The following is a 54,172-nucleotide window of genomic DNA, read 5'->3' on the forward strand; positions in this document are numbered from 1 at the left end:
TTCTAGCCGTCACGACCTCCCATCGGACGTTTCCGACCGTATCGGAGCCGATGCACCGCCGTGCCGAGAGTAGTAGTCGACGTCGACACCCGACGTGGACGATTCTGAGTAGGACCTTCGCAGTTCGGAAACCGTACCGACGAGATGAGTACCCCACCGATGGCGCTGAATCATCCGATAGAGCATCGCTCCGAGCCTAGTTTGTCAGCTATCCATGTCTGTTGCTCCCTATTAGACTACTTCGCGGCTCTCTCACAAATTCCGGCCGAGTGTGATCCTTGATATAACAATTCCCGTCCAACTTCTATCTCATTTCTCCCTCGATATTTCGGTCGTTCTTAAACTTTCCATATACAACCCTTCGATGACGGCATTCACCGTATCGTACCCGGATATCAATCGATCGCCCGGACGCAGCGAACCGATTATCTCTGCCTGCTCCTTCCCTGATCGGGTCGAATACGTCTCGTTCTCTCGGTATTCCGAAGGACTTCATAACTACCACGCTGAGAAAGCGGCTATAGTTTATTGTGACTTCTCGCCCGGAAACCGATACAGTAGTATGCACGGTTTCGATCCAGTGGTCCCACCTTCCTCATCGACTCGACATTGGTCGCCGTAACAGTCGTACTGTTGTTATGGGCGATCACGTCGAGTCGAGCTTCTTCGACTGTACCACTGGCTTTCAACGTTTCCTCTGGAGATATCTCTACTACTGATATGTGTGAACTCTGGTGCTGGCTTGCCGGTACGGAGATCCGGTTCCCTCTCAATATTCGACAATATCGAACGCACAGACCGATCGTGTAACGATTGCACGAAAGTTACGAATCGTGCGGACGGTGATCGGGATCCGATCTCATCCGCATCGGTGGTGTCCTCCCGAAAGAGCTATTCACCGGCGTTCGATATTCTCCAGTATGAACCCCGAGCAGAACCGGATCAAGACCGCCGAGAAGGTCGCGTCGCTGTTCGAGTTCCTCCACGAGAACGGTGCCGTGACCTTGCCCGAAGCGTCCGAACACATGGGGTTGAGCAAGAGTACCACGTACAGCTATCTCGAAACGTTGGTCGACCGGGAGATGGTCGTCAAATCCGACCGACGCTACGAGATGGGTCTCAAACATCTGGAGTACGGCGGCCGAACGCAAGACAGAGCCCAGATCTACGAGGCATCCAAAGTACAACTGCACGACCTCCACGGAGCAGTCGGCAACACCGTCTGTCTCGCCGTCGAGGAGTACGACGACCTCGTTCTTCTGGAGCGACTCAATCCGGCGGAGACGATCGGATTCGGGGGCCACGTTGGACGCCGGGGGCCGTTTCATCGGGGCGCGCTGGGAAAGGCGATCCTGGCCTATCTCCCCGAGACGAACGTACGAGCGACGCTCCAGAAACACGGCCTGGAACCGCTCACCGAGCAGTCGCTCACGAGCGAGGAGGCGCTACGCTCGGAGCTCGAAACAATCCGGGAGCAGGGCTACGCGGTCAACGACGAGGAGGAGCACAAGAACTTCCGCGGGATCGCATACCCCATCCTCGTCGATACGGCGGTGAGGGGGTCGATCAGCGTCAGCGGATCGAAGACGGAGATAGAGACCAACGAGGAGGCGATCCACAACAGTCTCCAGTCGGCTAGGGACGTCGTGGAGATCAATCTGCAGTACGGCTAAGGGCTCGGTACGTGGTCGAAAGCATCGACTCGGTTCCGACCGAAGCCGTTCGATATTCTCCAGTGGATATCGTAACCGATCGGCGAACACGGGGAAGCGGGGGATTCGCTCCGGCATCTCCTCGCCCACTCGCCATCGGAAGCCGTACCAAAACGATTATTATGTATCGTGAGTCATGATGGCGATACAGATGCATTGGTTGTTGCAACTCGGACCAGTCAGCCCTGCCGTATTGTCCTTCATCGTCGGGGTGATCCTGGTTATCGTCCTCCTCGTACGCCTCAAAGTCCCGCCATTCATCGGACTTCTCATCGCTGCGTTCGCCGTCGCGGTCGTGACGCCGCAGATACCGCTCGGCAACACCGCATCGCGGATCGCCTCCGCGTTCGGGGAGACGATGACGGGGATCGGAATTCCGATACTGATGGCCGCTGTGATCGGAAAGTCCCTGACAAAGAGTCGGGCGGCTACCCGAATTCTGAACGCGTTCTCGTCGGTTACGGGACAACAACGGATCGGATGGGCGTTGTTCGCCACCGGCTTCATCCTCGCGATACCGGTGTTCTTCGACAACGTCTTCTACCTACTGATACCGCTGGCGTGGGCCGCGAGCACGCGAGTCGATGGCCGGAATTACGCGCTCTACGTCGTGATGATCGGGGCCGGTGCCGGTGCCGCAAACAGGTACGTTCCCCCGACCCCTGCCCCGTTGGCCGCCACCGACATACTGAACGTCGACGTCGGTACCACGATCCTCGTCGGGGTTGCCATCGCGATCCCGACGGCGGTCGTGGTCGGTGGGGGATACGGCCACTTCATCAACAATCGAATACACATCCCGTTACGGGAGTCGAGTTTCCTCTCGGATATGTATGCCGACGACGGGACAGGAGATACTGAACGCATGCCGAACCTGTTCGAGTCACTGCTCCCTATCATCCTCGCAGTCGTCTTGGTGGCATCACAGACGGTTACCTCGACGTTCTTCGGGCAGAACCAGCAGCTAGCCGCGCTGACGAACTTCATCGGTGACCCCAGTTTCTCGCTCACGGTCGCCGCCGTCGTCGCGGCCGTCACCTACCTCAGAACGGCGGACATCGATCTCGACGGATGGTCCGACGAGCTGACGGATTCGCTGAAGACGGGTGGAAACATCGCGGCCATCACGGCGGCCGGTTCGGCGTTCGGGGCCGTCCTCGCCGCCTCGGGTATCGGTGACGTCCTCGCGGAGACGCTCTCGCAGTACGGGTTCGGGCTTCTCGTCACGGCGTGGGTGATCGCGGCCGCCGTGCGGATCGTTCAGGGGTCGGCCACCGTCGCGGTCCTCACGACCGCACAGATCGTCCAGCCCCTCACGGACCAGCTTGCCGTCCACCCGGTGTATTTAACGCTGGTGATCGGGACCGGTGGGGCGATCTTCTCCTGGTACAACGACAGCGGTTTCTGGATCGTGAGCGAGATCGGCGGGCTAACGCAGAAGGAGACCCTACAGACGTGGACGGTCGTAACGACGCTTCAGTCGATAGTCGGATTGGTCGTGATCTTGGTCCTCTCCAACCTCTTCCCACTCATCTAACGCCGACGGTATCGGCGGTCCGCGGCGTCGCGCCCATCAGAACGTTTTTCCCGGTGGATCGGGTGGGTGGAGTATGGCCGACGAGAAACCCAACATCGTATTCATAAATACGGACCAGCAACGGTTCGACACCATCAACGCCCTCGGAGCGACGTTCATGGACACACCGAACTTGGACCGGCTCGTCGAGGAGGGTGTTTCGTTCACGAACAGTCACGTGACCGCGCCCTCCTGTGCGCCCTCGCGAGCCAGCGTGTTCACCGGCTACTATCCCCACACGACCGGGATATACAGAAACGGGGACCGATGGACCCACTCCTGGATCGAGGACCTCTCGGAGAGCGGCTACTACACGGTGAATGTGGGGAAGATGCACACTGCCCCCTACAACACCGACATGGGGTTCGACGAGCGCTACGAGGTAGAGAACAAGGACCGGTATCTGGCTCCGATACCGGCCGGGGAGCCACCCCTTCCGGGGGACAAATTCTATCTGGACGAGTGGGACAGGGCGCTTCAGGCGAGGGGGTTGCTCAAACAACAGCGCGAGTTCTACCGGCAGTGGGACGACTACGAGCAACGCCTGGGGGCCTTCGAGTGGGAGCTACCGAAGGACATGCATCCCGACGTTTTCGTTGGGAACTTCGCGTCTCGGTGGCTGGATCGGATGCCCAAAACCGAGCAACCGCTGTTCATGGAGGTCGGCTTCCCGGGCCCACATCCTCCCTACGACCCAGTACCCGAATACGCCGAGCGGTACCTCGAACGCGAGCTCCCGCTCCCGGACCCGTCACCGGACGACTTGGAGGGCCAACCGCAACCGCTGAAGGAACTCCGGGAGCACAACACGACCGTCGATCACGACTCCGTAACACACGACCTCGATCCGGAGGAGTACCAGCTCCATCGTCAGCGGGCGTACTACTACGCGAACGTGAGCATGATCGACGAACAGGTCGGCGGTATCCTGGATGCACTGGAGTCCAACGGCTACGACGACACGGTCGTCGTTTTCGCGTCCGACCACGGCGAAGCACTCGGGGACCACGGCCACATCCAGAAGTGGACCATGTACGACGAGGTGACTCGCGTCCCGACGATCGTCTGGTCGCCGGAGCGGTTCGATGCCGGCACGATCGACGAACTCGTCTCGCTGTTCGACCTCGGCCCCACCATACTTGAACTGGCGGGCCTCGACCCAGACGAAACCCTCGAGGCCGAATCCCTTCTTCCGGCGCTCGAACGGGACAGTTCGTGGTCCGGGCGGGACCGTGTCTTCGCGGAACACGCCCGGGATGGCATCCTCCGTGGGACGGCGCTGATGACCATGATACGAACGGAGAACTGGAAGTTCGTTCACTTCGTCGACAACGAGGCGGGACAGCTCTTCGACCTCGATCAGGACCCAGAGGAGGAGAAGAACCTCTGGGACGACCCGGATACGAAGGCCATCAGGGACCGATTTCACGAACGGCTGCTGAACTGGCGTCTCAACAGTGGTCTCCGGACCGCCGACTGGGCAGCGGCGTTCAGGTGAAGGAGGGATCCGAACCCTGACAGCCGCACAGGGGCGCATACAACACATATTTCCGTAGCTGCGTCCAACGACGGACAATGTCAGACGCCGGCGTTCGAAGAAGCTTCAACAGTTCCTTCATCACCTACCAGTGCCACTGCGGTTGGGTGGGCGACGACAGCGACATCGATGACTGGGACATCCAACCGGAGACGGACCGCGCCGTCCGTATCTGTCCCTCGTGTGGAGAACCGGTCCCTGAATGGGGAACCCATCGACCGCTCAGCGGTATCTCCGCGGTCGCCCGTGGCCCGCTCCGAGCGGCTCTAGTGGAGTTCGAGCGAACCGAGTGAGGCGAGGCCGCCGGCGCTGTCTCTCGAGTGTTGTCGATCGAAATTCCGGCCCACAGGGTCACGCACGCTGATGCAGTCGTCGCATCCGTCGAGGGGGAAAGCGTCGCTTCGCCTATCGACTCACACTCGGCTCGCATCTATTCCCCCACAGTTAGCAAAGATGTCCTTCTCATGGTGAATGTTTACAAAATCGAAGGAAGCGGCTCTCACGATGAAAGTATTCTACCTAACCGAGAGTGTCCTCACTTACATAACCATCTCACCGGAATAGCTCGAAACATCACCGACACAACGATCGTATTGACGAACGACAGCTCCGCGTTCGATATTCTGCATCCGCTCACAGTGGCGGGCGAGTCACCGACCGATGAGCCGGAAGTTCAAGAGTGACTGAGATCTCTAACTCGCTCACTGCGCTCCAAAGAATCAATAAAAATAACTCGAAATGCTTGACTGCTTCTCGTTGACGTGGAGATGTCTCTTCTGTGGGAAAATGAGCTGCTATCAGATCTGATATTGATCATCAACCGACGTTTTTCATCAAATATTTTCGCTTTTGCGGAAATATTATCGAATCCTCACTCGGAGACGAAATGTTGGGTACGATGACCCACCGAGCCGTTCTCAGTCGTGTCGGGAGCAGTCCAAGAACCGGTTCCGTGAATGAGACGAGGTCATCTCTGGGTGAGAAGCGTTTCTAATCGTCTTCACGGCCGCTGAGATCGCCCGAAAGTGGATGAGGGGTGAACATCGCGCTGTTCGAGTCGGAAGGCTCCCCGAAGACGGAAGACGTGGCGACCGACGAAATACGCATGGCTCCGAGTGGTAAAGATGAGTAAACACTATTGACGATAAGTGGATGAGATATCGGCGCGAAACCAATACTTCGATGCGTATCTGGCGATCCGGTGGGTTCGCGAACCATCGCGGGTGGTCGTACTTTCGGTACCCGGTCTCCGACTCGACACCTCCCGAACCGGGTTCGCTCGCCGGCGCTCCCGTCGGGGGTCGCGAGTCACACAGCTATTTGAACGCCCGCCGTCGAATCGAGAGCCATGCGTCTACAGGACTACTGGGGTATCGGACCGAAGACTGCCACCCAGCTCACCGACCAGATCGGGGTCGAACGGGCGGTTCGAGCGATCGAGTCGGTCGACATCGCCACCCTCACCGACGCCGGTCTTCCGCGCGGTCGGGCGACCCGCATCCTCCGCCACGCACACGGCGAACAGGGGATGGCGATCCTCGCCACCTCGGACACACGGACCGTCTACAAGGACCTCCTCGAACGGGCCGAAGCGTACGCCGTGACCGCCGCCGCCAGCGACCGCATTCGCGTTCTCACGCCGCTGACCTCCCGCGAGGCCATGACCGAGCGCCTCGACGACGTCACCCTCGCGGCCGAGACGTGGCGCGAGCACGACGAGCCAACCCGCGAGGCGATCCTCGACATCTTCGAGCGCTTCGACGGGATGGGCGGCGGCGACCGTGCCGCGGTCGAGACCGTCCTCGACCTCCAGGAGCTCGGCGTCGACGGCGGGACGTTCGCTTCGGTCGGATCGATCGACGCCGAGACGCTCGACGACGCCCGCGAAGCGCTCGGTGCCCTCGACACCACGGGCGGCGACCCCACCGTCCGTGAGGGCGTCGACGACGACCTCGACAGGTCGCGCCGCTATCTCGAAGCGGCCGAGGAGCTCGAATCACGTGGCATCGACGTCGTCGAGGCGATCCAGTCAGAAGGGGTCCGGTCGAGCGAGGCCTTCCGCGAGGCGTTCGTCAGCTACGTCGCCGACGAGACGCCGATCCCGGCGACGCGGGTCAGGGAGGCGACCCCCACCGAAGCGGCCGACGCGACGGACTTCATCACGCAGGGGCTCCGGGAGCTCCTCGCGAGCTTCCGGACGGCGGTCGAGACCCGCGAACGGGAGGTGCGGGGCGAACTGGAGGGGAGGCTCGAACGCAGCCGGTCGGCGATCGAGGCGGCCGCCACCGCGGTGAACGAGACCGCCTTCCAGGTCTCGCTCGCCCGCTTCGTCCACGCCTACGACCTCACACGACCCACGTTCGTGGAGTCGGGCTGTGTCGCGGTCGAGGACGCCCGCAACCTCTCGTTGGTGGCGTCGATGGGCGATGCCGTCCAGCCCGTCACGTACGCGGTCGGCGACCACGGCTGTGCGCCCGCGGTCCCGGACGAGGACGTGGCGGTGCTGACCGGGGCGAACAGCGGTGGCAAGACCACGCTGCTCGAAACCCTGTGTCAGGTCGTGGTGCTCGCACACATGGGACTGCCCGTCCCCGCCGCGGCGGCGGAGGTGAGTCGGGTCGACGCGGTCGTCTTCCATCGCCGGCACGCGAGCTTCAACGCGGGGGTGCTCGAATCGACGCTCAAGACGGTCGTGCCCCCGCTCACCGAGCGCACACGAACGCTGATGCTCGTCGACGAGTTCGAGGCGATCACCGAACCGGGTAGCGCCGCCGACCTCCTGTACGGGCTGGTCCGGCTCGCGGTCGACGCGGGCGCGGTCGGCGTCTACGTGACCCACCTCGCCGACGACCTCGAACCGCTGCCCGACCGGGCGCGGATCGACGGGATCTCCGCCCGCGGGTTGCGCGAGGACCTCACGCTGGACGTCGACTACCAGCCACAGTTCGGGACCGTGGGTCGATCGACGCCGGAGTTCATCGTCTCGCGACTGGTCGCGAACGCGACCGACCGAAGCGAGCGCGCGGGGTTCGAGGCCCTCGCGGCCGCCGTCGGCGAGGAGGCCGTCCAGCGGACGTTGCTCGACGCGGACTGGTCGTCCTGAGTGAGCCCCGAACCGGCCCCCTCAGGCGACGTTACGTTCGTCCCGCAAGCCGTCGTCCGTCTCGAAACCGACGACGGCCGTGCTCACACCGTCCCGCGTTCGAGCAGGTTTCGGGAGCGTATCCGGGTGATCCGGTTGTGGGCCAGGTGCCCCGACCCGTTCACTCCATCCGGTCCGGTTCGTCGGTGGGGTCCGTTGCACCGGCGGATTCCGTTCCGTCGGCGGGCTCCGGTTCGTCGGTCGCCGACTGGGCGGTCCCGGTGACCTCCGCGAACGCGACGTTGTCGCGGGCGTTCTGGATCTCGACCTCGACCTCGTCGCCAGGGCGGGCCCCGGGGACGATGACGACGTATCCCCGCTCGACCTTCGCGATGCCGTCGCCCTGGTCGCCGACCGACTCGATCGTCAGCGTGCGCGTCTCGCCGCTCTCGACCGGTGGCGACCGGGCGTCGTCGTTCGTGCGACCGGCACCCGACTGGGACCGGAACCCGCTCCCCTCGTCGGTCGACCCCGTCGGGAGAACCGCGACGCGGTAGGTCTCCTCGGGGACGATCGAGCCGTTCTCGACCTCGTTTTGCGGTATCTCGATCCGATACGTGTCGCCGTCCGCCTCGATAGACCCACTAAAGAGACACTCCAACCGGTCCGAAATCTCGACCATAGGTAGCTCGGTGCTCGTTCTGCAAGGCTATTGAACCTTCTCATTCGACCGGTCTCCCCGCCGGCAAGCTCTACCGGTCGAGGATCGGGTCCTCGAGCGCGCTCACTTCGGCCATGATGTCGGCGATGTTCGCCTCGCTGACGTCGTTCTCGCGGAGCGCCCGTTCGAGGTAGGTACCGACCGTCTCGAAGTCCGCCTCGCTGATGTCCAGGTGGCGGTGTGCGTCCCGCATCTCGCCACCGGTGTACGTGACGGGACCGCCGGCCACCGCACTGATGAACTGGACCTGGTGGGCACGCAGCTCGGCCATGTCCGTTCCCTCGAAGAACCCGACGAGTCGGTCGTCGGCCAGCACCCGGTCGTAGAAGTCCTCGACGACCGCCTCGACCGCCGCTTTCCCACCGATCTCCTCGTAGACTGAATCAGTCATCAACGGGGACCCTAACGGCCCGTCCCGGGTATCGGTTCGCCCGAACGCGATCGGGTCTTTTTCCGTCGGGACCGCGTCCGCGGTGCTCGACCTACGACGCCGTGAGGAGCTGGTCGAGGAGTTTCTCCTGGGCGACCGCCAAGTGTTCGCTGAAGGTCGCCACCGAGATGTCGAGCGAGTCGGCGACGTCCGCGGCCGTCGTCCGCTTCGGGTGGTCGAAGTACCCCATTTCGTGGGCCGCTCGCAGCACCTCGTACTGGCGGTCGGTGAACGCGGCCCGGTTTATCGGCACGAACGTGTCGTCCCCGTCGGGTAGCGCCTGCGTGAGACGCCGTACACGAACGTTTCGGGCGCACGAACGGACGTCCTCGACGACCGAGCGGACCGTCGGGAGACCGGGCGCGAGGAACGACAGCGTGAGCGTCCCGGCGTCCGCACGGATCTCCCGCGCGGGGCAGCCGTGGTCGGAGAGCGTCCCGCACGGGCAGTCCCCGTCCTCGTTCCGGAAGCGATAGATCGACTTCTCCTCGTCGCCGGCTATCCGTTCCGCGCGTTCGTCCGCCTGCGAGGACCCGGTGGTCCGGAGCGTCAGCTCACCGATCCGGCCATCGCCGGTGCCGGTGGACCGCCCGTCGGTCGTGATCGATTCGACCTCGAAATCGGTGCTCAGCAGGGCTGCGGGACAGCGGTCGATCCCCGTCACCGAGATCTCGACGTGGACGGCGGATTCCATATCGGACGGTCGTGGATCGAGCTATAAGCGTTCCACGAACGCCTCGCACGACCGGGGCGCGTTGCGGCTCTCGATCGACATTGAACGCCACGAGACACCCACATCATCGACCACACGTATCGCCAACAAGCATACAACGGGACGGGCGGTAGCCCGCGCTGTGGACCGAACTGACCCGGACCCCGATGGCGATTCCGACTGCACCGAGGCGAAGCGAGCCTCGCAGCGGCGAAAGTCGGTTCTCATCTGCCCCGGGTGTGGACGCGAGGCGCTCGCGACGGATGACTGGGACCAGGAGCCCACGGACCGAGAGGATCGGATCGATCTCGTCTGTCCCGACTGCCGGACCCGTCTCGCGACCCGGGGCAGCGATCCGGAGACGGAACACGGACGGGGGACCCCCACTCCGATGCTGCCGGGCACGACGTTTCCACAACTGGCTGTCTCGACCGGCTTGCACGTCACCGCGGTGCAGCTCGACCTCTGGGCACGGCTCTGGACGCCGCCCACCGCTCGGCGCGGCAGGGGTCGTTCGTAGGCCGACCGTGTCGCGGCGTCGCACGGGTTCGGATGTGCGTTCGATGGCCGACCGACTCGCCGCGTCGTCGGAGCTATCGCACGGTGAAGCACACCATCACGTTGCGAAGGACCTCGTTCGGTTTCCAGAACTCTCTGTAAGAGTGGTCACTCCCGACGATGAGACGTCCGTCGAGAGCCGTCTTCGCTGAATTGGAAGACACGTTTCCGACGATACGGGGCTTCTCGCCAAGTAGAAAGGGGACCCGTCGCGTGGCATCACCTGCAACTTCCCCGCCCGACTCGATACACGTCATCGGCAAATAGCTACTGGCCGTTCTTCGGCCACACGAACGACTTCCCCGCGGATAGCGATCGCTGCTCCGCTTTCCGTGTCCTTCCTCCCGTCCGCGGAACGGAGCGGCGCGTGAGACGGTCCCATCGCGTTGCCGCGCAGACCATCGGATCCTCCCCCGTAACCGCTGCTGTCCACCGAACGAAGCCAACGGAGCGCCCTCGAAGGGGTCGGAACAGTTCTCGAGTGGATCCGGATCGAGGGTCGCGCTTCGTCGAGCCGTGGTGGGGTTTTTCTCGCTCCTCTCGGGGGTGAGAACTCACACAAGGCTTATATCGAACTGGACTAAACGTTCATTCAGACCAGAGGAGGGCCGTTGCGTGGCATCACTCCGTGACCTCCCTCCCGCTGGTCCACCCTCCCACTTTCGACGAAGACGAATCCCGATAGCCTTCCTTATATCCTTGGATGTTCCGAACCGTTCATTGCCGATGCGGTCCACCGGATCGGGACGGAGCGGTCCGCTCCCCGCGACAACTGGTCGCGCGGGGGACTCTCGGCGGCGATCGACCGCTCGACGGGACGACTGGGGGAGGGGGTTCAGTACCCGTACGATGGCTCCCTCGAATGGCACTCGACCCACCCGGAAACGGGGAACGCGATAGCCGGGCAGGAGATCCCCGGCTGGGAGGCGGTGAAGGAGAAGATGACGGCGCTGGCGGGGCGGTTCCCCCAGCTCCCCTACGTGGGGTGGGACATCGTCGTGACCGACCCCGGCGAGTTCACCGTGATCGAGGGCAACACGTGCAGCGGGGTCCGCGTGTTTCAGGTTCACCGCCCGCTGCTCGACGACCCGCGGGTACGGCGTTTCTACGAGCACCACGACGTCATTTGACCCTCACCGGAGGAGCCGTCTGAGTAGGTCGTAGACACCGCTGAGTACCAGTACCGTCGCGACCAGCACGAGCAGGTTCAGGGGTGAACCGGCTCCGATGGGTGTCACGGTCACCGAAAGCGGGTAGACCGCGACGAGGTAGACCCCGAGCGCGACCGCCGCCAGGACCACCCCTTCGACGAGCGCCCGGACCCGATCGCTCGCGAACACCCGGCCGAGGGTCGACGACCGCGTCTGAATCGCGTTCGTTCGCCGCTCGGGCGGGATGGTCACGCCGCGACGACCTCCCGACCGGGGTCGAACCGTCTCGGGGTGGAGTCGACCCACGGCACGGTGTCGACCCCGATGCGCGGGAGGGGGCGCGAACGAGCGGGGGGCATACCGCTCTCTTCCGTGGCCTGGCCAACAGTCTTTACGGTTCCGGTGACGACCCGCCGCGCCGTTCCTACCGGAGTGCTTTTTCCGACACCGTTGGTAGCCGACCCATGGAGAAAGCAGTCGTTCAACAGCGGCTCGCCGACAGCGGGGTCGTCGCGGTCCTCCGTTCGATCCCCGAGGACGTCATCGTCGAGGTAGCGAACGCGATCCACGAGGGCGGGGTGACGGCGCTCGAAGTCACGGCGGACGCCGACCGCCCCGCCGAGATGATCGCCGCCATCGACGAGGACCTCGAGGGGACGGATGCGATCGTCGGGGCTGGCACCGTCATGGATGCCGAAACCGCCAACGAGGTCATCGACGCGGGCGCGGAGTTCGTGCTCGCACCCAACTTCGAACCAGAAGTGGTCGCGGCCTGCAACGAAGCCGACGTCGTTTGCGTTCCGGGGATCATGACGCCGACGGAGGCCGTCGACGCGATGAACGCCGGCGCGGACGTCCTGAAGGTGTTCCCGGCGGCGACGGTCGGGCCGGGTCACATCAGCGCGCTTCGGGGCCCGCTGGGCGACATCCCGCTGATGCCCACGGGAGGGGTCTCGGCGGAGAACGCCGGCGCGTTCTTCGAGGCCGGTGCCATGTCAGTGGGTGCCGGGTCGGCGCTCGTCAACTACGAGGCCATCGAGAACGGCGATATGAACGGCGTTCGAGAGCGGGCAGCGGACTTTGTCCGCGCCGTCGAGACCGCCCGGTCGGGCTGAGCTCGGCACCGACGAAACCCATCGAGGCGGCCGGAGAACCCGGTCTCAGTCCCGGTCGAGGTTCGCGATCGCGTCGTCGATGTCGAACGCCTCGGTGGTCTCGCTTCCCGCCTCGGTTCGGTCGACACCCTCCTGCTCCTCGTCGATCTCGACCTCCGGTCCTTCCTCCTCAGTGAACTCCGAGTGGACGCCCCAGGGCATTCTATCGCCTCCTGACGGGTCGCTCGGGTTTCCGCTCCGATGCGGCACCACGGTAGACCGTTCCGTTCGTAACTCTCATCGTTCGGGCGGTTCACTACGCCCGTGGAACGATTATACCTGTCGGGGGATGGAGTCGCGAGCGGTCACTACCCGAAAGACGGCTGTAGAGTCGGACCACACCGCCCTCCCGTCGTCGTGAGCGGTTCTCACGTCCGCCGAAACGGCGGCTACTCTACCGCCATCTCGACGGTGCCCTCGACGTACCGTTTGACCGATTTGTTCCCGTCCGCGAGCGTCGACGACGACCGCTCGACGGTGCGTTCGACGATGGTCCCGCCGGCACCGACCGCGACGTCGTGGGTCTTCCCGCGGGCGACGCCCTTGAGTTTGGCTTTGACCGGCGTCTGCAGCCGGTTCCACTGGCCGGCCGAGCGGCGCTCGTAGACCTTGCCGCCGCTTCCCGCGGCGAGCCCCTTCGCCCCGTCGCGGTCGAGGGCCCGGATCGCCTGCCGACCGTCGTCGATCACGTGCGGGGTCCACCGGAAGCCGTCGTAACGGTAGACGATCCCGTTGCCGGCGGCGACGTTCACGTCCTTCGGCCCGACACTGGCGATGTCGAAAAAGCCCTCGCCCGCGAAGTCGATCCCGATGCGCTTCCAGTTCGTGCCGCCGTCGGTGGTTTCGGCGACGAACTGACTGGTCGAGCAGACGTGTCCCGCCGTCCGACCGTGGAAGTCGATGGCCGGGATCGTCGACCCACCACCGGGTTTGGTGACCTTCTCGTACTTGATCGCGCCGTTCTTCCGGCGAGTACCGACGAGGAGCTCGCCCGAGCCGTTGACGAAGAAGAGCCGTTCGTTGGCCCCAGCCTTCCCGACCACCGAACAGCCCTCCCAGGTGCTGGTCTTGCCCTTCGGCGCGGAGTAGTTCGTGAGGGTCTCCGTGACGACGTTGTACTCGCCGATGACGCCCGACCCGCCGACGAACCAGATCGCCTTGCCGTCGCTGGTCACGTCGACGGCTCGCAACGGCCGGCTTCGCGCCTGCGGGCCGTAGTCGACGACCGTCTGCCAGCCGCTCTTCCGGCGCGCGAGCACGTCGCCACCCGCCCCGACCGCGAACGGTCCCTCGACGGTGTCGACCACCCCGTACAACGTCTTCGTCGTCGGCGAGTCGACCCGCGTCCAGACGGTATCCGACGACCGCTTCGATGCGACCCCGACCGTCGGGACGCCGACCGCGGCGACCGCCGCCGCGCCGCCCGTTTGCAGGAAGTTCCGTCGTGTCAGTGACATCCGTTTTTCACCACACCTCCGGTTCGGAGCCACCGCCCTTTAATTGACAACAAACTGCCACAAGATATCGTATTCGAACGAACCGTTTCGCCTGGGTATCAGTCGGTCCCGCGATAGGCCAGCACCGCGGCCCAGAGCGCCCCGCCGGCGAGCACCATCGACGTCCCCGAGAGGAACTGTATCGTGGTGAGTTTCCAGAGGACCGAGTCGTGACCACCTCCACCCTCGGATCGCTGGGTATCGGTGGTATGAGCGGTGTGAGCGGTGGCCGTCGTTTCACCCGATCCCGCGGATCGCGTCTCGGAGGTCGTATCCGCCGTCGAACACGACGTCGTTCCGGTTGCAGTCGTCGGGGCTCCGGCCGCGGTCGCCGAGGCGGTCGTGCCGGTACTCGTGGTGAGGTTCGCGGTCGTGGTGTGCTGGCAACCGTGTGCCGCCGCGGGGGCGACGAACCCCGTCGCGAGTACCGCGAGACACAGCGTGCCCAGCCCGAGCCGTCGGACGAGTGGTCTGAAACCCATACCGCCGACCACCGCTCACTCGCCATATATTCGGGACACGCTCCGGATCGATTGACCGATCTTCTACTCCGTCCGACGGGCGGTCGTCGTTCGACGGACGAGACTGCACGACCGCGAGAACCACGACCGGTCGGATCGAGCGGGACGTATGTACGTTCGCCCCGCGACCGCCGCCGACCGCGCCGCGCTCCCCGCCCTCCACACCGCCAGCGTCCGCGCGTTCGGGTCCGAGTACTACGACGCCGACGCGGTTCGACGGTGGGCGAAAGCCGGGGATCGCTCGCCCGCGGACTACGAACCCGACACCGACGACGAGCACGTCGTCGTCGCGGTTCGCGACGGGGTAGTCACAGGCTTCGGCCACCTCGTCCCCGCCGTGGGCGAGGTTCACGCGGTCTACGTCCACCCCGACCATGCCCGCCGTGGCGTCGGGAGCGCGCTGCTCGCCGAACTCGAAGGCTACGCGCGGGGCTGCGGTCTCGACCGCCTCTCGCTCCAGTCGTCGCTCAACGCGGTTGGGTTCTACGAGCGTGCCGGTTACGAGCGCGTCGGCGAGGGCGAAAGCCCCGGTGGGCTGGCCGTCGTCGGGATGGAGAAGGTGCTCTGATCAGGCTCGCGGGTCGCGGTCGGGACCCGGATACTCGCCGCCGACGACGGTCGGATGGAGGGTCGCGGGGTCGAAGAGCTGGGCGAATCCCGCGGGGTGCTTGACGCTCACGTCGACGTACGGGCGGAGTTCGGCCCCGGTTCTCGCGGTCCGGAGCCCGTCGTTGAACGAGAGGAGGTGCGCCGCGTCGCCCGCCGCGGCCGACGCGAGCGCCGGGTGGTCGCCCGGCGACTGTTCGACGCGAACCCGCAGCTCGTCGATCCGCTCGCGCCACGCGTCGGCGAGGTCGTCGTCCGCGAGGGTCGCGACGACGGCCGCCGCGTCCGCGAGGAGGGCGTCGCTCGCGACCAGCGAGACCCACGAGTGGGCGCGCACGAGGTCGAGCGCCTCGCGGGCCGCGCCGTCGCAGAGCAGGTCCGCCGCGAGCACGTCGGCGTCGGCTACGACTCGCGCGGGGTCGGGTCGGTCAGTCATCGCGACGCGTCGCGAGCACGTCGCTGACCGTCTTGGGCGTCACGTCGTACTCGGCCGCGCGCTCGAACAGCGCTTTCCAGCTCATACCCTCGACCGTGGCCGCCGAAACAAACGGATTGCGTTCGACTCAGACCGTCGCGGTCGACCCACCGCCGCGACCGTCCAGCGGTCGGCGCACGAGCCGCGACCGCGGGAACGAGTAGCGCCGGTCGCTGCCGGGGTAGGTCACCTCGACCACCGGTTCGCCGGGGTCGTAGGCGCGGTTCGTCGGATGTGCCGCAACGGTCGTGTCGAGGTTCCGGATCTCGACCTCGTCCGCTCGATGGTCGACCACGCCCGCGACGACGAGGTAGTCGCCGGTCTCGCGGTCGCGGACGCGCTCGCCGGGGCGGTACGTACAGTACTCACACAGCGGTAGTCGGACGGTCTCGGGAACGAACGTCGTCCGACCGCACGCGAGACAGTCGGCGGCGCGCGCGCCGGGCGGCGGGACCCGACCCCGCGTGACCTCGATGGCGACCCGGCGAAGGTGTTTACAGCGCGCGCCGCGGCGGACGTGGTCGGGGCACGAACACCGGCCGTGGGGGAGGTCGACGACGTGGTTCGCGTCGGCCTCGGTCTCGACGACGTACTGACCGCCGCCGAGCGGTGACACCGCCATGCGTTCGGTCCACGCCCGGGCGGCGCGGGCGGGGAGGGCCCCGAGGTCGGGGGCGAGCGATTCGGTTCGTGACGCGGGTGTGTTTCTGGTGTGCGTCATGGGTTTTCTCCGGCAGCAACGTCTCTCGGACGTGTTCTACCGTCAGTGGAAAGAGGGGCTGGAACGGCCTAAAGCCGTCGGCGGGGTTCGAAGCGCTTTTCTCAGGGCCGACGGAATCACCGGTCATGGAACGGGAGACGCTGGTCGAGGCCGTGGTTTCCATCGTCGCGGTGGCGATGTTCCTCGTCGTGATCGTCGTCGTCGGCGTTCTCTTCGAGGGGGCGAACCACCAGCTCGTCGGTCTCGGCCCGTTCGCGCTGATCGGCAGCGTCGCCTTCTTCATCGTGGCGATGTCGATCGCGGGCTACTTCCTCGCCGGTCAGTAGCAGCTTCAGGCCTCGGCTTCGCCCTCGTCGTCGGCTTCTCCGTTCGCCTCACGCCAGTCGGTGAGCTCCTCCTCGTCGGCGTCGTCGAGCGCCTTCTCGTAGTAGGCCAGCGGGTGCGAGATGGTCTCACACCGCTCGTCCTTGTTGATGCAGTCGCCGTAGGACTGCATCGTGGCGCACGACGGGGGCGAGTACTCCGTGGGTCCGGTCTCGCCACGGATGTGGTCGGTCTGGTACCGCGTGATGTCCTCCGCGAAACCCGGGTTCACGGTGTAGAGGTCGACGATCTCGTCGGTGGTCATCCCGATCGAGGCGAGGAAGGCGGTGATCGCGAAGCGCGAGTGGTGGGCGAGGTGGTCGCCCTTCTGGACCCCGTCGAGCAGCGCCTTCATGCACGGCGGGAAGCGCTCGGGCACTACGGTGTCGATGTCGCGGGTGAGGTCGAGGTCGGCGAGCGTCTCGCGGAGGTCGGCCACGGGGCCGTCGAGCGCGTCGCCGACGGCGGTCGGCACGGCGAGAGGAAGCCCGTCGGCGACGCGGCGCTCGACCGCCTTCCGGAGGAGGTCGTCGCGTTCGGCGGTCGAGACCGGCACCATCCCGTCGGCGAGCGCGCGGTTGACCAGCCGCCAGCCCTCGCCACGCATGTCGGCCGCGAGCGGGAGGTACGCGCCGACCTCGACGAGGTGGTCGTCGAGGTCGGTCTCGGCGGGGTGGATGTGGCGCGCGAGGTCGAACTCCGCGAGGAGGTCGTCGGCCGTGAGCGGCTGTTCGCGTGCGCTCTTGAGCTTCGAGCCCTCGGCGGCGGTGAAGCGCTCGTGGGCGGCGCTGGCCTCGCTCCGTGCGTAGCGCCGTGTCAGGATGTGTTCGTCGACGAGCGAGACCAGGACGCGTGCCAGCGGGTACGAGAGGAGTTCGGTGCGGACGTCGCGGTGGGGCTCGCCGATGTCGCCCTCGGTGAGCGCGCGCTCGACGCGCTCGGTCGCGCGCGCGACCACCCGCTCCTCGTCGGCGAGCGCACGGAGGTCGGGGTCGAGCTCCGCGACGGCCTCGCGTGCTCCATCGAGGAACGGGTAGGTGGCGTGGCGGCGCTCCATTCGCGGGTCGTACTCCAGCGAGGCGAATAAGTGCGATGGTCGGGCGAGACCGGAAGACACAGGTAGCGAATGGGAATACCCGCTATCGAATGCGGATCGCATCCCACGCGTGGCGCTACGCCACGCCGGCGCTCGTCCTCGCGCCGGTCGCGTGGCCACTCTCGCCCCTCGCGGCGCTGGCGGCATTGGCGGCCGGCGCGCTCGCGCTCGTCTTCCACCGCGACCCCGAGCGCACGATCCCGGATTCCGGGGGCGTCGCCCCTGCCGACGGGCGCGTCTCGGTGGTCCGCCGTGAGGGCGACCGCCTGCGCGTCGGGGTCTACATGAACGTGCTGGACGTCCACGTCAACCGCGCGCCGCTCGCGGGCCGCGTCGAGTCGGTGACCCACTCGCCGGGCGCGAACCGGCCGGCGTTCTCGAAGGACTCGGACCGAAACGAGAAGGTGCGGATCGACTGCGGGGCGTTCACGGTGGTGCAGATCGCGGGCGCGTTCGCCCGCCGGATCCACCCCGACGTGGCGGCGGGCGACGAGATCGCTCGGGGCCAGCGGATCGGCCACATCAGCTTCGGGAGCCGCGTCGACGTGATCCTGCCTCCACACGTCGAGGTCGAGGACCTCGCGGTCGAGAAGGGTGAGACGGTGCGCGCCGGTGAAACGGTGTTCGTCGACGGCGCGGCCCTCGATCGCCACTGACGGTGGCTCCCTTCTACGGATTCGACTTACTCGGGGCTCCGGCCGAACGTGTCGAGCCGGGCGGCGAGCGCCTGGGCGACTCCGGAGAGCCGCGCGCCGCCCCAGACCGCGACCACCGCCGCGCCGACGGTGTCGAAGACGAGGTCGAGCATGGTGTCTTCGAGGCCGTACTGGGTGAGGATGCTCCCCGAGCCGAACGCTCCCGAGAGCCCACTGACGGCGAACTCGATCACCTCCCAGAGCACGCCGAAGGCGAGCACGAACAGGAAGATGAAGACCACCATGAATCCTTGCGGGAAGTGAACGTCGTCGCTGTGGACGTCGAGCGCCCGCACAGTGGCGTAGCCCGCCGCGGCGACCACCGACGCCGAGAGCGCGTGGGTGAGGTGGTCGTACCACCAGAAGGACTGATAGGGCGAGAGCGCGGTCCCCGGCAACCCCACCGAGCCGAAGGCGTGGAGGAACACCGCGCTCGTTATCCAGAGCGTGAGCCCCGCGTCCATCGGCAGCCCGAGGTCCCGCTGGAGGAGGCTGGGAAGCCGCGTCACCCCGATCGCGAGGAGGGTGTTGACGATCACCTTCGTGTTGCCTTCGAGGAGCCCCACCAGAAACATCCCAGCCAGACCGACCTCCATCGCGCGGGTGACCTGGCGCTGACGGCGTGTCGAGACCCCGAAGCGGTCACGGAGCCTCATCGTTTCGCCCCCGGAAACCGACTCGTGTGGACCCGCCGGCGGACGTACCCCTCGAAGACTATCCCGGCCCCGACGCCCGCGATGGTCGAAGCCACGAACTCCCACATCAACGCGGTTTCGGTCGTGAGAAAGCCCGTGCCCAAGTAGAGGCCGGCGAGCCAGCGAGTGAGCGCCCACACGCCCGCGGTCGCCATCGTGGTGAGGACGACGAACACCACCGCGAAGCGGTAGCTCATCTCGATCGCGGTGAACAGGTGGAGTTCGACCGCGATGATCAGCGCGAGCGCCGCGACCGAGACGTAGGTCGCGACGTTGCCGACGATCCCGGGGACGACCGCCCAGGCGAGCGTCGGGAAGGCGGCGACGGCCAGGATCTCCCACGGTACCATCGCCCGACGGTTCCGAAAGGAGACGGGCGGGAGCACCGCGACCGCGACGATGCCCACCGCGAACACCGCGCCGAGCACCTTCCCGCGGACCGTCGCTCCCGCTGCAACCACGACGACGGCGACCACCACCGCCCACGCGAGCCACGCGTTCGCTCGTTCGCTCTCGATGACCCGACCGAGGTCCGCCCGCGACATGGTCGGGGTTCATCGTCCGGGGATAAAGCGTCTCCCATCGGTCACGTCACGAGGTAGCCGACGGCGTAGGCGATCGAGGCCAGCGTCACCGCCGCCAGCCCGGTCACGACGGCGGCGAGCCGCCCGTCGTCGTTCCGACCGACTCCCGTCGACCGCCGGTTCGAAATCGCGGGTAGGCGGCTCGCGAGCGGTGCGGGGCCGACGACGCCGACCGCGAGCACGCTGAACACGAACGTGTGAGCGGAGTCGATCGTCGGGGCGGGAACGGCGAGCACCGCGGCGGCGTACGCGAAGCCGAGCGCCGCCCGGCCGTGGACGGCCCGCCGCACCGAGCGCCGCGTGAGCCAGCAGTAGACCGAGACCGCGAGCCAGAGCGTCGCGACTTCGACCCAGAACGCGCCCAGTAGATTCAGGGTCGGGTCGGCGGTGAACCCGACCCGGTGGGCCACGAGCGTGACGTCGAACGGGTAGAGCATCGCCGGCGGCTCGCCGGTGAGGAAGTCACCGAAGGGGTGGCTGAGCAGCCCGACGAGCGCGGCGACGGTCAGCGCCCGCGGCGCGAGCCCGCCGTAGCGCATCGTGGCCTCGGTGACCACGAGCCCCGCGAGCGCGAACACACCCATCACGAACCCACCGAGCGCCCCGCTCACCAGGGTCGCTACCGCGACCAGCCCGGCGAGAACGGTCACGGAGACGGCGTGCTCGCTGCGTGCTCGGTCGGCCGACAACCCGCCCGCGCGGCTCCAGCACCAGACCGCGAACGCCGCCACGCATCCCACGACCAGCGAGTGGGTGACGGCGCGGTGGACGAGCGTGCTCGCCGACCAGAAGCCCTCGGCCGCTCCCATCAGCCCGCCCGAACTCCCGAGGATCCCTACCGGTGCGTAGAGGATGTCGACGTCGGGCACCGTGGCGAACGCACCGGCCGCCGCACCGAGGGCGAGCGCCCGGCCTCGCGAACAGCCGAACAGCCGCGCGCCGCCCGCGACGAGGGCGAACGCGAGGGCCGCGTGACCGACGAACATAGTTCTCCGGACGGGGTTCGAGGGGATAAATCACGCGTGCGATACGTTCGACCGGCTCACGCGTGAGCCGAGGCTCTCGACGAGCCGGATCGTGGGCGGGCGACCCTCGTCAGGCGGCGAGGCTCGGGCCGAACGAGGGGTGGAGTACCTCGTAGTCCCCACCGTTGTCGACCCCGATCACCGCCCAGTCGTAGTCGGGGGTCGCATCGAGGAGGCGTTCACGGAGGGCGGCGGCGCTCTCCTTCCACGCGACGAAACATCGGAGGTTGCCGGAGTCCGGCAGCGCCGTCGAGTCGTCGGCGGCGGTCACGTGCACGACGCGCCACTTGCGTTCGGCCCGCAGGCCGTCGTCGTCCTCCGAGACGGTGTAGCCGAGGTCGGCGAAGATCGATCTGGCCTCCTCGGACGGGGTCGTGGTAACAGTCCCCATGAGCCAGCACTACGATAGCGGTCGTGATAAGTGTTCGCGTGGGGTGGGATCCGGGCGGTCACTCGTGGGCGGCGTCCCACTCGTCGGGTTTCTTGATGTTGGCACAGCCGTTGCACTTGATCCGCCCCATCGCGTCCATCGCGTTGTCGAAACTGGCGCAGTTGCTACAGAAGTAGCCCCACCGGTTCTCGCCGGCTTCGTCGGCGTACGCGGCGAAGAACGGTCCCTTCGACCCCCGTTCGGCCTCCGTGCGGTCGACGTAGAGGGTCCGCCCGCCGGCGGTCGTCGTCGCGTCCATGTCCCGATCCGGACCCCGACGTTCAAGTGACTGGTGGGTTCGCCCGTTCGCTGGATAGAAAGATTGAGGCCACCGGCCCCACTGGGTTCGGGGGATGAGTCTGGTCGTCGTGCCGGTTCGGTATCCGTTGAGCGAACACTCCCGCCGAACGCTCCGGACCGCGATCGACGTCGCCGAGGAGCGCGACGCCAACCTCAGCGTGCTCCACATCGACCTCTATCAGGCGAGCCAACGGGTCACCCAGGCCGAGCTGAAGCGCGCGGTCGAACGCGAGTTCGGCCGGCTCCCGAACGCACGCTACGCGGTTCGGACGGGCTTCCTCGTCGAGGAGACCATCCTCGACGAAGTCGCCACCGAGGGAGCCGACGTCGTGGTGATCGGCCGAAAGCAGACCAGCCGGTGGCGGCGGATGATACGGCGGGTCACCGACGAACCCGACGTCGCCCGGTTCCTCCGGAACCAGCTCGACTGCGACGTCGTCACCGCCCCGCGAAAGGAGTGATCGGTCGTGGACGCATCGGCCGTGGACGAGCTACTGTAGCCCGCCGGGACCGCCGGGGTCGCCAGGGCTGCGTCCCCCATCGCGGAACCGCGGCTCGTCGTCCTCGTCGAACACCACGTGGGTGTGCGGGTAGGGGAACTCCACGCCCGCCCCGCCGAACGCCTCCCAGACGTTCTCCTGCACCCCCGAGCGCACTGTCAGGAGTTTGTATGGTTCCTTCACCCAGTAGCGGAGGGTCAACAACACGCCGTTGTCGGCGAACTCGTTGATGTAGCACGTCGGCGCGGCGGGATAGCGTGCGCTCCCGATCCGGATGTCCGGCCCGCCGCGGATCACGCTGTCGACGTCGCGGGCCGAGCGCTCGATCAGGTCGCGCGCCACATCGAGGTCGCCCTCGTAGGTCACGAGGATGTCGAGCGAGAGCCTGGTCCGTGGGTCCTCGGCCGAGTAGTTGATCACGTCGCGCTCGCGGATCGTGCCGTTCGGGATCACGAGGAAGGTGTTGTCGAGCGTGAAGATCTTGGTGTACTGGAAGGTGATGTCCTCGACGAACCCCCGCGTCCCCTCGTCGGTGTCGACGATCTCGATCATGTCGCCGATCTCGTAGGACTGGTCGGTGAGGACGAACAGCCCGCTCACGAACCCACCGAGGATCGGCGAGATCACGACCGCGACCGCCGCCGTGAGCACCGTCACCGAGAGGAAGATGTTGTCGAGCCCCACGCCGAGGAAGCCCGCCGCGATCAGGAGCGCGAAGAACATCACGACGGCGCGTATCGTCCGCAGGACCGCTCGACTCACGCTGGGTCGACGGAACCGACGGGCGACACGGCGACCGAGGAGCTCGACGAGCCGCTTCGAGCCGTACCACGCGAGGACGAGCACGACGACCGCGAGCACCAACTGGATCGTCCACGGGGGAACCCAGCCCGGCAGCAGCTCCTGGAAGAAGTCGACGGTCTGCTCGGAACCCTGCTGGAGGCTGCTCGAGTTGTTCTCCTCGGTGGCGTTCGTGACCGCCGTCGGGAGGCCCGTCTGCAGCACCGCCGACAGTACCCAGCTCATCACGACTCCCGCCTCCATACCCTCGGCAACCTGTCGTAGCGAAAAAGGGTTGCGAAACCCACCTTTTGGGCCCCACCTTTTGCTGCGCTCACTTCGTTCGCTGGCAAAATGTGGATCAAAAGCGCTGAGCGCTCCCGTTGGTCGCGCTTGCGCCCGCTCACTCACTTCGTTCGTTCGCGGTAGGACCACTGACACCTCCGCAACCGCACGGCACCGCAGAAGCCCTCGCACTCCCTTCGGTCGTGCTCGCCCTTCATCCTCCAGGCCCGCACCGCTCCCGCAACGGCACCAGCACCGCGCCGCACCGCTCCGCCGCGCCGCCACGGCCCGGTCGCTGTGTGCTGAGAGCCATCGACCGCTCTCATCGTGACGAGTGCTGACGTGCTACGCTCCGGCAAAACGGTCGCGGAAAGTCGGGTTTTTGCGTCTCCAACGGCGACCGAGAGCCAGTGACAGAAACGGGAGGAGGATCCCTGAACCTCTTCAAAAACAGGGAATTCGTTGCATTGGCAAGCACCGCGTTCGCGCGGAGCCAGGCCTACTCCACCATCCTGATCGCGCTCGCGCTCTATGCGGACCTCTTCCAGACCTCGGGCACCGTCGAGGGGCTGTTCGGGACGGCGTTCGCGCTGATCCAGCTCATCGTCGTCCTCCCGCTCGGTCGGCTGGTCGACACCCACAACGCCAAACACTTCCTGCTGGCCGGGCTGGGTGTCAACGTCCTCGCGTTCGTCGGGTTCGCGCTCGTCGGCAACGCGACCGACGTGATCCTCGTCCGGATCCTCCAGGGAGCGGGTGCGAGCCTCCTCTGGATCACCGGCTCGGCGGTGGTCGGCGAACTCAGCCCCGACGCCGAGCGCGGCCGGTGGCTCGGGACCTACAACCAGGTCGCGGCGTTCTCGAGCCTCGCGGGCGACGTCGTCGGTGGCTTGCTCCTGTTCACGTACGGCTTCACGCTCACCTACGCGGTGCTCTCGCTGGTCACGGTCCTCGCGACCCTCACCGTCTTCGCCTACCTCCGGGACAATCCCGGTGGGAAAACCGACCCCGAGGAAGCCACCGGGACCGAAACCCTCCGGACCCTCCTCGACCGGACCGCGGTCCGCGCGCTCGTGGTCTTCCGATTGGGCTTCGGCTTCGGCAAGATGGCCGTCATCACGTTCCTCCCGATCTACGCCCACACCGAGTTCGGGATGAACCCGCTGTTCGTCGCGGCGATCCTCGCCGGCGGCAAACTCACCAAGACCCTCTTTCAGGGTGTCGTCGGTGGCTACACCGACCGCGTCGGGCACAAACACCACTTCGTCGTGGCGGGCGCGCTGGTCTACGCGGTCGGCACCGCGATGATCCTCTTCGCGGGGAGCGCAACTGGAGTCCTCCCCGGCGTTTCGTTCACGGCGTTCGGCGAGTCGGTCCGGCTCGCACCGGCCTTCTTCGTGCTGTTCGCCGCCTACGCCGTGATCGGCGTGGCCGACAGCCTCCGGCTCCCGGCGAGCATGGCGCTGTTCGTCGAGGAGGGCGAGCACTTCGGTGCGGTCGCCGCGAGCCTCTCGCTCCGCTCGGTCGCCTGGAAGGTTGGCGAGGTGATCGGCCCGTTCACCGTCGGCGTGCTCTGGGACGCCACCTCGGTGTTCGTCGCCTTCTTCGTCGCCGCCGGCCTCATCGTCGTCGCCACCGGCGTCTTCGTCACGCTCTACAGCGTCGACCCGACACCCGCGCGGAGTCCGGTTCCCAGCGACTGAGACGGTCCCCACCCGGGTCACGCCTGGTCGACGACTTCCCTACCGGATCCCGTCGTCACCGCCGTTCGCGTCGATACCCGTACGTTTAAACGGCTGACTGACCGAATAGTCAACGTGACTGCCGAACTCATGAAACCGCTCCTTGAGACCGACCGACCGCCCGAACGTGGGGTGGTCGGATGAGATTGTTCGAGACCGACCGACGGGTGCTCACCCTCGCGTTCGCGCGGATGGCGGACTCGATCGGGAACTCCTTTCTGATCATCGTTCTGCCGCTCTACATCGGGAGCGGCGTCGTCACCGGCCAGACGTTCGGCCTAGGCGTCGCGCTGGTCACGGGGATCATCCTCTCGGCGTTCGGGTTCTTCAGCACCGCCCTCCAGCCGATCGCGGGCTACCTCTCCGACCGCACCGGCAGCCGCCGGATCTTCATCGTGGTCGGACTGGTGATCCTCACGGTCGCGAACTTCGTCTACTCGCTCGCCGATAGCTACGCGCTGATGCTCGTGATCCGCGGGCTCCAGGGTATCGGCGTCGCGATCACGATCCCGTCGACGGTCGCGCTGGTCAACGAGGTCACCACGGACGACTCGCGCGGCGGCGACATGGGCATTTTCAACACCTTCCGGTTCGTGGGCTTCGCCGCCGGACCGATCCTCGCCGGAAGCGTCGTCAACGGCGGCCCCTATCAGGTCGTCGGCCTCGCGATGACGGGCTTCGAGGCCGCCTTCTACATCGCGGCCCTCGGCTCGCTGATCGGCGCGGTGCTCATCATGCTGTTCGTCGAGGACCCCCACCCCGACGAACAGGACGCGGAGGCGGGCAGCGACCTCGGGTTCGCGGTCTTCGACCACGACCACGACACCCTGATCGACCCCGTCTTCGCGCTCGGGCTCGCGCTCCTCACCGTGGCGATCGGCATCGCGCTGATCGAACCGCTCCAGACGGACATCAACAACCACCTCGACCAGGGCGCACAGCTGTTCAGTATCGAGTTCTCCGCGTTCATCGTGGCGCAGGTGTTCCTCCAGACGCCGATCGGCACCGCGAGCGACCGCTACGGCCGCCGACCCTTCATCCTCGGCGGACTGATCGTGCTCGTGCCGGCGATGCTCGCCCAGGGCCTCGTGACGACCCCGATCGGGATGATCGCCACGCGACTCGTCCAGGGCGCGGCGGCCGCGACCGCCTTCGCGCCCGGCTTCGCGCTCGCTGGCGACATCGCCCAGGGCGGGAACTCCGGGACCACCTTCTCGGTGTTGACGATGGCCTTCACGCTCGGGACCGCGATCGGCCCGCTGCTCGCGGGCTACCTCATCAGCTTCGGCTACGTCGTCCCGTTCGCCTTCGGGGCCGTCCTCTCGGCGCTCGGCGCGCTCCTCGTCTACTCACAGGTCGAGGAGACCCACGCGACCACCGCCGGAACTCCGGGCGGCGGGCAACCGACGAGCCAGGACTGAGCCCGGTCAGAACAGGTCTTCTGCGACGAGCCGGTCGATCGCTTTCCGAAGCCGTTCCTCGCTGTTCGCGTACGAGAACCGCGCGTAGCCGGGCGTCCCGAACGCGCTGCCGGGTACCGTGGCGACGTGGGCGTCGTCGATCGCGGCCTCACACCACGCGGAGTCGTCGCCTCGCGGCTCGCTTTGCTCGCCGTTCGGCTGTTCCGAGGCGCGTTGCGCCTCGCTATCCTCGCCGACCGGCACCATCATGTAGAACGCCCCCTCGGGGGCCGACACTTCGACCCCGTGGTCGGCGAGCAGGTCTACGAGGAGGTCGCGGCGCTCCTCGAAGGCCTCGGCCATCTCCACCACTGCATCGTCGGTGTTCCGGATGGCCTCGACTCCGGCGCGCTGGGTGAAGTTCGCGGCCGAGGAGACCGAGTGCGACTGGACCTTGCTCGCCTGGGAGATCAGGTTCTCGGGCGCGGCGAGGTAGCCGAGCCGCCAGCCGGTCATCGAGTAGGCCTTCGAGAAACCGTTGATCGTCACTGTACGGCTCCCCATCCCATCGAGGCTTCCGAGGCTCACCGGGTCGACGCCGTAGGTGATCTCCTTGTAGATCTCGTCGGAGATAACGGTGATGTCGTGTTCGACCGCGAGGTCGCGGACGCCACGGAGCGCCTCGTCCGAGAACACCGCGCCCGAGGGGTTCGACGGCGAGTTCACGACGAGCAACTCCGTTTCGTCCGAGACCGTCTCGGTGAGTTCGGGGAGCGCGGGTTCGAGCTGGAAGTCGTGCGCCGCGAGGTCGACCCGCGAGAGCGACCCGCCGGCGAGCTTCACCATCGCCTCGTAGGAGACCCACGCGGGGTCGAGCAGGCAGACCTCGTCCCCGCCGTCGATGAGGCTCTGGAAGGTCTCGAAGAGCGCCTGCTTGCCGCCCGGCGTGACGATGACGTCGTCGGCCGTGTAGTCGAGCCCATCACCCTGGAGCTTCTCGGCGATCGCCTCGCGGAGTTCGGGCACGCCGTTCGTGGGCGCATAACCTGTGTAGCCCGCGTCCATCGCGTCCTTTCCGGCCTCGACGACGTTTTCGGGGGTGGGGAAGTCGGGCTCGCCGACGCTGAGGTCGACCACGTCGACCCCGTCGGCTTCGAGTTCGCTCGCGGCGTCGCTGATCGCGAGGGTGGCGCTCGGCTCGACGCGCTCGACGCGGTCGGCGAAGTTCATGCTCATGCCAGGGCCTCCAGTTGGTCGAGCGCGCTGTCGACGGCTTCGGCACCCTTGCCGGTCCGCTCGCGCGCCTCCGCCATGCTCATGTCGGGCCCCAAGATCCCGAGCGAGACGGGGGTGTCGCGGTCGAGGCTCACGTCCATCAGTGCTTGCGCGGCCGTTCGGACGATGACGTCGTCGTGGTCGGTGTCGCCCGAGACCACCGCACCGAGCACACAGACGGCCTCGATGGCGTCCTTCCGGGCGAGGCGGTCGGCGGCGAGCGGGGTGTCGTACGCACCCGGTACCGGTATCGTCTCCCCGATCTCGGCCCCACGGTCGTCGGCGGCCCCGCGCGCGCTCCGTTCCATCTCCGCGGCGAGTTCGTCGTAGAACTGCGCGATAACCAATCCCAAACTGGGCATACTCGCCGGGTCGCGAGCGCCCCTCAAAGACCTACCGCTCCAGTCCCACGTGGCGCGAAGCTGCTGAGACCGGGACACGCGATCGTTTCAAACCGAAACAAGCAGAACGATTGCCTGTTATTTACTTGTATGCCAACCGTTCGGACGAACGGGATTCGGACGTACTACGAGGACTCTGGTGACGGCCCGCCGGTCGTGTTTCTCCATGGTGCGATGAGTGACCACCGAATCTGGGCTGAACGGATGCAACCGCTCGCTACCGACTATCGGATCGTTGTCTACGACCTCAGAGGCCACGGCCGAACCGGCGGCTCCGAACGTAACTCTTACTCGATCGATCTGTATGCCGAGGACCTTCACGCGCTCGTCGAAGCTCTGAATCTCGATCGACCGGCGGTCTGTGGTCTCTCGCTGGGCGGGATGATCGCACAGGCGTATGCGGCCAACTATCCGAACGAAATCAGTGCGTTGTGTACGTTCGGGACACGCACGCCGACCATTCTGTCGCGCGGGGAGTGGGTCGAGCGCCGAGGGACCCCGAAACTCGCGGATGCGCTCTCCCCTTTCCTTGACCCGAATCGTCTCTGGAACGTACTGGACAAGTACTATGAATGGCGATACGGGGAGGAGGCGATCGGCGACCTCGAAGCGGCGGAACGGCTCCAGCGAAGCCACGCTGCGGAGTTCCCCGAGGTACGTGAAGAGGAGTTGGCGAAGATAGACGACGTGCTCGCGTCGTATCCGTCGGTCTCCCTCGACCACTCGTCGATCACCGTTCCATCGTTGCTCATGTACGGGGAACGAGAGACGGAGAGCGCTATCCGTCACGCCGGATACATGGCAACCGAGATTCCCGACGCCGAGGCGCGTGGGATACCGAACGCCGGCCACAACTCACACGTCGACAATCCAGAGTTCATCATCGAGTCGCTTCGTGAGTTCTTCGCAACGGCTGTCGAGTGACGGCCGGCGACCCCAAACGAAACACTCCTATTCCACCCCCGAGGTCCAACGGGCATGGCATCGACCGACGGCACCGCCTCCCGTCAGCGTGCCGGCCGCGGCCGTCGCGTCGTCTTCGCCGTCGTCACCATCGCCCTCCTCGGACTCCTCGCCCGACTCGCCTTCCTCGGCGACCGCACCGCCCACTGGGACGAGGCTCGCGTCGCCTACTGGACGCTCCACTACCTCGATACTGGCCTCTTCGAGTACCAGCCCATCATTCACGGGCCGTTCCTCCAACAGGTCAATCGAGCGGTGTTCGCGGTGCTCGGCCCGAACGACTTCACGATGCGGCTGGTCGTCGCGCTCCTCGGCGCTGGCCTCCCGCTCGTCGCGCTCTGCTTTCGCGAGCGCCTCTCGGGGGTCGAAATCGTCGCGCTCGCCGGCTTCCTCGCGTTCGATCCGCTCGTGCTCTACTACTCGCGGTTCATGCGAAGCGACCTCCCGCTCGCGGCCTTCGCGCTCCTCGCGCTCGGCTGCTTCGTCCGTGCGCTCGATACCCGAAAACCGCGCTCCCTCCACGCCGGCGTGCTCGCGTTCGCGCTCGCAGTCACCACCAAGGAGTACGTCCTCGTCTACGTCGTGACGTGGCTCGGCGCGCTCGTACTCCTCGCCGACCATCGACTGTTCGGTCGCGGTCTCCCGACCGACTGGCGGGGGCGGTTCCGCGGGCACATCCGATCGGCCCGACCGGCGCTCCGACGCTGGCTCCCCCACCTCCTCGCGAGCTTCGTGGCGTTTCTCGTCGTCGTGATCTACTTCTACGCCCCGCGGACCGGCCCGAACGGCGGTCCGGGGTTCGACGACCTCTTCGCCGATCCGACGGTGCTGCCGGCGGTGGTCGGCGAGGCGACCATCGGGTCGTGGCAGACCTTCGTCTCGCTCTGGGTCGGCGGCGGCCACCAGGACCACGCCTACCTCCCGTTCCTCGGGAGCGCCGCCGAGACCCTCTTCGTCGGCTCGGGCGCGCTGGCGGTGCTCTCGGTGGTCGGCTTCCTCGTCGACCGCTACGCGGACGACGGCCCGCGCGACCTCGTCGCCTTCTGTTTCTACTGGGGATTCGTCAGCGTGCTCGGCTATCCCATCATCGCCGACATCGCCGCGCCCTGGACGGTCCTCCACGCCGTGGTCCCGCTCGCGGTGCCGGCGGCGGTCGGGGTGGGCGCGCTCTATCGCCGAGGCTACACGGCGCTCGCCAGCGAGAACCGCCCCGCCGTCGCCGCGGTCGCGATAGCTGTACTGCTCGTCGTCGGTCAGATAGGGTTCGTCGCCACCACAGACGTCTACCTCGACGACCAGTCCGACGCCAACCCCCTCGTGCAGTACGCCCAGCCCGCGAGCGACCTCCATCCCGCACTCCACGAGATGGAGTCGGTGAGCGCCGCGAATTCGGGGACCGACGTTCTGCTCTACGGCGACTTCCTCGTCGCCAACACCACCGGCACCCGCGAGCCCGGCTGTTCGGAGTGGTTCAACGTCCTCCCGCTCCCGTGGTACTTCGAGGCCGAGGACGTGCGCGTCGCGTGCGCCCGGAACGGCTCGGCGTTCGAGTCGGCGATGAACCGGAGCCATCCGCCGGTCGTGGTGAGTCTCAGTTCGGATGCCGACTCGCTTGAGCCCCGGCTCGCCGGCTACGAGGCCTATCCCGAGGTCATCCGGACGCAGGACACCAGCCGGACCAACATCACGGTCTTCGTCGAGGAGCCCGCAGCGAACGCGAGCGATACGCCTTAATCCCGTGCGTCGAAACCCGGAGCCATGAAACTCAGCACCCCCGGTCCAGTGGTCGGCGTCGTCGGCGGCGGGCAGCTCGGTCGGATGCTCGGCGAGGCCGCCGGCCCGCTCGGCGTCGAACTGGTCGCGAGCGACCCGACGCCCGACCCGCCCGCGAGCCCCGTGGTGAGTGAGACCGTCGAGGGGGACTTCGACGACGCCGAAACCATCGACGAACTCGCCGAACGCGCCGACGTCCTGACCTACGAGATCGAACTCGCCGACCCCGACCGGCTCGAACGTGCGAGCGAGAAGTACGATATCCCCGTCCATCCCGCCCCCGAAACCCTCCGGACGATCCAGGACAAACTCGTCCAGAAGCGCCGCCTCGGCGAGGCCGGCATCCCGGTGCCCGAGTTCCGCGCGGTCGAGAGCGCCGACGACCTCCGCGAGGCCCTCGACGACCTCGGCTATCCGGGGATGCTCAAGGCCCGCGAGGGAGGCTACGACGGCCGTGGGAACGTCCCCGTCGACTCGCCCGAGGACGTCGAGGAAGCGTTCGCGGCGATCGACGGCCCGGCGATGATAGAGGAACACGTTCCGTTCGACCGCGAACTCTCGGTGATCGGCGTCCGAGGGGAGGGCGAGCATCGGGTGTTCACCCCGGGTGAGAACGTCCACGAGGCGGAGATCCTCCGCGAGACGGTGATCCCGGCACGGGTCTCCGACGAGATTCGTGAACGCGCGAAAGCCGTCGCACGCGACGTCCTCGACTTTTTGGATGGACGTGGTGTGTTCGGCATCGAACTCTTCGAGACAAACGGGGAGATCTCGGTCAACGAGATCGCGCCCCGGCCCCACAACTCCGGGCACTGGACCATCGAGGGCGCGCGGACTTCCCAGTTCGAACAGCACATTCGGGCCGTGCTCGGCTGGCCGCTCGGCGCGACCGACACCCGTGAGACGACGGTCATGAAGAACTTCCTCGGGGACGTCGAGGAGCCGAAACCCGCCGCACTCGACGGGATCGAGGCCATCCTCGAAGACCCCGCCGCGAACGTCCACTGGTACGGTAAACGCGAGGCGCGCCCGCTCCGAAAGATGGGCCACGTCACGCTGACCGACGGCGAGCGCTCGCCCGACGACCTGCTCACGCACGCTCGCGACCTCGTGGACGCGACGACGTTTCGCTGAATCGGGCGAGGGTTAATCCCGTACCGCGGCGAGTGGGTCGTATGACCCCACGGGACGTGAACCGCGACGAGATCGAACGTCGGCGCGACCGCCTCGTCGAGCGGTTCGGCGACGCGCCCGTGGTCGAGCGCCACGACACGCCGGCACCCGACGTCTTCGAGGAGTGGATCGAGCTCTCCGGGACCGGCTACATCGGGAGCGCCTACGCCCTCGTCAGGCGACCGCCCGAGATGCTTCCCTCGCTCACAGAGTCGATGGCGGTGGATGGGAAGGAGCGCGAGCGCGTGCTGTTGATACTCGGCCGCGGCGGGTCGAACTGGAGCGTTCCGGGTGGCGGCCAGGAGGACGAGGAGACGATGGCGGAGACCGTACTGCGGGAAGTCGAAGAAGAGGTCGGCATCGACATCTCCCTCACCGAGATTGGCCATATTCGCCACGAGATCGCCACCTGTGAGGGCTACGACGAGCGCCTCCACGTCCTCCGGGTGTTCTTTCGGGCCGACTACGAGAGCGGTTCGATCACGATTCAATCCAGTGAGTTGAACGGGGCGGTGTGGTTCGCCGATCCGCCGGAACCGGAGCGGCTGTCGCCCTCGACACGTCGACTGCTCGACGGCTGGCGAACGGCGTAGCGCACCGCCGACCGTCGCGCGACCGCAACGGCGAAGACCCGCCGACCGCATCCCCTCGCATGGCCGACGACATCGACGCGCTGATCGACGAGCTGTACGAGGAAGCCGACGAGGGCCGACCCGAGGCAGAGACGCCCGACGTGGGGATAATCATGGGCTCGGACTCCGACCTCGACACGATGGCCGGGGCGTACGAAGCGCTCTTCGACCTCGGATTTTCCGAGGTGACTGTGGACGGAACTCCCGAAAACCGATTCACCTTCGAGAGTTACGTCGTCTCCGCCCATCGAACGCCCGAGCTGATGTACGCCTACGCCGAGACCGCCGCCGACCGCGGGCTCTCGGTCATCATCGCGGGCGCGGGCGGGAAGTCCGCCGATCTCCCGAACATGACCGCCTCGATCGCGTTCCCGGTGCCCGTGATCGGGGTGCCAGTGCAAGAGAAGTCCGTGGATTCGGTGATCGGGATGCCGACCGGCGCGCCCATCGTCGCGGTCGACGCCGGAAAGTCCTACAACGCGGGTCTCTCGGCGGTCCAGGTCCTCGCGAGCGAACACGACGAGCTCGCGGAACGGCTCGTCGAGTATCACGACGACCTCGTGAGCGGGGTCGCGGACGTCTCGCGGGCGCTCCACGACCGGGGGATCGAGGGCTTCCGCGAGCGCGACGAATAGCCGGTCGAACGTGGGATGCGACCGGGTTTCGGGCCGAGATCGGTGGGAAAGAATCAATCCTTATATGAGTGGGTTCCCAAGCCCGAACACGAGACAGACCACATGAATCAATGGATAGCCGTCGGGGCGCTGGCGCTGGTCGCGATCGTCATCCCGCTGTCGTTCATCGTGATATCGAGCCTGTTGCGACCCAGCGTTCCCGAACAAGGAAAGACCGCGGTCTACGAGTCGGGCGAGGTCCCGACCGGCGACACCCGGATCCGGTTCAACATCCAGTACTACATGGTCGCGTTGCTGTTCCTCGTCTTCGACATCGAGACGGTCCTGATCTTCCCCTGGACCGTCATCTACCGCGACGCGGTCGCGGAGTTCGGGCTGGCCTCGACCCTCGGCCCGATGCTGGTGTTCATCGCGGTGCTCGTGCTCGGGCTCGCGTGGGCGTGGCGCAACGGCGCGGTCGAGTGGGTCCGTAACGAACAGCCGAACACCCAACGGACACGACAATGAGTAGCGACAACCAGACCACGACGCCGGACGTACAGACGACCCAGGAGGCGCGGATGGGTGGCGGCACCGACAACCGATTCAACTCCAAGCTCCGCGAGACGTTCGGTGCCTCGCCGTTCATCCTCACGAAGTTCGACTCGTTCATGAACTGGGTGCGTGGCTCCTCGATGTTCATGCTCCAGTTCGGCATCGCCTGCTGTAGCATCGAGATGATGCACACCTACGCCGTGAAACACGACCTCGACCGGTTCGGCTCGGGCGTGCCGCGGGCCTCGCCGCGCCAGGCCGACGTCATCATCGTTCCTGGGACGATCGTCTCGAAGTTCGCCCCGCGGATGAAGCGGGTCTACGACCAGATGCCCGAACCCAAGTTCGTGGTCTCGATGGGATCGTGTACGATCTCGGGCGGACCGTTCCAGCAGGGATACAACGTCGTCAAGGGTGTCGAGCAGGTCCTCCCCGTCGACATCCACGTCCCCGGCTGCCCGCCGCGCCCGGAGGCGCTGGTCTACGGTGTCGCCAAGCTCCAGGAACGCATCACGAACGGCGAGTCCGCGCCGGTGACGGTGAAGCCCTACGAGCTCGAACGGTTCGGCGACCTCGAACGCGACGAGCTCATCCAGAAGCTCGCCGACGACATCGACGAGGAGACCCTCGTCATGCGGTACAACTGGGCTGATTCGCCATGAGTTTGGAACGACCCGAACGGTCGAGCCACGTCGGCGCGACCGAGGACGGCCTCGACTACGACGCGCTCGCGGAGCTCCTCGGCGACACGGTCGTGAGTCGCGAGAGCCACCTGAACGCGGAGGCGTTCGTGGTCCGGCCCGACGAGGTCCAGAACGCACTGTTCGCGCTCCGGGACGAGGCGGGCTTCGACCACCTCTCGAACGTCTCGGCCCAGGAGTACGCCGACCGCTACGAGAGCATCTACCACCTGAAGAAGTTCGCCGACCCCACCCAGGAGGTCTCGGTGGTGGTACCCGCGGCGAAGGACGACCCCGTGAGTCAGACCGCGGTGCCGGTCTACGCGGGCGCGGACTGGCACGAGCGCGAGGCCTACGACCTCGTCGGGATCCGCTACGAGGGCCACCCCGACCTCCGACGGATCCTGCTGCCCGAGACCTGGCAGGGGCACCCGTTGGGGCTCGACTACGACCAGGACGAACCCCAGGTCGTCACCCTCGAATCCCACGCCAACCCGCTCGAAGAGGACCACCGCGAGGACGGTGCGGACACGATGTTCCTCAACATCGGGCCCCACCACCCCGCGACCCACGGCGTGCTCCACGTCGAGACGGTGCTCTCGGGCGAGCAGGTCGCCCACATCGAGCCGGACATCGGCTACCTCCACCGCTGTGAGGAGCAGATGTGCCAGACGAAAACCTACCGCCACCAGATCATGCCCTACCCCGACCGGTGGGACTACGTCTCCGCCGGGCTCCTCAACGAGTGGGCCTACGCGCGAACCGCCGAGGACCTCGCCGGTCTGGAGGTCCCGGAGTACGCCCAGGTCATCCGGACGATGGGCGCGGAGCTCTGTCGGACCGCGGCCCACCTCCTCGCGCTCGCGACGTTCGCGCTCGACGTCTACGGCGAGTTCACCGCGACGTTCATGTACGCCTTCCGCGACCGCGAGATCGTCGAGGGGATCCTCGAAGACCTCACGGGGCAGCGCCTGATGTTCAACTACTTCCGGCTCGGCGGGGTCGCGTGGGACCTCCCGGAGCCCCGCGAGGAGTTCTTCGAGAAGATCCGGGACTTCCTCGACGGGATGCCCGCGAAGCTCGACGAGTACCACGACCTCATCACCTCGAACGAGCTGTTCCAGCTCCGGTGTGTCGACACCGGGGTGCTCGACACCGAGACTGCGAAACAGTACGGCGCGACGGGGCCGGTGGGCCGCGCCTCGGGTGTGGACTACGACGTCCGGCGCGACGATCCATACGGGTACTACCCCGAACTCGACTGGGACGTCATCACCGCGACCGAGGGCGACAACTACGCCCGCGTGCTCTGCCGGATGCAGGAGGTCGAGCAGTCGGCGCGGATCATCGGACAGTGTGTCAACCTCCTCGAAGACTGGCCCGAGGACGACCGCGAGGTCCAGTCGAACGTGCCGCGAACCCTCCGGCCCGACGAGGACACCGAGATCTACCGCGCGGTCGAGGGCGCGAAGGGCGAACTCGGGATCTACATTCGGGCCGACGGCACCGACAAACCCGCCCGGTTCAAGATCCGAAGCCCGTGCTTTTCGAACCTCCAGACCCTGCCCGCGATGGCCGAGGGCGGGTACGTCCCCGACCTGATCGCGGCGCTGGCGAGCATCGACATCGTGCTCGGCGAGGTCGATAGATGAGGTCCGGCGTCCTCCTCCAGCAGGGCAACGCGACCAACGCCACGAACGCGACGAACGCCTCCGCGGGCGCGAGCGGCGGCACGACGTTTCCCGAGCTCCTGAGTCAGACCCTGGGGTTCGGTCCCAACCCCGACCCGGGTCTCCAGTTCCTCTTCGGACTCGTGGGCGCGGCGCTGATCTCGGTGCTCTTCCTCTCGGTCGTCGCGGTCGCGGGGATCTGGGGCAAACGGAAGATCACGGCGGCGTTCACCGACCGTATCGCGGTCAACCGGATCGGGCCGTTCGGCCTCCTGATCGTGGTCGCCGACGCGGTCCGGCTCCTCTCGAAGGAGGTCATCATCCCCGACGGTGCCGACCGGCCGGGCTTCGACATCGGACCGATGCTCGTGCCGTTCTCGGCGATCCTCGGCTTCGCGGTGATCCCGCTCGGCACCAACCTCCAGCTCGCCGACCCCGAGACGGGCTTCGTCTTCGTCTTCGCGGCCTCGTCGCTCGCCTCGCTCGGTCTCCTGCTCTCGGGCTACTCCTCGAACAACAAGTACTCGCTTCTCGGCGGGCTCCGCGCGCTCGCCCAGAACCTCGCCTACGAGATCCCGCTCGTGGTGACGGCGGCCTCGGTGGTGCTGTTCGCCGGCACCCTCCAGATGAGCGAAGTGGTCGCCGTCCAGGCCGAACCGCTGTTCACGGTCGCCGGGGTCTCGATCCCGTCGTGGTTCGCGTTCGTGAACCCGTTCGCGTTCGTGCTGTTCATGATCTCGAACCTCGCCGAGGTCGGCCGGAACCCCTTCGACACGCCGGAAGCGCCCGGCGAGCTCGTCGCGGGGTTCATGACGGAGTACTCGGGTGCGTACTTCGTCCTGCTCTACCTCGGGGAGTTCCTCCACATCTTCCTCGGCGGGGCCATCGTGGCGACGTTGTTCCTCGGTGGACCCGCCGGGCCGGTACTGCCGGGGATCGTCTGGATGCTCATCAAGATCCTCGCGGTCTACCTGTTCACCCAGTGGATGCGCTCGGCCATCCCCCGGATCCGGATAGACCAGCTGATCCAGATCGGCTGGAAGGGCCTGCTCGTGATGAGTTTCGCCAACCTCGTGCTCACGGCCGTTATCGTGGGACTGATCGCGTAATTACAGACCAATGATAGGAATCCTCAAATCGATGGCGACGACGATGAAACACGCGCTCGACGGCGAGACCTTCACCGTCGAGTACCCGGACGTCCCACCCGAGGTCAGCCCGCGATTCCGCGGGATCCACAAGTTCAGCCAGGAGCGCTGTATCTGGTGTCGCCAGTGCGAGAAGGTCTGTCCGAACGACACGATCCAGATCGTCCAGGACGACCAGCGAAACGGCGAGCAGTACAACCTCCACATCGGTCAGTGCATCTACTGCCGCCTCTGTGAGGAGGTCTGCCCCGTCGACGCGATCATCCTGACACAGAACTTCGAGTTCACCGGGGACACCAAGGACGACCTCGCGCTCAACAAGGAGCAGCTGAAGAACGTGCCGTGGTACAAGGATATCGACCCGCTCGAATCACGCGAACCCGATCGCGGTGTCTGGATCGGTGACGGCGAAGGCGAAGTCGATTACCAGTAATCATACGTCGCGCGGTGCGAGGTCGACCGAAGCGAGGGCGGTCTTTTTCATCCACGTTTTTGCCGTGAGTGGTTTCGAAGCGAGCGAACGCGAGCGAGAAATCCCGAACGGGAAAAAGGTGGGGTCACGAGGACATCGACCCGCTCAAGTCCCGTGAACCCGACCGCGGAGTCTGGATCGGTGACGGTGAAGGCGAAGTCGATTACCAGTAACTCGTCCGACGGATCCGATCCCGGGATCGGCTAAATTTCCGTCGGGAGAACCTCTCAACCCAACGGAGATAGAGTTATATACATCCCGGATGAGTCTGGACACAGATACCGATGAGTGGATCCGAAACGGACGATCCGACGATAAGCGAGGAATCGGTGACGGAAGAGGAGTTCGCGACGTTCGTTGCGGAGTCCTCGACTCGAACCGCGGTTCTAACCCGACTCGTGGACGGTCCGGCCCCGGCGAGCGAGATCGCGGAAAACCGCTCAGCAAGCGTTGCTGGCACCGAGACCAACACCGCAAGCGTGAGCGCTTCAAGCGCCGAGAACGCAGCAGAAGAGCTCTATGACCGGGGGCTGGTCGAACTGCTCGAGACCGACGAAATGACTGCGTACTGTCTGACGGCGCGTGGTGAGCGCGTAGCGTTCACGCTCAAAGAGCAGGGCGAGATCTGAAGAGAACGGCTCAGTTCTCGGGGCCGGTCTCGTAGTCGCCGCCGTACCGGATGAAGAAGTACGCGAGCCCCAGCGTCGAGAGCATGAGGCTCATCGCGGCGATCCCGAGGTTCTTCGCGCTGTTCGGGACCGTCAGCCCGGGGCCGCCACCGCCGCTCGACCCGCCGCCCTCCTGGACGATGACGGTGCCGACCATGCCGACCTCCTCGTGAGGCGCGCAGTGATAGGGGAACTCGCCGGCCTCAGGGAAGGTGTGGCTGAAGGTGATGTCGTCGCCGTCCTCGGGGTCACCGGAGTCGAAGGCCCCGTCGTCAGCGACGACGTTGTGCGCGCCACCCTGACCGGTCCACTCCCAGGTCACGGTGGTTCCGGGTGCGATGGTGAGCTCCTCGGGGTCGAACGAGAGTCCCGAACCCGAACCCACTGCCACCGTCTCCCCGCCGCCCGAACTGTTCCCCTCCTGTGCCGCGGCCGTGCCGGTCGCGCCGGCGACGGCCGCCGTCCCCCCGGCGGCCCGGAGGAACCCGCGTCGGCTCACCGGCGCATCGGCGTCGGTCGCATCCATACCCCGGATCCGTGTCGATCCATACTGAACATTACGGTGTCATCGGCCGGTCCGTCGACCTCGGGTCGTCCCACGAGCGCGTTCGATGGGGAGGGACGTATTCCATGCACTCGCAAGCCACGAAGCCACCATCCAGGAAGACAACGAACCTATAACCGATGCGACTGAATGGGGACGTAGGGAGACGAACGGGAGTGGCCAAACTACATGGGTAACGACGACCGCGAAACCGACGGGGGTATCGTGTCGTCGGTCGGCGACCTCGTCGTGGTGTCGAACCGCCAGCCGTACACCCACAGCTACGAGGCGACCGACGACGGACGCGAGATAACGGTGAGCCGGCCCGCCGGCGGGCTGACCGCGGGGCTCGACCCGGTGATGCAGGAGACCGACGGGACTTGGATCGCCTGGGGCGACGGGGAAGCCGACGCCGACGTCACCGACGAGAACGACGAAGTCCGAATGCCGCCGGAGAGCGAGGCCTACACGCTCAGACGCCTCTGGCTCACCGACGAGGAGGTCGAGGGCTACTACTACGGCTACTCGAACCGCGTGCTCTGGCCGCTGTGTCACGGCGGCACGATGAAGGCCGAGTACGTCGAGCGCTACTGGCAGCGCTACCAGCAGGTCAACCGGACGTTCGCCGACGCCACCATCGAGGCCGCGAGCGAGGATTCATTGGTCTGGTTTCAGGACTATCACTTCACGCTCGCGCCCCGACAGGTCCGCGAGGCGGTCCCCGACTCCACGTTCCTGATGCACTTCTGGCACATCACGTGGCCCGGTTGGGACACCTTCCGGTCGTGTCCGAACCAGGAGGCGCTGCTCACCGGGCTGCTCGGCAACGACCTGCTCGGGTTCCACGTCGAACGTTACTGCAAGAACTTCCTCGACTGCGTGGACGAGGCCCTGGAGGACGCGTTCATCGACTACGACGGCAACCGGGTCAACTACGACGGCCACACGACCACGGTTCGCGCGTTCCCGATGGGCATCGACGCCGACTCGATCCGCGAACACAGCGAGTCGGCCGATGAGGCGTTCTGGAACGAGTTCAAGACCGACCACGGTATCGAGCCCGACACCAGGGTCGTCGTGGGCGTCGACCGGCTGGACTACACCAAGGGCATCGTCGAGCGCCTCGACGCGTTCGAACGGCTGCTCGAAACCCGACCCGAGTGGCGTGGGGAGGTGTGTTACGTCCAGAAGGCCAACGAGAGCCGGTCGCTGATCCCCGACTATCAGGACCTCCAGACCGAGGTGCAGGAGTCGATCGAGCGGGTCAACGACCGGTTCGGGACCGACGACTGGCAGCCCGTGGTCTACATCAACGAGTTCATCGCCCAGGACGAACTCTGTGGGCTCTATCGCTACGCCGACGTGATGCTCGTGAGCGCGGTGCGCGACGGCATGAACCTCGTCTCGAAGGAGTACGTCGCCGCACAGGTCGACGACGACGGCGTGCTCGTGCTCTCGGACCAGGCGGGTGCCTACGAGGAACTCGGCGAGTGGGCGCTGACGATCAACCCCTACGACACCGACGCGTTCGCCGAGACGATCGAGACCGCACTGACGATGGACCCCGACGACCGCGAGGACCGCATGGCGGCGCTCCGCGAGCAGGTCGAGTCCCAGGACCTCTTCGCGTGGATGGACGACATCTTCGCGACGGCGAACGAACTCAGGGAGAAGAAGATCGCCAGTGACGGGTGAGCGCTCCGACGGGTCGGGTTCCGACCAGACTCCGAGCGACGACGTCGACCCCGACCTCCGGTCGGCGATGGCCACACGGCTCCGCGACGCCGACGGCCTCCTCTTCTGTACCGACTTCGACGGTACGCTCGCGGGTATCGAGACCGACCCCGACGCACCGGCGATCGGCACCGCGAACCGCGAGGCGCTCGAAACCCTCCGCGACCACCCCGGGGTCCACGTCGCGGTGATCAGCGGACGCGAACTCGCCGACCTCCGCGAGCGCGTCGGGATCGAAGGCATTGACTACGCCGGCAACCACGGCCTCGAACTCTACCAGGGCGAGGAGGCCTCGGTCCATCCAGAGGCCGCCGAACGCGAACGCGAGCTCGAACGCATCGTCGACATGGTCGAGGACGACCTCGCGGGCACCGACTGCTTCGTCGAGAACAAGACCGTGAGCGCGACGATCCACTATCGGAGCGACCCCGAGCGCGAGGCCGAGGTCCACGACGCGGTCGAGAGCGCCGTCGAGCAGGTCGCGCCCGACGGGTTCGAGGTCTCGACCGGCAAGGAGATAATCGAACTCACGCCCGCCGTGGCGTGGGACAAGGGGAAGGTGGTCTCGCAGCTGATGGAGGACTACCCCGACTCGCTCGCGGTCTACATCGGCGACGACACGACCGACGAGGCCGCCTTCCGGGCGCTCTCGGACGAGGACATCAGCGTCCACGTCGGCGACGACGAGACCGCGGCGGCCTACCGACTCGCCGACCCCGAGGGGGTCACCGCGTTCATCGAGTGGGTGGTCGAAGAAGGCCTCGACGAACTCGGCGGTCACGCCGACTGACCGACCAGGGGTCGACCGCGCCGGGCGCAGGCTTATGCCCTCGGCGACGCAAACGAGGGACATGGGACTCATCAGCCTCCTCACCTCGAAACGGTCCGGACAGCTCAGCGCGCTCTCGATGGTGGTCGAGGCCGCCATCGCCCTCTACCGGGGCAAGAAGGACGTCGCGGCGCTCTACCTCGGCGCGGCCGTGCTCGCGTACCGGTCGAGCGTTATCGGCGCTGTCGCCGAGATACTGATCCGTGCCTATCAGCGGCTTCGATAAACGGGAAAACGCGGCTTCGCGGTCGGTCGACCTACGCGCCGGCTTCGTCGAGCGCGGACTCGATCTCGTCGCGCTGGGTGACGCCGATGAACCGTTCGACGACACCGTCGTCGTTCTCGACGACGAGGGTGGGGATCGAGCGAACCTGGTACTCGTTGGCGGTCTCCTGGTCCTCGTCGACGTCGATCTTCTCGAACTCCACGCTCCCGTCCCGGTCGGCCTCGATCTCCTCGAGGATCGGGTCCTGAGTCTTGCAGGGGCCGCACCAGTCGGCGTAGAAATCCTTCAGTGTGACGCTCATTGTTCACCTCTGGTTACGTCACCACCACTGATAAGCGTTGTTCACCGGCCAGCGGCCGACGAAAGGCTTAGGACTCTCCCGGCTCCAGCGATGGTATGAGCAGCGGCCAGAACTCCGGCGGGCTGATGTCGAGCGCGGGACTCGTGCGGTACTTCGACGCCGAGGACCAGAACGCGATCCGGATCAGTCCGGAGTCGGTCGTGGCCTTCGGGGTCGCGTTCGGGTTGTTCGTGATGGCGCTGACGGTCATGCTGTAACCGGACGTTCTTTTTCGTCCATCGCCTCCGTCCGCTATGAGCCTCACCGCCGGCGTGATAGCCGTTCAGGGTGATTTCCGCGAACACGCGAGCGCCATCGAGCGCGCGGCCCGCGCCCACGGCGAGCGCGCGGAGCCGATCGAGGTCCACACCTCGGGGACCGTCCCCGACTGCGACCTCCTCCTTCTCCCGGGTGGGGAGTCGACGGCGATCTCGGCTCACCTCCAGCGTGAAGGTATCGCCGCGGAGATACGCGAGCACGTCGCGGCTGGCAAACCCCTGCTCGCGACGTGTGCCGGTCTCATCGTGGCGTGTACCGACGCCGGCGACGACCGGGTGGACTGTCTGGACCTCGTCGACGCGACGGTCGCGCGCAACGCCTTCGGCCGCCAGCGCGACAGCTTCGAGACCCGACTCGACGTCGAGGGGCTCGACGAGCCGTTCCCCGCCGTGTTCATCCGTGCGCCGCAGGTCGCGAGCGTGGGCGAGTGCGAGGTGCTCGCGACGTTCGACGGCCACCCGGTCGCGGTGCGCGACGGCCCCGTCATCGGGACGGCCTTCCACCCCGAACTCACCGACGACGCGCGGATCCACGGGCTGGCGTTCTTCGAGTCCCCCGAGTGACCCCGCCGGTGACAGCCTTTTGCGCATCGGCGTCGTCGGTGGGGTATGAACGCCCACATCGACGCGGTGCGGGTCGCGGGGACGCCGTCGGGCCCGGTGCCGGTGGTGTTGTTGGCCCCCGACAGCGAACCCGACCTCCTGCCGATATTCATCGGGTTCGACGAGGCCGCCGCGATCGCCCGCGGGCTCGACGCGGTCGATATCGGCCGGCCGCTGACCCACGACCTCCTGCTCGACGTGGTCGAGGAGCTCGGCGGTCGGGTCGATAAGGTGGTGGTCGATTCGCTCGAAAGCGAGGGCGAGGGCGGTACCTACACCGCGGACCTCCATCTCGACACGCCGCGGGGCACCACGGTGGTCGACGCCCGGCCGAGCGACTCGCTCGCGCTCGCGGCCCGGACGGGAGCCGACATCGAGATCGACCCCGGCGTGTACGACGAGGGCCGTCGCGAGCGCACGACGTTCGACGACCTCGACGACATCCGGGAGGTCGCGGACCTGTGAGCGACGACTCCGCCCGCCAGACCGACCCGGTGCTCGACGACCTCGTGGCGGTCATCGAGGACCGGAAGGAGACCCTGCCCGAGGGGTCCTACACCGCCTCGCTGTTCACCCACGAGAAGGGCGAGAACAGGGTGCTCGAAAAGCTGGGCGAGGAGGCCACGGAGGTGATCCTCGCGGCGAAGGACGACGACCACGAGGAGCTGGTCGCCGAGAGCGCGGACCTGGTCTATCATCTCCTCGTGACGCTCTCGATGAACGACGTGAGCCTCGACGAACTCAGGGCCGAACTCGAAACCCGGCGGTAGGCGAAGTAGAACTGTTATCGCGGGGCGAAGCGGTGGCGGACGACTTCGCTGTCGTCGTCCCACTCGAACTCGTCGTGGACGGCGTCGAGGCGCTCGCGGTAGGCGTTGAGGTCCGCCGAACCCTCCGCTCGCGCGTCCTCGTCGGTGAGGTCGCCGAGTTTTCGGGCTTCGACGTCGAGCACCTCGAACATCTCGCCGCCGACCTCGAAGGTGTCGCCCTCCTCGGCGTACTGGTGGCCGCGGTGGAGCTGGGTGACGGTGCCGTCGGCGACGAGGCGTTCGAGGTGTTCGTTCGGGAGGAGGTCGCCGGGCTGTATCTGGGCCATGCGCGGGCTACGCGGCCGGTGTGCAAAAGGAATCGGGTGCCTCGTTCTCCGTTCGGTTACGCGAGGAGGCTGCCGACGGCTCCGGCTATCGCGCTCGGGATGGCCATGATGAACGCGAGGCCGACCCCGATGACGAGGACGCTCCCGCCGAGCAGCCCGCCGAACCCGAGCGCGACGTCGAACACGGCGACGAGTAGACCGACGAGGACCGCGACGATGATGCCGCCGAGCGCGCCCGCGAGCAGGCCGTGCCAGAACCCGCGACCGAGTCCCCCGCCGGCGATGTAGCCGGCGGCGAACCCGCCGACGACCGCCGCGAACAGCTGGCCGATCACGGGAAGGATAGCGCCGACGATGCTCAACACCAGTTCGATGAGAAACCCGATCCCGACCGCCCGCCAGTTGGTCATAGCCGTGAGTAGTCGGCGGGATGGTATATTCATATCGACTGCGGGTCTCCGGGGCGAGGGCTCGCGCGCACCGACGAACGCGCTTTTACGTATCCCTGCTGTACGGGCCGCATGATTTTCGAAGACCTCCCCACCACGCCGACCGCGGAGGAACTCATCGACCGGGCGTTCTCGCGGGCGGCGCGGGCCGGACGGGCACAGTCGGGCACCGACGGCCAGCAGTCGATGCTCCAGACCGCGGCGAACGTGCTCTCGGACAACCTCGAACACGTCGTGACGAGCTGGCCGGACTTCGACACCGTCGACCCGTTCTACTACGAACTCGCCGACGCGCTCGTCGAGGTCGACGAGCTCAGAAAGAGCCTCTCGGAGGTCCGCTGGGCCAGCCAGAAGACCGCCGAACTCAAGAGCGAGTACCAGGGCCGGCTCCGCGGCGACGTCGAGACGGCGCGGAAACTCAGAAAGCAGGCGTTCGCGCGGCTCGCGGACGTGGTCGAGGAGGTCGAGCCCGACCTCGAACGGCTCGGAGCAGCCCGCGACGAGCTCCGAACCCTCCCCGACATCCGCCCCGACGAACCGACGATCGTGGTCGCGGGCTTCCCGAACGTCGGGAAGTCCACCTTCGTCAACCACGTCACGAACGCCCGCGGCGAGGTCGCCTCCTACCCGTTCACCACAACCCGGATCGGCGTCGGCCACCTCTCGCGCGAGCGCATCCGATACCAGCTGGTCGACACCCCAGGACTGCTCGACCGCGACGACGGCACCCGCAACGAGGTCGAACTCCAGGCCGAGAGCGCGCTGGCCCACGTCGCCGACTGCGTGCTGGTGTTCGTCGACGCGAGCGAGGCCTGTGGTTTCCCGCTTCCCCAGCAGCTCGCGCTCCGCGACCGCGTCGAGGACCGCTTCTCGGTGCCCGTGCTCACCGTCTGTACGAAGGCCGACCGTTCGGACGATCTCGACGCCGACCACTATCTGAGCGTGGAACAGGAGGAGGGTATCGAGGAACTCGTCGACGCGGCGGTCGAGGCAGTGGGCTACGAACCCGAACTCCCCTACTGACCGCGGGGTTTTCCTTCCGGCCCTCGAATCCCGGCTATGCACTTCGACCAGCGCACCCAGCGCGCGCTCCGCGAGGCCGGGCTCTCGACCGACGAGATCCGCGAGGCCTCGAAGCGCGTCGTCGCGGCCACCGAGGACGACGCCGAGAAACTGGAAACCTTCTTCGCCGACCTCGAAACGGTCTACTCGGACATGGACCAGGCCCACAGCGCCGAGGCGTTCCCCGAACACGAGGTCGAATATCTCGATCTCTTCACCCACGCGAACGACATCCGGGGTTACCTCCGGTTCTCGACGTGGGGTGTTCCGGTCGAGGGCGGGCGCGTGCTCTCGGAGGACCTGGTCGAACTCTCGCTCGGCGACACGGTCAACAGTCGAATTCAGTTCGCCGCCTCGCGCGAGGCGTTGCAGTGAGTCGGGCCGACGGCGGACGCGACGCGGACCGCCAGTGGGTCCGGATCGAGGAGGAAGTCCCGAGATGGGGACTGGTGAGTCGGCCGCTGACCACCGTCCGGGAACGCGAACTGGTCGTCGATTCGGCGGGTGACGACGAGGGACCGGGGACGGCGGACGACCCGCTCGCGACGATCCAGGCGGCGTTCAACCGCCTCCCGGTCTTCGTCCAACACGACGTCACGATACACGTTCGGCCGGGGAGCTACACCGACGAAGCGCCCGCGATCCACACCGGGCCGCTCGTCCAGAAGGCCCAGTCCACGCTCCGTCTCGTGGGCGACCCGGACGAACCCGAGCGCGTCGCGGTCGAGTCGGGGATCAACTCGACCTTCTGGGGAAAGCAGTCCCACTACTCGATCCAGGGGCTCGCCTTCGACGGCCTCTCGCAGTTCGCCGGTCCGGTCTCGCTCCGTAACTGCGTGTTTCGTGGCAACGGCGACGCCGCCATCTCGGGGAAGAACGGCCACGTCTTCGCCAAACGATGTGCGATCGGATCCTCCGGGGATCGATACGCCATCTGGAGCACGCTGATGGAGTCATATGGACTCGTGAACTGCTCCCTCGCCGCGAACGAGGCCGCGATACGTGCCAACGGCCCCGGAACGCATCGGCTCTCGGGGAGCTGTTCGGTCGACGCGCCGACCGCGTTCGACGCCGATTCGGGGTCGCTCATCGTCCACGGCGAGGAGCTCTACGTCGGCGGGCGACGCTACACACCGGACTGAGGTGGGTCGGTTGGTCGTCGGTTATCGGCCGTAATCCGCGTCGCCCGTGCCGCCGGTGAGCGCGCTGGCGAGCGCGCCCTCGACCACCACGTCGTCGCCGAGCGAGGTGAGTCGGATCTCGGGGACGTTGGTCATCACGAGGTCGTCGAGGCGTTCGCGCATCGGGTCGACGACCTCGGCCTCGTTGTTGAGCGCGACCGCGCCGCCGACCGAGACCACGAGCGGCGCGTAGGCGTGGACGATGTCCGCCATCCCCAGCGCGTTCCAGTCGGCGAGCCGGTCGATGACGTGGCCCGCGAACGCGTCGTCGTCGTTCTCGAAGATGTCCACCGCGGTGAACCCCTCGTCCTCGATCGGAAGGGCGGTCTCGGGCCGGCCGTCGTCGTCCCAGAGCAGGCGGGCGTACTCGGGGATGTTGCTGCCCGCACAGTAGGCCTCCCAGTGGCCCTCCTTCCCGCAGCCGCAGTCCATTCGACCGGTTGGATCGACGGTCATGTGACCCGCCTCGCCGGCGTTGCCGTCCCAGCCGCCGAGGATGTTGCCGTCGACCGCGACGCCCGCACCGATCCCCGAGGAGATCGTGAGGTAGACCATGTCGTCGGGGTTGCGCTCGGCGTGGTAGCGCTCGCCGATGACGCCCGCGGCGACGTCCTTGTGGAGGTAGACCTCGTCGGTGTCGAGGAGGTTCGAGACGGGGCCGCGGAGCGGGACTTCCCCCACGGGAATGTTGGTTGGTTCGACGAGTCCCTCGGTGAGGTCGAGGCGGCCCGCGGCGGCGATGCCGACCGCCTCGACGGCCGTGGGGTCGACGCCCGCCGCCGCCGTCGCTTCACGGAGGCTTTCGAGGATCGCTTCGGTGACCGCGAGCCCGTTGGGGCCGCGCGGGGCTTCGCGTCTGTCGGACCCGTCGATGTTCCCGTCCGCATCGGCGACGACCACCCGGAGGTTCGTCCCGCCGAGGTCGACGCCGGCGTAGTTCGCCATAGCTCGATCGTGGCGGCCGGCGACTTAGTTCATCACGGTTCGTCGCTGTGAGCGTCACGCCTCCGTACGGGGTTCAATACGAACCCGTGAAGCGAACCGAGACCGGTAACGGGGAGTCAACCACCCCATCGTGAAGATCTACACGTCGACAGGGACCACACCCTTGTGGAGTTACGGCGGCAAAACCGCGAGGAAGCGTCTATTCGATACGAAATCCTGGGGGTTCCCAATGGCGATCCCTGTTTCGTCGGTGGTTTCGTCGATGGCCGTCTGCCCACGAACGCTAGGACCGTACGTCGGGTTGAACCGCGATGAACACCTCGTTCATCCGCTCTCGATGCTTTACAAATGATATTTCGGACGAATATGGAATTATTTATATGCCTCTGTTTGGATGAACTATCAAGCGACGGAGGGAGGAAGAGAATGTGTGAGGAAACGACGGCCGAAACGACTGAACGCACCGAGATACCGTTCACGACCGAATTACCGCACCGCGCCGCTCCCCTCGGTCGACCGATGGGTTCTGGGGTCACTGAAGACCGCTGGGTGAGGGGATTCGACGGTTCCACTGACGACAACCGTGTTCGGTGGCGAAATTTGACCAAACCGATTGATCCCGCTCATAGATCCCTTTCAGTCCCGCATCAGATGGTGAGGGTACTGTGCTCCATTGCAGGGGGATGGGGGCGTGACGGACTCTCGTTCGAAAGTAACGACGGACCTCGAATACCCGTATCCAAACCATAACAGATGCCACGCAACGACGAAGCCACCACGACTGACGACGAAGCGACGACCGAATTCCCACTCAACAGGCGTTCGTATCTGACGTTTACCGGAGCCGCGATCGGGTCCACTGGTTTGCTTTCAGCGCGGGGCAGCGCCGCTACCGAACGTCACGGGATCCAGTTTCGGACGGTCGTTGATATGGTCGATGATGTCGGCTGCGACCCCACGGGCTCCGAACCGTGCGACGATTTGATCACCGATGCTGCCGACGACTATACCCTGTTGAAATTCCCTCCCGGGGAGTACAAACTCACGCAGAAAAACGTCGTGCTCGAGATGACGAACATCGGCTTCTTCGGCGAAGGCGATGTTGCGTTCAAAGTACCGACCAATTTCAATCAGAAGGCGCTGGTGGTCGACCGCGGTACGGGAGTGTTGTTCGAAGGCATCGATATCGACCTCACGGCGTCCGGGGCAACACCCGGTCTCCACCTCGGTGCGGATGACGACCTCGAGATCCACGACGTGGAGTTCATCGGTCAGGGGATCCATCCCGACAGCGATCCACGAGGTGAAGGAAGCGGTAATCCCGAGGTCACTAACGCGCTTTCGCCCATCGTTCGTTCGTCCGATGGGGTCGGACGGGTGACGAACGTCGTCGCGAAGAACGCGGGATTGATGGGTGCGTACAACCGGGGTAGCGGTCGTATTGGCATCTGGGTCGGCATCGCCACGGAGGGGACGATAACTTTCGAAAACTGCCACATCTCGGGATACCCGAACAACTCGATGTACTGTAGCCGGACTTACGGCGTCGTGCAGGTGGAGGGCGGGGTGTTCAGGAACAACGATATCACTCAAGTTCGCATCGGCAGCCGCGGAAGCTACGTCGACGGTGCGACCATCGAGGTCGATATGTCATCGAGCGACAGTCCAAACCCGAACGATATGCTGAACGGCCGGGGTGTTCGTCTGGAGGTCGGTTCGCTCGATACCGCGGGTCCGGTGGTCAGGAACTGTGACGTCGTCGTTGCCGACGCATCACACTCGAGTGGCGGCGTGGTAGCGTCGGCGGATATCGGTCGGTTCGAAGTCGCGAACACCCGGATCCGGAGCGACGTCGACGGGGTACGGGGTCTTCTCGCGAAAGACCCTACCGGCGGGGCTTACTCGACTGACTCGCCGTACGACGGCACGGTTCAAAACGTGAGTATTGTTGGGAGTGCGGACGGGAGCGCGGCCATCGAGATCCGTCAGCGCCCCGGGGTCATGGTCGAGGGATGTTGTATCGAATCCAGTGAGGACGGTCGCGACGGTCTTCGACTGGTTGACTCCGATGGATGTGTGGTACGCGATTGTACGATCAACACGACCGGTAGAACCGTGGTACGCGAGAACAGCGCTGTGGATATCGGTACCATCTCGAACAGCGGTACGTGTCCGGTACCGACCACCGATGACACGAACCCGGATACCCCATCGGGGAACACCGGGCGGAACGTTCTCACTATCGAAGGCGCGACGGGTGCCGACTACGAACTGGCTGTGAGCGGCGATCTTGAGCAGAGCACCGCGATGAGCGGTGCGACGGCTGACCCCAACGACACGATTGACGGCAAAACTGCTACCGGCCAGGTGGATGGTGGCGGCCGGGACAGCTACGCGTTCTCCGGCGAGATAGCGCGGCTCAGGCTCGACGGCGGAGCGAACCTCTACTACAACGAGGACTCGGTCGATCCGGCCACCTACCTCGATCACACGCTCACGATAGAGAGCGAGAGCCGTGCCGAATACACGCTGGTGACGAGCGACGGGGTCGTGAAGAGCGCGTCGATGGATGGTGCGACAGTCGACCCCAACGACGGCATCGAAAACGATACCGTAACGGGTCAGGTGGGCGATGGTGGCCGAGACAGTTATGCGTTCCCCGGCGAGGTCGTCAGCTTGGACGTCGACGGCGATGCGACCGTCTACCGTGACGGACAGCAGGTCGATCCTACCGAGATCGGATCGAGCGTTCTCACGATCGAAGGTGCACCGGAGACCGACTACGAACTCGGTGTCAGCGGCGACCTCGAAAAGAGTACTGCGATGACGAACACCACTATCGACGATCCTGATACCCTTGACGGGTCGAACGCATCAGGACACGTCGATGGGGGTCGCGACAGCTACGAGTTCTCCGGTGAGATAACGCGACTCGTTCTCGACGGCGGGGCGAACCTCTACTACAACGGTGAAATGGTCGATCCGTCCAGATACCTTCCAGATACGATATCGATCGATGGTGCGCCGGGAACGGAGTACGAGATCGCGACCACCGACGGTATCGTCAAAAGCACGGTCGTGGATGGAACCACCGTCGACCCCAACGACGATATCGATGGGACGACCGCCACTGGTCAAGTGGGTGGTGGCGGCCGGGACAGCTACGCGATCCTCGGCGAGATAACGCGGCTCAGGCTCGACGGCGGGGCGAACCTCTACTACAACGAGGACTCGGTCGATCCGGCCACCTACCTCGATCACACGCTCACGATAGAGAGCGAGAGCCGTGCCGAATACACGCTGGTGACGAGCGACGGGGTCGTGAAGAGTACCTCGATGGATGGTGCGACAGTCGACCCCAACGACGGCATCGAAAACGATACCGTAACGGGTCAAGTGGGCGAGGGCGGCCGAGACAGTTATGCGTTCCCCGGCGAGGTCGTCAGTTTGGATATCGACGGCGATGCGACCGTCTACCGCGATGGGAGTCGTGTCGTGAACGAGGAGCGCCGCTCCCCCCCGTCCGATGCGCTCCCGGCGTTCGGCCGGCTCGGTTGATATCCGCACCGAGACGTCTCTCTCCCCTCGATTTTTCGATTCCTCGAGGCAAGACGATAAATCGCTTCGAGGACGATCTAACTCATGATCGAACCAGACCTCTCGGGGCGGACGGCGCTGGTGACCGGCAGCGCGAAGGGTGTCGGGCGCGAACTGTTGTTGTCACTGGCCGAACGCGGCGCGTCGGTCGCGGTCCACTACAACACCAGCCCGGACGCGGCCGAGGAGGTCGCGGACGCGGCGCGCGAGCACGACGTCGAGGCGGTAACGGTGCAGGGCGACGTCACCGACCCCAGCGCCGTCGGCGAGCTATTCTCGGCGGTCGAGGCCGACCTCGGGAGTGTCGAGATCCTCGTCAACAACGTGGGTGCGTTCGCGCCGACTCACTGGGAGGAGATCGACTTCGAGACGTGGAACCTGGTGCTCGAAACCAACCTCAACGGGACGTATCTCTGCTCGAAACGCGCCCTCCCTGGGATGCGCGAGAACGACTGGGGCCGGATCGTGAACGTGGGCTACGCGAGCGCCGACAGACTCCTCGTCGCGCCGAAGAACTTCCCGTACTTCGTCGCCAAAGCAGGAGTCATAATGTTCACCCGGATGCTCGCCGCCGACACTCAGGACACCGAGATCACCGTGAACGCCATCTCGCCGTACGTGGTCGAGAACTCGGACGTGTTCCCCGAGGACCTGCCGCGGGGCCGCGCGGCATCGTTTGAGGATATGTCCCAGGCGATGTTGATCTTCCTCGAAGACGGTAGCGACTACCTGAGCGGGCAGAACCTCGCGGTCGACGGTGGCTGGCGACCCGAACGGATCTGAGCGGGGCGGCGGCCGCCGCCGCCGGCGGTTGCGGCGCGGTCGCAGTGCGGTCGCCGCGGCCTGCGGTGGCGGTTGCGGTTCCTGGTATCTCGGCGAGCGGGAGCGAGCCGAGGCTCAGGAGAGCTGTGCTCTCCTGGTGGATGAAGGGCGAACGAACCCCGGAGGGGTGAGTGAGGGCTTCAGCGGAGGCGGTGCTGTGCGGTTGCGGAGTGTGAGGTCGTTGTACCGCGAGTGAGGCCGCAGGCCGAACGAGCGGCCCTTTTTAGTCCAGGTTTTTGCGAGGAGTGGTGCGCGAAGCGCACCCGACGAAGTAAAAAAGTGGTTTTAGAACGCGTCGCCTTCGACCGAGATATCGGCGTGGAGCTCCTCTTTGAGGGCGGAGTGGACGTGGCAGATCTCCTCGCCGGTCTCGACGAGCGTGTCCTCGTCGCCGCTGATGTCGGCCTCGACGCGCATGTCGAAGCGGATCGCGGTGAGGTCGTCGTCGTCGTCGAGGTCGGCCTCGGCGTCGATCTCGACCTTTCCGAGGTCGTCGTAGTCGTTCTGCTGGGCACCGACGCGGAAGGCCGGAATATAGCACGAGGCGTAGTCGGCTACGAGCGTCTGGTTCGGCTCCGGCCCCTCCTGTTCGGTCGCGTCGATGGTGAGTTCGAACTCGCCGAGGCGGCTGGTGGTCGAGAAGCCTTCCTCGGACGTACTGTTGACGGTGATGTCTGCCATTGCGCTCGCGGGTTGGACTGCCGGCGACGTAAGCCTGTCCCACTCGTGTGCGTGGCGGCCGCGGTCCCACGGTGGACCCGGTCGAGGGTCGGAACGGTCGAGCGCGGGTCAGTCGAGGGTGAACGAGCCGTCGTCGTCGAGGACGTGGACCTCGCTGTCGGCGGCGCGTTCGTCGACCGCGTCGGCGAACTCCTGGGGGTCGGCTTCGAGCGGCGGCATGGTGTCGTAGTGCATTGGGAAGACGTGCGGCGCGTCGAGCCAGTCGGCCGCGATCGAGGCCTGCCAGATCCCCATCGTGAAGTGGTCGCCCATCGGGAGCGCGACCGCGTCGGGCTGGAGGAACGGCGCGATGACGTCGCGCATCTCGGGCATCAAGCCCGTATCGCCGGCGTGGTAGAACGAGGTGCCGGTGCCGTCGGGACCGGGCTGCTCGTCGCTCACGAGGACGCCGGTCGGCATCCCGAGTTCGTACTCGTAGCCCATGTCGATGCCGCTGGTGTGGTCGGCGCGGTGCATCGTGACGTAGGCGTCGTCGCACTCGACGGTCCCGCCGATGTTCATCCCGATCGTCTCGGCGACCCCGAACTCCGCCTCGACGTAGGCCGCGAGTTCGGGGGTGGCGACCACGGTCGCGTCGGCGAACTCGCCGACGTCAGCGATGTGGTCGGCGTGGCCGTGGGTGAGTACGACGTAGTCGGGCTCCTCGATGTCCGCCGGCTCCTTCGACGTGTGCGGGTTGTCGAAGAACGGGTCGATCAGGAGGCTGGTGTCGCCGACCTCGACGTACCACGTCGAGTGGCCGTGCCAGGTGAGTTCCATTGCAGTCCCCGATACTCGCGCGGCACACTTAGTTGTGCGGCGGGCGTGTGAACAATTCACGCGGCGGGTTCCGGCGACCCGTCAGGGGTCGTCCCGGCGGTTCCCGTCGGGACTGGCCTTGCGGCGCTCCGCTTCGAGCCCGCGGATCTGCCGGAGGTAGTAGAGCACACCGACGAGGGCGACGACTACGAGTATCGCCAGCCCGCCCGCGAAGATGTAGAGGTCGCGTTCGAGGTAGTACCGGACGGCCACGCTATCGCTCTCGACGTTCTCCCAGTGGATACGGACGTGGCCCGAGGCGGTGCGCTCGGTCTCGTAGTCGCCCGGGTCGACCCGCGCGAGTGGTTCGTAGTCGACCCGCATTCCCTTCGGAATCGTGACCTCGTAGCTCCCGGGGACGAACGTCTCGGTCACGAACTGCTTGCCCTGGGCCGAGGACTCGAACGCGACCCGGCCGTCGCGCGCCGGGAGGTCGATCACCGTTCGCTCCTGTTCGTTGGTCGCGTTGAGTTTCGGCGAGGCCGCCGTCACCACGCTACCGTTAGGGTACTGGAACTTGAGCGCCGAGATGGCGAGCGGTCGGTCGCGCTGGAGG

At 66.2% G+C, this 54,172-nt stretch carries 63 protein-coding genes (1 of these 63 cut by a window edge); 37 read left to right on the forward strand and 26 right to left on the reverse strand.

Translation table 11 applies throughout. From position 1 onward, the window contains the following. The first annotated feature begins 920 nt into the window (after positions 1-920). The 5 genes from D3261_RS04690 to D3261_RS04710 all read left to right on the forward strand — a co-directional run bounded on the left by D3261_RS04690 (position 921) and on the right by D3261_RS04710 (position 7,928). Positions 921-1,673, forward strand: a complete 753-nt coding sequence (locus tag D3261_RS04690) for an IclR family transcriptional regulator (protein ID WP_120069563.1) — start codon at positions 921-923, stop codon at positions 1,671-1,673. A 232-nt stretch (positions 1,674-1,905) separates the two neighbouring features. Beyond that, entirely contained in the window at positions 1,906-3,249 is a 1,344-nt protein-coding gene (locus D3261_RS04695; protein WP_233553890.1) for a GntP family permease, read from the forward strand. A 73-nt stretch (positions 3,250-3,322) separates the two neighbouring features. Next, positions 3,323-4,786 (forward strand): sulfatase, encoded by a 1,464-nt coding sequence (locus tag D3261_RS04700; RefSeq protein ID WP_120069566.1) that lies wholly within the window; start codon positions 3,323-3,325, stop codon positions 4,784-4,786. Positions 4,787-4,863: 77 nt separating this feature from the next. Further along, positions 4,864-5,118 (forward strand): hypothetical protein, encoded by a 255-nt coding sequence (locus tag D3261_RS04705; RefSeq protein ID WP_120069569.1) that lies wholly within the window; start codon positions 4,864-4,866, stop codon positions 5,116-5,118. A 1,055-nt stretch (positions 5,119-6,173) separates the two neighbouring features. Further along, positions 6,174-7,928: a DNA mismatch repair protein gene (locus D3261_RS04710; protein WP_120069570.1), complete on the forward strand. Its 1,755-nt coding sequence runs from the start codon at positions 6,174-6,176 to the stop codon at positions 7,926-7,928. A gap of 160 nt (positions 7,929-8,088) precedes the next feature. On the opposite strand, the gene D3261_RS04715 is transcribed toward D3261_RS04710, so the two are convergent. The 3 genes from D3261_RS04715 to D3261_RS04725 form a co-directional block, all read right to left on the reverse strand. After that, positions 8,089-8,589, reverse strand: coding sequence for a TRAM domain-containing protein (locus D3261_RS04715; protein ID WP_120069573.1), 501 nt, complete (start codon positions 8,587-8,589; stop codon positions 8,089-8,091). A 70-nt stretch (positions 8,590-8,659) separates the two neighbouring features. Further along, positions 8,660-9,019, reverse strand: a complete 360-nt coding sequence (locus D3261_RS04720) for a group 1 truncated hemoglobin (RefSeq protein ID WP_120069576.1) — start codon at positions 9,017-9,019, stop codon at positions 8,660-8,662. A 91-nt stretch (positions 9,020-9,110) separates the two neighbouring features. Next, the gene (locus D3261_RS04725; RefSeq protein ID WP_120069579.1) at positions 9,111-9,752 is read right to left on the reverse strand and encodes a helix-turn-helix domain-containing protein; all 642 of its coding nucleotides are present in this window, start codon (positions 9,750-9,752) and stop codon (positions 9,111-9,113) included. Positions 9,753-9,912: 160 nt separating this feature from the next. Between D3261_RS04725 and D3261_RS04730 the strand changes: the two genes are divergently transcribed. Continuing rightward, positions 9,913-10,290, forward strand: coding sequence for a hypothetical protein (locus D3261_RS04730; RefSeq protein ID WP_120069581.1), 378 nt, complete (start codon positions 9,913-9,915; stop codon positions 10,288-10,290). A 778-nt stretch (positions 10,291-11,068) separates the two neighbouring features. Beyond that, positions 11,069-11,458, forward strand: a complete 390-nt coding sequence (locus D3261_RS04735) for a sugar-transfer associated ATP-grasp domain-containing protein (protein ID WP_233553894.1) — start codon at positions 11,069-11,071, stop codon at positions 11,456-11,458. Positions 11,459-11,461: 3 nt separating this feature from the next. On the opposite strand, the gene D3261_RS04740 is transcribed toward D3261_RS04735, so the two are convergent. Continuing rightward, a complete protein-coding gene (locus tag D3261_RS04740; protein ID WP_120069583.1) occupies positions 11,462-11,731 on the reverse strand; it encodes a hypothetical protein in 270 nt (89 codons plus the stop codon). Between the two features lie 212 nt (positions 11,732-11,943). Between D3261_RS04740 and D3261_RS04745 the strand changes: the two genes are divergently transcribed. Next, the gene (locus D3261_RS04745) at positions 11,944-12,594 is read left to right on the forward strand and encodes a bifunctional 4-hydroxy-2-oxoglutarate aldolase/2-dehydro-3-deoxy-phosphogluconate aldolase (RefSeq protein WP_120069586.1); all 651 of its coding nucleotides are present in this window, start codon (positions 11,944-11,946) and stop codon (positions 12,592-12,594) included. A gap of 45 nt (positions 12,595-12,639) precedes the next feature. Here the strand turns inward: D3261_RS04745 and D3261_RS19960 are convergent, their stop codons facing one another. The 3 genes from D3261_RS19960 to D3261_RS04755 all read right to left on the reverse strand — a co-directional run bounded on the left by D3261_RS19960 (position 12,640) and on the right by D3261_RS04755 (position 14,611). Beyond that, entirely contained in the window at positions 12,640-12,795 is a 156-nt protein-coding gene (locus D3261_RS19960; protein WP_158589354.1) for a hypothetical protein, read from the reverse strand. A gap of 227 nt (positions 12,796-13,022) precedes the next feature. Further along, positions 13,023-14,090 carry a twin-arginine translocation signal domain-containing protein gene (locus tag D3261_RS04750; protein WP_120069589.1) on the reverse strand — a complete coding sequence of 356 codons (1,068 nt, stop codon included), beginning with the start codon at positions 14,088-14,090 and terminating at the stop codon, positions 13,023-13,025. 98 nt (positions 14,091-14,188) lie between these two features. After that, positions 14,189-14,611: a hypothetical protein gene (locus D3261_RS04755; RefSeq protein ID WP_147464929.1), complete on the reverse strand. Its 423-nt coding sequence runs from the start codon at positions 14,609-14,611 to the stop codon at positions 14,189-14,191. Positions 14,612-14,759: 148 nt separating this feature from the next. Here D3261_RS04755 and D3261_RS04760 point away from each other — a divergent pair, with 148 nt between their 5' ends. Further along, a complete protein-coding gene (locus D3261_RS04760; RefSeq protein ID WP_120069595.1) occupies positions 14,760-15,218 on the forward strand; it encodes a GNAT family N-acetyltransferase in 459 nt (152 codons plus the stop codon). On the opposite strand, the gene D3261_RS04765 is transcribed toward D3261_RS04760, so the two are convergent. After that, positions 15,219-15,692 carry a hypothetical protein gene (locus D3261_RS04765; protein WP_120069598.1) on the reverse strand — a complete coding sequence of 158 codons (474 nt, stop codon included), beginning with the start codon at positions 15,690-15,692 and terminating at the stop codon, positions 15,219-15,221. A gap of 127 nt (positions 15,693-15,819) precedes the next feature. Beyond that, the gene (locus D3261_RS04770; protein ID WP_120069601.1) at positions 15,820-16,452 is read right to left on the reverse strand and encodes an SWIM zinc finger family protein; all 633 of its coding nucleotides are present in this window, start codon (positions 16,450-16,452) and stop codon (positions 15,820-15,822) included. A gap of 125 nt (positions 16,453-16,577) precedes the next feature. Here D3261_RS04770 and D3261_RS04775 point away from each other — a divergent pair, with 125 nt between their 5' ends. Continuing rightward, a complete protein-coding gene (locus D3261_RS04775) occupies positions 16,578-16,778 on the forward strand; it encodes a hypothetical protein (RefSeq protein ID WP_120069605.1) in 201 nt (66 codons plus the stop codon). 5 nt (positions 16,779-16,783) lie between these two features. On the opposite strand, the gene priL is transcribed toward D3261_RS04775, so the two are convergent. Next, a complete protein-coding gene (gene priL, locus D3261_RS04780; RefSeq protein WP_120069607.1) occupies positions 16,784-17,872 on the reverse strand; it encodes a DNA primase regulatory subunit PriL in 1,089 nt (362 codons plus the stop codon). A gap of 89 nt (positions 17,873-17,961) precedes the next feature. On the opposite strand from priL, the gene D3261_RS04785 reads away from it, so the two are divergent. Beyond that, entirely contained in the window at positions 17,962-18,567 is a 606-nt protein-coding gene (locus tag D3261_RS04785) for a protein sorting system archaetidylserine decarboxylase (protein ID WP_120069610.1), read from the forward strand. 26 nt (positions 18,568-18,593) lie between these two features. On the opposite strand, the gene D3261_RS04790 is transcribed toward D3261_RS04785, so the two are convergent. The 5 genes from D3261_RS04790 to D3261_RS04810 form a co-directional block, all read right to left on the reverse strand. Further along, complete coding sequence (locus D3261_RS04790; RefSeq protein ID WP_120069612.1) at positions 18,594-19,262, reverse strand: hypothetical protein; 669 nt, start codon at positions 19,260-19,262, stop codon at positions 18,594-18,596. Further along, positions 19,259-19,846, reverse strand: a complete 588-nt coding sequence (locus D3261_RS04795; RefSeq protein WP_120069615.1) for a hypothetical protein — start codon at positions 19,844-19,846, stop codon at positions 19,259-19,261. The genes D3261_RS04790 and D3261_RS04795 overlap by 4 nt, the downstream gene beginning before the upstream one ends. Before the next feature lie 41 nt (positions 19,847-19,887). Then, complete coding sequence (locus D3261_RS04800; RefSeq protein WP_120069617.1) at positions 19,888-20,871, reverse strand: metal-dependent hydrolase; 984 nt, start codon at positions 20,869-20,871, stop codon at positions 19,888-19,890. A gap of 109 nt (positions 20,872-20,980) precedes the next feature. After that, positions 20,981-21,301: a hypothetical protein gene (locus D3261_RS04805; protein WP_120069620.1), complete on the reverse strand. Its 321-nt coding sequence runs from the start codon at positions 21,299-21,301 to the stop codon at positions 20,981-20,983. 58 nt (positions 21,302-21,359) lie between these two features. After that, a complete protein-coding gene (locus D3261_RS04810) occupies positions 21,360-21,599 on the reverse strand; it encodes a DUF5816 domain-containing protein (protein WP_120069623.1) in 240 nt (79 codons plus the stop codon). A 94-nt stretch (positions 21,600-21,693) separates the two neighbouring features. Here D3261_RS04810 and D3261_RS04815 point away from each other — a divergent pair, with 94 nt between their 5' ends. Then, on the forward strand, positions 21,694-22,101 hold the full coding sequence (locus D3261_RS04815; RefSeq protein ID WP_120069626.1) for a universal stress protein: 408 nt from the start codon (positions 21,694-21,696) through the stop codon (positions 22,099-22,101). Between the two features lie 30 nt (positions 22,102-22,131). Here the strand turns inward: D3261_RS04815 and D3261_RS04820 are convergent, their stop codons facing one another. After that, a complete protein-coding gene (locus D3261_RS04820; protein ID WP_120069628.1) occupies positions 22,132-23,184 on the reverse strand; it encodes a mechanosensitive ion channel family protein in 1,053 nt (350 codons plus the stop codon). Between the two features lie 431 nt (positions 23,185-23,615). Between D3261_RS04820 and D3261_RS04825 the strand changes: the two genes are divergently transcribed. Then, on the forward strand, positions 23,616-24,908 hold the full coding sequence (locus tag D3261_RS04825) for an MFS transporter (RefSeq protein ID WP_120069631.1): 1,293 nt from the start codon (positions 23,616-23,618) through the stop codon (positions 24,906-24,908). 179 nt (positions 24,909-25,087) lie between these two features. Beyond that, entirely contained in the window at positions 25,088-26,368 is a 1,281-nt protein-coding gene (locus tag D3261_RS04830) for an MFS transporter (protein ID WP_120069634.1), read from the forward strand. Positions 26,369-26,374: 6 nt separating this feature from the next. Here D3261_RS04830 and D3261_RS04835 read toward each other — a convergent pair whose 3' ends face one another. Together D3261_RS04835 and ribH are read right to left on the reverse strand one after the other, a co-directional pair. After that, the gene (locus D3261_RS04835; RefSeq protein ID WP_120069637.1) at positions 26,375-27,577 is read right to left on the reverse strand and encodes a pyridoxal phosphate-dependent aminotransferase; all 1,203 of its coding nucleotides are present in this window, start codon (positions 27,575-27,577) and stop codon (positions 26,375-26,377) included. Between the two features lie 2 nt (positions 27,578-27,579). Next, positions 27,580-27,984 (reverse strand): 6,7-dimethyl-8-ribityllumazine synthase, encoded by a 405-nt coding sequence (gene ribH / locus D3261_RS04840; RefSeq protein WP_120069639.1) that lies wholly within the window; start codon positions 27,982-27,984, stop codon positions 27,580-27,582. Between the two features lie 129 nt (positions 27,985-28,113). Here ribH and D3261_RS04845 point away from each other — a divergent pair, with 129 nt between their 5' ends. The 11 genes from D3261_RS04845 (at position 28,114) to D3261_RS04900 (ending at position 38,332) form a co-directional block, all read left to right on the forward strand. Then, complete coding sequence (locus D3261_RS04845; RefSeq protein WP_120069642.1) at positions 28,114-28,947, forward strand: alpha/beta fold hydrolase; 834 nt, start codon at positions 28,114-28,116, stop codon at positions 28,945-28,947. 54 nt (positions 28,948-29,001) lie between these two features. After that, complete coding sequence (locus D3261_RS04850) at positions 29,002-30,720, forward strand: flippase activity-associated protein Agl23 (RefSeq protein ID WP_120069645.1); 1,719 nt, start codon at positions 29,002-29,004, stop codon at positions 30,718-30,720. Between the two features lie 24 nt (positions 30,721-30,744). Beyond that, the gene (locus D3261_RS04855) at positions 30,745-31,893 is read left to right on the forward strand and encodes a 5-(carboxyamino)imidazole ribonucleotide synthase (protein ID WP_120069648.1); all 1,149 of its coding nucleotides are present in this window, start codon (positions 30,745-30,747) and stop codon (positions 31,891-31,893) included. A 41-nt stretch (positions 31,894-31,934) separates the two neighbouring features. Continuing rightward, positions 31,935-32,525, forward strand: a complete 591-nt coding sequence (locus tag D3261_RS04860) for an NUDIX domain-containing protein (protein WP_120069649.1) — start codon at positions 31,935-31,937, stop codon at positions 32,523-32,525. Positions 32,526-32,584: 59 nt separating this feature from the next. Then, positions 32,585-33,199 carry a 5-(carboxyamino)imidazole ribonucleotide mutase gene (gene purE / locus D3261_RS04865; protein WP_120069652.1) on the forward strand — a complete coding sequence of 205 codons (615 nt, stop codon included), beginning with the start codon at positions 32,585-32,587 and terminating at the stop codon, positions 33,197-33,199. 102 nt (positions 33,200-33,301) lie between these two features. Continuing rightward, positions 33,302-33,706 carry an NADH-quinone oxidoreductase subunit A gene (locus D3261_RS04870; protein WP_120069654.1) on the forward strand — a complete coding sequence of 135 codons (405 nt, stop codon included), beginning with the start codon at positions 33,302-33,304 and terminating at the stop codon, positions 33,704-33,706. Then, the gene (locus D3261_RS04875; RefSeq protein WP_120069657.1) at positions 33,703-34,395 is read left to right on the forward strand and encodes an NADH-quinone oxidoreductase subunit B; all 693 of its coding nucleotides are present in this window, start codon (positions 33,703-33,705) and stop codon (positions 34,393-34,395) included. The genes D3261_RS04870 and D3261_RS04875 overlap by 4 nt, the downstream gene beginning before the upstream one ends. Further along, the gene (locus D3261_RS04880) at positions 34,392-36,065 is read left to right on the forward strand and encodes an NADH-quinone oxidoreductase subunit D (RefSeq protein ID WP_120069660.1); all 1,674 of its coding nucleotides are present in this window, start codon (positions 34,392-34,394) and stop codon (positions 36,063-36,065) included. The genes D3261_RS04875 and D3261_RS04880 overlap by 4 nt, the downstream gene beginning before the upstream one ends. Further along, positions 36,062-37,192, forward strand: a complete 1,131-nt coding sequence (locus D3261_RS04885) for a complex I subunit 1 family protein (RefSeq protein ID WP_120069663.1) — start codon at positions 36,062-36,064, stop codon at positions 37,190-37,192. The genes D3261_RS04880 and D3261_RS04885 overlap by 4 nt, the downstream gene beginning before the upstream one ends. A 10-nt stretch (positions 37,193-37,202) precedes the next feature. After that, the gene (locus tag D3261_RS04890; protein ID WP_120069666.1) at positions 37,203-37,664 is read left to right on the forward strand and encodes an NADH-quinone oxidoreductase subunit I; all 462 of its coding nucleotides are present in this window, start codon (positions 37,203-37,205) and stop codon (positions 37,662-37,664) included. 323 nt (positions 37,665-37,987) lie between these two features. After that, positions 37,988-38,332, forward strand: a complete 345-nt coding sequence (locus tag D3261_RS04900) for a hypothetical protein (protein WP_120069669.1) — start codon at positions 37,988-37,990, stop codon at positions 38,330-38,332. 10 nt (positions 38,333-38,342) lie between these two features. Here D3261_RS04900 and D3261_RS04905 read toward each other — a convergent pair whose 3' ends face one another. Beyond that, positions 38,343-38,897, reverse strand: a complete 555-nt coding sequence (locus D3261_RS04905) for a plastocyanin/azurin family copper-binding protein (RefSeq protein WP_120069672.1) — start codon at positions 38,895-38,897, stop codon at positions 38,343-38,345. A gap of 207 nt (positions 38,898-39,104) precedes the next feature. Between D3261_RS04905 and D3261_RS04910 the strand changes: the two genes are divergently transcribed. The 3 genes from D3261_RS04910 to D3261_RS04920 all read left to right on the forward strand — a co-directional run bounded on the left by D3261_RS04910 (position 39,105) and on the right by D3261_RS04920 (position 41,704). Continuing rightward, positions 39,105-40,610: a trehalose-6-phosphate synthase gene (locus D3261_RS04910; protein ID WP_120069676.1), complete on the forward strand. Its 1,506-nt coding sequence runs from the start codon at positions 39,105-39,107 to the stop codon at positions 40,608-40,610. Beyond that, the gene (gene otsB, locus D3261_RS04915; protein WP_120069679.1) at positions 40,600-41,439 is read left to right on the forward strand and encodes a trehalose-phosphatase; all 840 of its coding nucleotides are present in this window, start codon (positions 40,600-40,602) and stop codon (positions 41,437-41,439) included. The genes D3261_RS04910 and otsB overlap by 11 nt, the downstream gene beginning before the upstream one ends. A 61-nt stretch (positions 41,440-41,500) precedes the next feature. Beyond that, a complete protein-coding gene (locus D3261_RS04920; protein WP_120069681.1) occupies positions 41,501-41,704 on the forward strand; it encodes a hypothetical protein in 204 nt (67 codons plus the stop codon). Positions 41,705-41,735: 31 nt separating this feature from the next. Here D3261_RS04920 and trxA read toward each other — a convergent pair whose 3' ends face one another. Further along, positions 41,736-42,005 (reverse strand): thioredoxin, encoded by a 270-nt coding sequence (gene trxA, locus D3261_RS04925; protein ID WP_120069684.1) that lies wholly within the window; start codon positions 42,003-42,005, stop codon positions 41,736-41,738. A 95-nt stretch (positions 42,006-42,100) separates the two neighbouring features. Between trxA and D3261_RS04930 the strand changes: the two genes are divergently transcribed. Genes D3261_RS04930 through hisE form a run of 4 tightly spaced genes read left to right on the forward strand, consistent with a single transcriptional unit; the run spans position 42,101 to position 43,695 of the window. Then, positions 42,101-42,262, forward strand: a complete 162-nt coding sequence (locus D3261_RS04930; protein WP_120069686.1) for a preprotein translocase subunit Sec61beta — start codon at positions 42,101-42,103, stop codon at positions 42,260-42,262. Between the two features lie 36 nt (positions 42,263-42,298). Continuing rightward, positions 42,299-42,886: a pyridoxal 5'-phosphate synthase glutaminase subunit PdxT gene (pdxT, locus tag D3261_RS04935; protein ID WP_120069689.1), complete on the forward strand. Its 588-nt coding sequence runs from the start codon at positions 42,299-42,301 to the stop codon at positions 42,884-42,886. Between the two features lie 45 nt (positions 42,887-42,931). After that, the gene (locus D3261_RS04940; protein ID WP_120069691.1) at positions 42,932-43,390 is read left to right on the forward strand and encodes a bifunctional nuclease family protein; all 459 of its coding nucleotides are present in this window, start codon (positions 42,932-42,934) and stop codon (positions 43,388-43,390) included. After that, complete coding sequence (hisE, locus tag D3261_RS04945; RefSeq protein WP_120069693.1) at positions 43,387-43,695, forward strand: phosphoribosyl-ATP diphosphatase; 309 nt, start codon at positions 43,387-43,389, stop codon at positions 43,693-43,695. The genes D3261_RS04940 and hisE overlap by 4 nt, the downstream gene beginning before the upstream one ends. 14 nt (positions 43,696-43,709) lie before the next feature. On the opposite strand, the gene D3261_RS04950 is transcribed toward hisE, so the two are convergent. Further along, a complete protein-coding gene (locus D3261_RS04950; protein WP_120069695.1) occupies positions 43,710-44,021 on the reverse strand; it encodes an ASCH domain-containing protein in 312 nt (103 codons plus the stop codon). A 56-nt stretch (positions 44,022-44,077) separates the two neighbouring features. Further along, entirely contained in the window at positions 44,078-44,431 is a 354-nt protein-coding gene (locus D3261_RS04955) for a DUF5518 domain-containing protein (RefSeq protein ID WP_120069698.1), read from the reverse strand. 111 nt (positions 44,432-44,542) lie between these two features. Here D3261_RS04955 and D3261_RS04960 point away from each other — a divergent pair, with 111 nt between their 5' ends. From D3261_RS04960 to D3261_RS04970, 3 genes are read left to right on the forward strand one after another with little or no spacing between them, the layout of a single operon-like run. Continuing rightward, positions 44,543-45,493 carry a GTPase gene (locus tag D3261_RS04960; protein ID WP_120069701.1) on the forward strand — a complete coding sequence of 317 codons (951 nt, stop codon included), beginning with the start codon at positions 44,543-44,545 and terminating at the stop codon, positions 45,491-45,493. 36 nt (positions 45,494-45,529) lie between these two features. Further along, entirely contained in the window at positions 45,530-45,907 is a 378-nt protein-coding gene (locus D3261_RS04965) for a hypothetical protein (protein ID WP_120069704.1), read from the forward strand. Further along, a complete protein-coding gene (locus tag D3261_RS04970) occupies positions 45,904-46,674 on the forward strand; it encodes a hypothetical protein (protein WP_120069707.1) in 771 nt (256 codons plus the stop codon). Before D3261_RS04965 ends, D3261_RS04970 begins: the two co-directional genes overlap by 4 nt. 21 nt (positions 46,675-46,695) lie before the next feature. On the opposite strand, the gene D3261_RS04975 is transcribed toward D3261_RS04970, so the two are convergent. Beyond that, positions 46,696-47,658 (reverse strand): ROK family protein, encoded by a 963-nt coding sequence (locus D3261_RS04975; protein ID WP_120069710.1) that lies wholly within the window; start codon positions 47,656-47,658, stop codon positions 46,696-46,698. Positions 47,659-48,588: 930 nt separating this feature from the next. On the opposite strand from D3261_RS04975, the gene D3261_RS04980 reads away from it, so the two are divergent. Then, entirely contained in the window at positions 48,589-51,216 is a 2,628-nt protein-coding gene (locus D3261_RS04980; RefSeq protein WP_199693926.1) for a hypothetical protein, read from the forward strand. A gap of 84 nt (positions 51,217-51,300) precedes the next feature. Further along, positions 51,301-52,038 carry an SDR family NAD(P)-dependent oxidoreductase gene (locus tag D3261_RS04985; RefSeq protein WP_120069713.1) on the forward strand — a complete coding sequence of 246 codons (738 nt, stop codon included), beginning with the start codon at positions 51,301-51,303 and terminating at the stop codon, positions 52,036-52,038. 324 nt (positions 52,039-52,362) lie between these two features. Here the strand turns inward: D3261_RS04985 and D3261_RS04990 are convergent, their stop codons facing one another. The 3 genes from D3261_RS04990 to D3261_RS05000 form a co-directional block, all read right to left on the reverse strand. After that, positions 52,363-52,758 (reverse strand): OsmC family protein, encoded by a 396-nt coding sequence (locus tag D3261_RS04990; RefSeq protein WP_120069715.1) that lies wholly within the window; start codon positions 52,756-52,758, stop codon positions 52,363-52,365. A gap of 108 nt (positions 52,759-52,866) precedes the next feature. Beyond that, positions 52,867-53,577: a metal-dependent hydrolase gene (locus D3261_RS04995; protein WP_120069718.1), complete on the reverse strand. Its 711-nt coding sequence runs from the start codon at positions 53,575-53,577 to the stop codon at positions 52,867-52,869. Positions 53,578-53,658: 81 nt separating this feature from the next. Further along, positions 53,659-54,172, reverse strand: the 3' portion of a protein-coding gene (locus tag D3261_RS05000; RefSeq protein WP_120069720.1) for a DUF5803 family protein. It continues 230 nt past the right edge of the window; only the last 514 of its 744 coding nucleotides appear in the window; its start codon lies beyond the right edge, outside the window — the gene reads right to left on this strand; it ends in the stop codon at positions 53,659-53,661.

Origin of the sequence: Halococcus sp. IIIV-5B, assembly GCF_003602035.1 — an archaeon.
In the GTDB taxonomy this organism is placed as follows: Archaea; Halobacteriota; Halobacteria; order Halobacteriales; family Halococcaceae; genus Halococcus; species Halococcus salsus.

Bases quoted from the DNA above. Each gene is read 5' to 3' on its own strand.
- pdxT (WP_120069689.1), top strand. From the start codon at position 42,299: ATGAGCCTCACCGCCGGCGTGATAGCCGTTCAGGGTGATTTCCGCGAA.
- D3261_RS04990 (WP_120069715.1), bottom strand. From the start codon at position 52,758: ATGGCAGACATCACCGTCAACAGTACGTCCGAGGAAGGCTTCTCGACC.
- D3261_RS04960 (WP_120069701.1), top strand. From the start codon at position 44,543: ATGATTTTCGAAGACCTCCCCACCACGCCGACCGCGGAGGAACTCATC.
- D3261_RS04775 (WP_120069605.1), top strand. From the start codon at position 16,578: ATGGAACGGGAGACGCTGGTCGAGGCCGTGGTTTCCATCGTCGCGGTG.
- D3261_RS04815 (WP_120069626.1), top strand. From the start codon at position 21,694: ATGAGTCTGGTCGTCGTGCCGGTTCGGTATCCGTTGAGCGAACACTCC.
- D3261_RS04985 (WP_120069713.1), top strand. From the start codon at position 51,301: ATGATCGAACCAGACCTCTCGGGGCGGACGGCGCTGGTGACCGGCAGC.
- purE (WP_120069652.1), top strand. From the start codon at position 32,585: ATGGCCGACGACATCGACGCGCTGATCGACGAGCTGTACGAGGAAGCC.
- D3261_RS04850 (WP_120069645.1), top strand. From the start codon at position 29,002: ATGGCATCGACCGACGGCACCGCCTCCCGTCAGCGTGCCGGCCGCGGC.
- D3261_RS04885 (WP_120069663.1), top strand. From the start codon at position 36,062: ATGAGGTCCGGCGTCCTCCTCCAGCAGGGCAACGCGACCAACGCCACG.
- D3261_RS04705 (WP_120069569.1), top strand. From the start codon at position 4,864: ATGTCAGACGCCGGCGTTCGAAGAAGCTTCAACAGTTCCTTCATCACC.
- D3261_RS04975 (WP_120069710.1), bottom strand. From the start codon at position 47,658: ATGGCGAACTACGCCGGCGTCGACCTCGGCGGGACGAACCTCCGGGTG.
- D3261_RS04755 (WP_147464929.1), bottom strand. From the start codon at position 14,611: ATGGGTTTCAGACCACTCGTCCGACGGCTCGGGCTGGGCACGCTGTGT.
- D3261_RS04715 (WP_120069573.1), bottom strand. From the start codon at position 8,589: ATGGTCGAGATTTCGGACCGGTTGGAGTGTCTCTTTAGTGGGTCTATC.
- D3261_RS04820 (WP_120069628.1), bottom strand. From the start codon at position 23,184: ATGGAGGCGGGAGTCGTGATGAGCTGGGTACTGTCGGCGGTGCTGCAG.
- D3261_RS04830 (WP_120069634.1), top strand. From the start codon at position 25,088: ATGAGATTGTTCGAGACCGACCGACGGGTGCTCACCCTCGCGTTCGCG.
- D3261_RS04700 (WP_120069566.1), top strand. From the start codon at position 3,323: ATGGCCGACGAGAAACCCAACATCGTATTCATAAATACGGACCAGCAA.
- D3261_RS04860 (WP_120069649.1), top strand. From the start codon at position 31,935: ATGACCCCACGGGACGTGAACCGCGACGAGATCGAACGTCGGCGCGAC.
- D3261_RS04920 (WP_120069681.1), top strand. From the start codon at position 41,501: ATGGGACTCATCAGCCTCCTCACCTCGAAACGGTCCGGACAGCTCAGC.
- D3261_RS04845 (WP_120069642.1), top strand. From the start codon at position 28,114: ATGCCAACCGTTCGGACGAACGGGATTCGGACGTACTACGAGGACTCT.
- D3261_RS04965 (WP_120069704.1), top strand. From the start codon at position 45,530: ATGCACTTCGACCAGCGCACCCAGCGCGCGCTCCGCGAGGCCGGGCTC.
- D3261_RS04720 (WP_120069576.1), bottom strand. From the start codon at position 9,019: ATGACTGATTCAGTCTACGAGGAGATCGGTGGGAAAGCGGCGGTCGAG.
- D3261_RS04950 (WP_120069695.1), bottom strand. From the start codon at position 44,021: ATGGCCCAGATACAGCCCGGCGACCTCCTCCCGAACGAACACCTCGAA.
- D3261_RS04750 (WP_120069589.1), bottom strand. From the start codon at position 14,090: ATGTCACTGACACGACGGAACTTCCTGCAAACGGGCGGCGCGGCGGCG.
- D3261_RS04855 (WP_120069648.1), top strand. From the start codon at position 30,745: ATGAAACTCAGCACCCCCGGTCCAGTGGTCGGCGTCGTCGGCGGCGGG.
- D3261_RS04880 (WP_120069660.1), top strand. From the start codon at position 34,392: ATGAGTTTGGAACGACCCGAACGGTCGAGCCACGTCGGCGCGACCGAG.
- D3261_RS04910 (WP_120069676.1), top strand. From the start codon at position 39,105: ATGGGTAACGACGACCGCGAAACCGACGGGGGTATCGTGTCGTCGGTC.
- D3261_RS04875 (WP_120069657.1), top strand. From the start codon at position 33,703: ATGAGTAGCGACAACCAGACCACGACGCCGGACGTACAGACGACCCAG.
- D3261_RS19960 (WP_158589354.1), bottom strand. From the start codon at position 12,795: ATGCCCTGGGGCGTCCACTCGGAGTTCACTGAGGAGGAAGGACCGGAG.
- D3261_RS04995 (WP_120069718.1), bottom strand. From the start codon at position 53,577: ATGGAACTCACCTGGCACGGCCACTCGACGTGGTACGTCGAGGTCGGC.
- D3261_RS04870 (WP_120069654.1), top strand. From the start codon at position 33,302: ATGAATCAATGGATAGCCGTCGGGGCGCTGGCGCTGGTCGCGATCGTC.
- D3261_RS04905 (WP_120069672.1), bottom strand. From the start codon at position 38,897: ATGGATGCGACCGACGCCGATGCGCCGGTGAGCCGACGCGGGTTCCTC.
- trxA (WP_120069684.1), bottom strand. From the start codon at position 42,005: ATGAGCGTCACACTGAAGGATTTCTACGCCGACTGGTGCGGCCCCTGC.
- D3261_RS04800 (WP_120069617.1), bottom strand. From the start codon at position 20,871: ATGTTCGTCGGTCACGCGGCCCTCGCGTTCGCCCTCGTCGCGGGCGGC.
- D3261_RS04940 (WP_120069691.1), top strand. From the start codon at position 42,932: ATGAACGCCCACATCGACGCGGTGCGGGTCGCGGGGACGCCGTCGGGC.
- priL (WP_120069607.1), bottom strand. From the start codon at position 17,872: ATGGAGCGCCGCCACGCCACCTACCCGTTCCTCGATGGAGCACGCGAG.
- D3261_RS04955 (WP_120069698.1), bottom strand. From the start codon at position 44,431: ATGACCAACTGGCGGGCGGTCGGGATCGGGTTTCTCATCGAACTGGTG.
- D3261_RS04835 (WP_120069637.1), bottom strand. From the start codon at position 27,577: ATGAACTTCGCCGACCGCGTCGAGCGCGTCGAGCCGAGCGCCACCCTC.
- D3261_RS04785 (WP_120069610.1), top strand. From the start codon at position 17,962: ATGCGGATCGCATCCCACGCGTGGCGCTACGCCACGCCGGCGCTCGTC.
- D3261_RS04810 (WP_120069623.1), bottom strand. From the start codon at position 21,599: ATGGACGCGACGACGACCGCCGGCGGGCGGACCCTCTACGTCGACCGC.
- ribH (WP_120069639.1), bottom strand. From the start codon at position 27,984: ATGCCCAGTTTGGGATTGGTTATCGCGCAGTTCTACGACGAACTCGCC.
- D3261_RS04930 (WP_120069686.1), top strand. From the start codon at position 42,101: ATGAGCAGCGGCCAGAACTCCGGCGGGCTGATGTCGAGCGCGGGACTC.
- D3261_RS04765 (WP_120069598.1), bottom strand. From the start codon at position 15,692: ATGACTGACCGACCCGACCCCGCGCGAGTCGTAGCCGACGCCGACGTG.
- D3261_RS04805 (WP_120069620.1), bottom strand. From the start codon at position 21,301: ATGGGGACTGTTACCACGACCCCGTCCGAGGAGGCCAGATCGATCTTC.
- D3261_RS04980 (WP_199693926.1), top strand. From the start codon at position 48,589: ATGGTCGATGATGTCGGCTGCGACCCCACGGGCTCCGAACCGTGCGAC.
- D3261_RS04900 (WP_120069669.1), top strand. From the start codon at position 37,988: ATGAGTGGATCCGAAACGGACGATCCGACGATAAGCGAGGAATCGGTG.
- D3261_RS04890 (WP_120069666.1), top strand. From the start codon at position 37,203: ATGATAGGAATCCTCAAATCGATGGCGACGACGATGAAACACGCGCTC.
- D3261_RS04770 (WP_120069601.1), bottom strand. From the start codon at position 16,452: ATGACGCACACCAGAAACACACCCGCGTCACGAACCGAATCGCTCGCC.
- D3261_RS04710 (WP_120069570.1), top strand. From the start codon at position 6,174: ATGCGTCTACAGGACTACTGGGGTATCGGACCGAAGACTGCCACCCAG.
- D3261_RS04790 (WP_120069612.1), bottom strand. From the start codon at position 19,262: ATGAGGCTCCGTGACCGCTTCGGGGTCTCGACACGCCGTCAGCGCCAG.
- D3261_RS04795 (WP_120069615.1), bottom strand. From the start codon at position 19,846: ATGTCGCGGGCGGACCTCGGTCGGGTCATCGAGAGCGAACGAGCGAAC.
- D3261_RS04760 (WP_120069595.1), top strand. From the start codon at position 14,760: ATGTACGTTCGCCCCGCGACCGCCGCCGACCGCGCCGCGCTCCCCGCC.
- D3261_RS04745 (WP_120069586.1), top strand. From the start codon at position 11,944: ATGGAGAAAGCAGTCGTTCAACAGCGGCTCGCCGACAGCGGGGTCGTC.
- D3261_RS04690 (WP_120069563.1), top strand. From the start codon at position 921: ATGAACCCCGAGCAGAACCGGATCAAGACCGCCGAGAAGGTCGCGTCG.
- D3261_RS04725 (WP_120069579.1), bottom strand. From the start codon at position 9,752: ATGGAATCCGCCGTCCACGTCGAGATCTCGGTGACGGGGATCGACCGC.